Source organism: Streptomyces sp. NEAU-174 (assembly GCF_052665095.1).
This window is the reverse complement of sequence record NZ_JBQTCE010000002.1, coordinates 409,639-467,309: the sequence shown is the minus strand read 5'-3', so window position 1 is coordinate 467,309 and position 57,671 is coordinate 409,639. Positions and strand designations below refer to the sequence as shown.

46 protein-coding genes and 1 pseudogene (1 of these 47 running past the window's edge) are annotated in these 57,671 nt (G+C 71.4%); 20 read left to right on the top strand and 27 right to left on the bottom strand.

Annotated elements, in window-relative coordinates:
* From ACT2CW_RS06780 to ACT2CW_RS06770, 3 genes are all read right to left on the bottom strand, one after another.
* Window positions 1–579 carry the 5' portion of an amino acid ABC transporter permease gene (locus ACT2CW_RS06780; protein ID WP_164428373.1) on the bottom strand. The gene continues 330 nt to the left of window position 1, outside the view, so 579 of the gene's 909 nt are visible here — the first part of the coding sequence; its start codon is at window positions 577–579; its stop codon lies beyond the left edge, outside the window.
* Window positions 580–756: 177 nt separating this feature from the next.
* A complete protein-coding gene (locus ACT2CW_RS06775) occupies window positions 757–1,302 on the bottom strand; it encodes a GNAT family N-acetyltransferase (protein ID WP_445515899.1) in 546 nt (181 codons plus the stop codon).
* 445 nt (window positions 1,303–1,747) lie between these two features.
* Complete coding sequence (locus ACT2CW_RS06770) at window positions 1,748–3,190, bottom strand: MFS transporter (RefSeq protein ID WP_414080606.1); 1,443 nt, start codon at window positions 3,188–3,190, stop codon at window positions 1,748–1,750.
* Window positions 3,191–3,544: 354 nt separating this feature from the next.
* Here ACT2CW_RS06770 and ACT2CW_RS06765 point away from each other — a divergent pair, with 354 nt between their 5' ends.
* On the top strand, window positions 3,545–4,210 hold the full coding sequence (locus tag ACT2CW_RS06765) for a TetR/AcrR family transcriptional regulator (protein WP_182469272.1): 666 nt from the start codon (window positions 3,545–3,547) through the stop codon (window positions 4,208–4,210).
* A 58-nt stretch (window positions 4,211–4,268) separates the two neighbouring features.
* On the opposite strand, the gene ACT2CW_RS06760 is transcribed toward ACT2CW_RS06765, so the two are convergent.
* Entirely contained in the window at window positions 4,269–6,872 is a 2,604-nt protein-coding gene (locus ACT2CW_RS06760) for a PA14 domain-containing protein (protein ID WP_445515898.1), read from the bottom strand.
* Between the two features lie 211 nt (window positions 6,873–7,083).
* Here ACT2CW_RS06760 and ACT2CW_RS06755 point away from each other — a divergent pair, with 211 nt between their 5' ends.
* The 3 genes from ACT2CW_RS06755 (at window position 7,084) to ACT2CW_RS06745 (ending at window position 11,056) form a co-directional block, all read left to right on the top strand.
* Entirely contained in the window at window positions 7,084–7,836 is a 753-nt protein-coding gene (locus tag ACT2CW_RS06755) for an SDR family NAD(P)-dependent oxidoreductase (protein ID WP_445515897.1), read from the top strand.
* A gap of 255 nt (window positions 7,837–8,091) precedes the next feature.
* Window positions 8,092–8,547 carry a lamin tail domain-containing protein gene (locus ACT2CW_RS06750; RefSeq protein WP_164428384.1) on the top strand — a complete coding sequence of 152 codons (456 nt, stop codon included), beginning with the start codon at window positions 8,092–8,094 and terminating at the stop codon, window positions 8,545–8,547.
* 91 nt (window positions 8,548–8,638) lie between these two features.
* The gene (locus ACT2CW_RS06745; protein ID WP_445515896.1) at window positions 8,639–11,056 is read left to right on the top strand and encodes a glycoside hydrolase family 65 protein; all 2,418 of its coding nucleotides are present in this window, start codon (window positions 8,639–8,641) and stop codon (window positions 11,054–11,056) included.
* Between the two features lie 35 nt (window positions 11,057–11,091).
* On the opposite strand, the gene ACT2CW_RS06740 is transcribed toward ACT2CW_RS06745, so the two are convergent.
* Entirely contained in the window at window positions 11,092–12,366 is a 1,275-nt protein-coding gene (locus tag ACT2CW_RS06740; protein ID WP_138910899.1) for an SLC13 family permease, read from the bottom strand.
* 232 nt (window positions 12,367–12,598) lie between these two features.
* On the opposite strand from ACT2CW_RS06740, the gene ACT2CW_RS06735 reads away from it, so the two are divergent.
* Together ACT2CW_RS06735 and ACT2CW_RS06730 are read left to right on the top strand one after the other, a co-directional pair.
* A complete protein-coding gene (locus ACT2CW_RS06735; protein WP_445515895.1) occupies window positions 12,599–13,309 on the top strand; it encodes a FadR/GntR family transcriptional regulator in 711 nt (236 codons plus the stop codon).
* A 142-nt stretch (window positions 13,310–13,451) separates the two neighbouring features.
* A complete protein-coding gene (locus ACT2CW_RS06730) occupies window positions 13,452–14,663 on the top strand; it encodes a S1 family peptidase (protein WP_445515894.1) in 1,212 nt (403 codons plus the stop codon).
* A gap of 58 nt (window positions 14,664–14,721) precedes the next feature.
* Here ACT2CW_RS06730 and ACT2CW_RS06725 read toward each other — a convergent pair whose 3' ends face one another.
* Window positions 14,722–15,726, bottom strand: a complete 1,005-nt coding sequence (locus ACT2CW_RS06725) for a multicopper oxidase domain-containing protein (protein WP_182469267.1) — start codon at window positions 15,724–15,726, stop codon at window positions 14,722–14,724.
* A 223-nt stretch (window positions 15,727–15,949) separates the two neighbouring features.
* Between ACT2CW_RS06725 and ACT2CW_RS06720 the strand changes: the two genes are divergently transcribed.
* Complete coding sequence (locus ACT2CW_RS06720) at window positions 15,950–18,427, top strand: ThuA domain-containing protein (RefSeq protein WP_445515893.1); 2,478 nt, start codon at window positions 15,950–15,952, stop codon at window positions 18,425–18,427.
* 62 nt (window positions 18,428–18,489) lie between these two features.
* Window positions 18,490–20,643: an OmpL47-type beta-barrel domain-containing protein gene (locus tag ACT2CW_RS06715; RefSeq protein WP_445516222.1), complete on the top strand. Its 2,154-nt coding sequence runs from the start codon at window positions 18,490–18,492 to the stop codon at window positions 20,641–20,643.
* Between the two features lie 207 nt (window positions 20,644–20,850).
* Here ACT2CW_RS06715 and recQ read toward each other — a convergent pair whose 3' ends face one another.
* Window positions 20,851–22,722 (bottom strand): DNA helicase RecQ, encoded by a 1,872-nt coding sequence (recQ, locus tag ACT2CW_RS06710; RefSeq protein ID WP_445515892.1) that lies wholly within the window; start codon window positions 22,720–22,722, stop codon window positions 20,851–20,853.
* 158 nt (window positions 22,723–22,880) lie between these two features.
* On the opposite strand from recQ, the gene ACT2CW_RS06705 reads away from it, so the two are divergent.
* Window positions 22,881–23,447 (top strand): snapalysin family zinc-dependent metalloprotease, encoded by a 567-nt coding sequence (locus ACT2CW_RS06705; RefSeq protein ID WP_445515891.1) that lies wholly within the window; start codon window positions 22,881–22,883, stop codon window positions 23,445–23,447.
* A 76-nt stretch (window positions 23,448–23,523) separates the two neighbouring features.
* On the opposite strand, the gene ACT2CW_RS06700 is transcribed toward ACT2CW_RS06705, so the two are convergent.
* The 9 genes from ACT2CW_RS06700 to ACT2CW_RS06660 form a co-directional block, all read right to left on the bottom strand.
* The gene (locus tag ACT2CW_RS06700) at window positions 23,524–24,321 is read right to left on the bottom strand and encodes a DeoR/GlpR family DNA-binding transcription regulator (RefSeq protein ID WP_164428398.1); all 798 of its coding nucleotides are present in this window, start codon (window positions 24,319–24,321) and stop codon (window positions 23,524–23,526) included.
* A 210-nt stretch (window positions 24,322–24,531) separates the two neighbouring features.
* Window positions 24,532–25,902: an NAD(P)/FAD-dependent oxidoreductase gene (locus tag ACT2CW_RS06695; protein WP_445515890.1), complete on the bottom strand. Its 1,371-nt coding sequence runs from the start codon at window positions 25,900–25,902 to the stop codon at window positions 24,532–24,534.
* 79 nt (window positions 25,903–25,981) lie between these two features.
* Window positions 25,982–26,971 (bottom strand): zinc-dependent alcohol dehydrogenase family protein, encoded by a 990-nt coding sequence (locus ACT2CW_RS06690; protein WP_445515889.1) that lies wholly within the window; start codon window positions 26,969–26,971, stop codon window positions 25,982–25,984.
* Window positions 26,968–27,846 carry a carbohydrate ABC transporter permease gene (locus ACT2CW_RS06685; protein ID WP_445515888.1) on the bottom strand — a complete coding sequence of 293 codons (879 nt, stop codon included), beginning with the start codon at window positions 27,844–27,846 and terminating at the stop codon, window positions 26,968–26,970. Before ACT2CW_RS06685 ends, ACT2CW_RS06690 begins: the two co-directional genes overlap by 4 nt.
* Entirely contained in the window at window positions 27,843–28,808 is a 966-nt protein-coding gene (locus tag ACT2CW_RS06680; RefSeq protein WP_445515887.1) for a carbohydrate ABC transporter permease, read from the bottom strand. Before ACT2CW_RS06680 ends, ACT2CW_RS06685 begins: the two co-directional genes overlap by 4 nt.
* Complete coding sequence (locus ACT2CW_RS06675; protein ID WP_164428406.1) at window positions 28,805–30,154, bottom strand: ABC transporter substrate-binding protein; 1,350 nt, start codon at window positions 30,152–30,154, stop codon at window positions 28,805–28,807. The genes ACT2CW_RS06680 and ACT2CW_RS06675 overlap by 4 nt, the downstream gene beginning before the upstream one ends.
* Window positions 30,155–30,205: 51 nt before the next feature.
* Entirely contained in the window at window positions 30,206–30,967 is a 762-nt protein-coding gene (locus ACT2CW_RS06670) for a DeoR/GlpR family DNA-binding transcription regulator (protein WP_020866433.1), read from the bottom strand.
* A gap of 277 nt (window positions 30,968–31,244) precedes the next feature.
* The gene (locus ACT2CW_RS06665; RefSeq protein WP_445515886.1) at window positions 31,245–32,597 is read right to left on the bottom strand and encodes a 6-phospho-beta-glucosidase; all 1,353 of its coding nucleotides are present in this window, start codon (window positions 32,595–32,597) and stop codon (window positions 31,245–31,247) included.
* Window positions 32,594–33,355 (bottom strand): DeoR/GlpR family DNA-binding transcription regulator, encoded by a 762-nt coding sequence (locus ACT2CW_RS06660; RefSeq protein ID WP_445515885.1) that lies wholly within the window; start codon window positions 33,353–33,355, stop codon window positions 32,594–32,596. The genes ACT2CW_RS06665 and ACT2CW_RS06660 overlap by 4 nt, the downstream gene beginning before the upstream one ends.
* A gap of 154 nt (window positions 33,356–33,509) precedes the next feature.
* On the opposite strand from ACT2CW_RS06660, the gene ACT2CW_RS06655 reads away from it, so the two are divergent.
* Genes ACT2CW_RS06655 through ACT2CW_RS06640 form a run of 4 tightly spaced genes read left to right on the top strand, consistent with a single transcriptional unit; the run spans window position 33,510 to window position 37,813 of the window.
* Complete coding sequence (locus tag ACT2CW_RS06655; RefSeq protein ID WP_445515884.1) at window positions 33,510–34,637, top strand: carbohydrate kinase family protein; 1,128 nt, start codon at window positions 33,510–33,512, stop codon at window positions 34,635–34,637.
* A 31-nt stretch (window positions 34,638–34,668) separates the two neighbouring features.
* On the top strand, window positions 34,669–36,087 hold the full coding sequence (locus tag ACT2CW_RS06650; RefSeq protein ID WP_445515883.1) for an extracellular solute-binding protein: 1,419 nt from the start codon (window positions 34,669–34,671) through the stop codon (window positions 36,085–36,087).
* Complete coding sequence (locus ACT2CW_RS06645) at window positions 36,084–36,992, top strand: carbohydrate ABC transporter permease (protein ID WP_164428412.1); 909 nt, start codon at window positions 36,084–36,086, stop codon at window positions 36,990–36,992. Before ACT2CW_RS06650 ends, ACT2CW_RS06645 begins: the two co-directional genes overlap by 4 nt.
* On the top strand, window positions 36,989–37,813 hold the full coding sequence (locus ACT2CW_RS06640) for a carbohydrate ABC transporter permease (protein WP_164428414.1): 825 nt from the start codon (window positions 36,989–36,991) through the stop codon (window positions 37,811–37,813). The genes ACT2CW_RS06645 and ACT2CW_RS06640 overlap by 4 nt, the downstream gene beginning before the upstream one ends.
* A gap of 18 nt (window positions 37,814–37,831) precedes the next feature.
* Here the strand turns inward: ACT2CW_RS06640 and ACT2CW_RS06635 are convergent, their stop codons facing one another.
* Entirely contained in the window at window positions 37,832–38,590 is a 759-nt protein-coding gene (locus ACT2CW_RS06635; protein ID WP_445515882.1) for a DUF72 domain-containing protein, read from the bottom strand.
* A complete protein-coding gene (locus ACT2CW_RS06630) occupies window positions 38,587–38,826 on the bottom strand; it encodes a hypothetical protein (protein WP_164428418.1) in 240 nt (79 codons plus the stop codon). The genes ACT2CW_RS06635 and ACT2CW_RS06630 overlap by 4 nt, the downstream gene beginning before the upstream one ends.
* Window positions 38,827–38,950: 124 nt before the next feature.
* Between ACT2CW_RS06630 and ACT2CW_RS06625 the strand changes: the two are divergent.
* Together ACT2CW_RS06625 and ACT2CW_RS06620 are read left to right on the top strand one after the other, a co-directional pair.
* Window positions 38,951–39,598: pseudogene (locus tag ACT2CW_RS06625) on the top strand (phosphoribosyltransferase); the annotation flags it as partial.
* 32 nt (window positions 39,599–39,630) lie between these two features.
* A complete protein-coding gene (locus ACT2CW_RS06620) occupies window positions 39,631–39,900 on the top strand; it encodes a DUF1876 domain-containing protein (RefSeq protein ID WP_037952439.1) in 270 nt (89 codons plus the stop codon).
* A 91-nt stretch (window positions 39,901–39,991) separates the two neighbouring features.
* Here ACT2CW_RS06620 and ACT2CW_RS06615 read toward each other — a convergent pair whose 3' ends face one another.
* A complete protein-coding gene (locus ACT2CW_RS06615) occupies window positions 39,992–40,411 on the bottom strand; it encodes a LysM peptidoglycan-binding domain-containing protein (protein WP_037952635.1) in 420 nt (139 codons plus the stop codon).
* 276 nt (window positions 40,412–40,687) lie between these two features.
* Entirely contained in the window at window positions 40,688–41,077 is a 390-nt protein-coding gene (locus ACT2CW_RS06610) for a hypothetical protein (RefSeq protein WP_445515881.1), read from the bottom strand.
* Here ACT2CW_RS06610 and ACT2CW_RS06605 point away from each other — a divergent pair.
* Window positions 41,070–41,435: a DUF4232 domain-containing protein gene (locus tag ACT2CW_RS06605; protein WP_233361466.1), complete on the top strand. Its 366-nt coding sequence runs from the start codon at window positions 41,070–41,072 to the stop codon at window positions 41,433–41,435. The genes ACT2CW_RS06610 and ACT2CW_RS06605 overlap by 8 nt on opposite strands.
* Before the next feature lie 396 nt (window positions 41,436–41,831).
* On the top strand, window positions 41,832–43,610 hold the full coding sequence (locus ACT2CW_RS06600; RefSeq protein ID WP_445515880.1) for an HEXXH motif domain-containing protein: 1,779 nt from the start codon (window positions 41,832–41,834) through the stop codon (window positions 43,608–43,610).
* 69 nt (window positions 43,611–43,679) lie between these two features.
* Here the strand turns inward: ACT2CW_RS06600 and fxsT are convergent, their stop codons facing one another.
* From fxsT to ACT2CW_RS06570, 6 genes are all read right to left on the bottom strand, one after another.
* Window positions 43,680–48,044, bottom strand: coding sequence for an FxSxx-COOH system tetratricopeptide repeat protein (gene fxsT, locus ACT2CW_RS06595; RefSeq protein ID WP_445515879.1), 4,365 nt, complete (start codon window positions 48,042–48,044; stop codon window positions 43,680–43,682).
* Complete coding sequence (locus tag ACT2CW_RS06590) at window positions 48,041–49,222, bottom strand: AAA family ATPase (protein ID WP_445515878.1); 1,182 nt, start codon at window positions 49,220–49,222, stop codon at window positions 48,041–48,043. Before ACT2CW_RS06590 ends, fxsT begins: the two co-directional genes overlap by 4 nt.
* Window positions 49,219–50,682 carry a VMAP-C domain-containing protein gene (locus ACT2CW_RS06585; protein ID WP_311766806.1) on the bottom strand — a complete coding sequence of 488 codons (1,464 nt, stop codon included), beginning with the start codon at window positions 50,680–50,682 and terminating at the stop codon, window positions 49,219–49,221. The genes ACT2CW_RS06590 and ACT2CW_RS06585 overlap by 4 nt, the downstream gene beginning before the upstream one ends.
* 417 nt (window positions 50,683–51,099) lie before the next feature.
* Window positions 51,100–52,245, bottom strand: a complete 1,146-nt coding sequence (locus tag ACT2CW_RS06580; protein WP_445515877.1) for a phosphorylase family protein — start codon at window positions 52,243–52,245, stop codon at window positions 51,100–51,102.
* Window positions 52,246–52,313: 68 nt separating this feature from the next.
* The gene (locus tag ACT2CW_RS06575; RefSeq protein WP_086886023.1) at window positions 52,314–52,871 is read right to left on the bottom strand and encodes a hypothetical protein; all 558 of its coding nucleotides are present in this window, start codon (window positions 52,869–52,871) and stop codon (window positions 52,314–52,316) included.
* 65 nt (window positions 52,872–52,936) lie between these two features.
* Window positions 52,937–54,823, bottom strand: a complete 1,887-nt coding sequence (locus ACT2CW_RS06570; protein WP_445515876.1) for a sigma-54-dependent Fis family transcriptional regulator — start codon at window positions 54,821–54,823, stop codon at window positions 52,937–52,939.
* A gap of 164 nt (window positions 54,824–54,987) precedes the next feature.
* Between ACT2CW_RS06570 and ACT2CW_RS06565 the strand changes: the two genes are divergently transcribed.
* Both ACT2CW_RS06565 and ACT2CW_RS06560 read left to right on the top strand, forming a co-directional pair.
* The gene (locus tag ACT2CW_RS06565) at window positions 54,988–55,182 is read left to right on the top strand and encodes a hypothetical protein (RefSeq protein ID WP_445515875.1); all 195 of its coding nucleotides are present in this window, start codon (window positions 54,988–54,990) and stop codon (window positions 55,180–55,182) included.
* Between the two features lie 196 nt (window positions 55,183–55,378).
* The gene (locus ACT2CW_RS06560; protein ID WP_182469770.1) at window positions 55,379–56,293 is read left to right on the top strand and encodes a YceI family protein; all 915 of its coding nucleotides are present in this window, start codon (window positions 55,379–55,381) and stop codon (window positions 56,291–56,293) included.
* A gap of 53 nt (window positions 56,294–56,346) precedes the next feature.
* Here ACT2CW_RS06560 and ACT2CW_RS06555 read toward each other — a convergent pair whose 3' ends face one another.
* The gene (locus ACT2CW_RS06555) at window positions 56,347–56,931 is read right to left on the bottom strand and encodes a hypothetical protein (protein ID WP_445515874.1); all 585 of its coding nucleotides are present in this window, start codon (window positions 56,929–56,931) and stop codon (window positions 56,347–56,349) included.
* A 160-nt stretch (window positions 56,932–57,091) separates the two neighbouring features.
* Here ACT2CW_RS06555 and ACT2CW_RS06550 point away from each other — a divergent pair, with 160 nt between their 5' ends.
* Window positions 57,092–57,580, top strand: a complete 489-nt coding sequence (locus ACT2CW_RS06550; RefSeq protein ID WP_138910876.1) for a glutathione peroxidase — start codon at window positions 57,092–57,094, stop codon at window positions 57,578–57,580.
* The last annotated feature ends 91 nt before the right edge of the window (window positions 57,581–57,671 follow it).

Here is a 57,671-nt window from a genome sequence, read left to right as displayed (position 1 = left end):
CCCCAGTGCGGAGGCCGCCTGACGCTGTCCATCGGGCACGGCGAGCAGTCCGGACCGGATCAACTCCGCGATGTACGCGGTCTCGTGGAGGGTCAGACCGATGATCGCCGCGGTCAGCGGACCGATGACGCTGTTCGAATCGAAGGTGACGAAACGCGGCCCCCAGGGAATTCCGAGGGACAGCGTCGGAAAGAGGGCCGCGAGGTTGTACCAGAAAAGCAGCTGCACCAGCATCGGAATGCTGCGGAAAACCCAGATGAAGGCGGCCGCGACCGTGGACATAAGCCGGGAGTCGCCCATGCGCATCAGCGCGACCACGGTGCCGCACACCAATGAGAGCACCATTGTCACCGCGGTCATTCCAATACTGACCCCGATGCCCTTCATCACCCGGATCTCGAAGAAGTATTTGCCGACGGTTTCCCACTCGAAACGAGGGTTGGTGAATATCGTGGTCACCGCCATCGCGGCCAGTACCAGCACGATCGCATTGGCCACCAGAAGTCCGGGACGCCGTCGCTTCGCGCGTTTGAGCACGGACGGCTCGGGTAGTGCATCGACGTTCAGGACTTTGGTCATGGTGCGCCTTCGGACGGTCGGGTCGCGGCAGAATTACCGCATCCTAAAACCGCGCCCACGGGCGCCCGGCAACAGTTGACACAGAACGGTCAACCGTAAACGGGGGAATGCGTCCGTCCGCCCGGAGCGGCCGGGCGGACGGACGGACGCGCGTTGGCGGAGGGCGCTCCGCCGGGCCTAGAGCCCCTTTTCGAACGGAAGCGGACCGATGGTCTCCGGGTCGGCCGAGACATCGAACAGCGGGGTGTAGCCGGTGGCCAGATACAGCCCGCGCGCCTCCGGCTGGCGGGGCCCGGTGGTGAGGTGGATCCGGCGGTAGCCGCGCTCGGCGGCCGACCGCTCCAGCTCCGCCACCACCCGGCGGGCCAGCCCGCGCCGCCGGTGGCCCGAGTGCGTCCAGATCCGCTTGAGCTCCGCCGTCCGCTCGTCGTACCGCCGGTACGCGCCCCCGGCGACCGGTTCACCGCCCTCCAGCAGCAGAAGCAGCTCCCCGTGCGGCGGGGCGAACTCCTCGGCCGGATAGCGGTTCAGCTCGCCGTCGGCCGCCCTGCCGTAGCGGGTGGCGTACTCATGCGCCAGCTCGCGCAGCAACGGCTCGACCCGCGGGTCGTCCACGGTCACCCGGACCACCGTCAGCGGGCGCTGGGGCTGGGGCGGGGGCGCGGGCTCGGCCACGGAGGTGGCGTCTTTGGTGGCGGCGATGCCGAGGGACTCCACGGGCATGGGGCGACCTTTCGGAGGGCGAAGAAGCCGAGGAAGGTGAGCAGGCGGGAAGGCGGGAAGGCGGGAAGCGCCACGGACCCGGGAAGCGGCGTTGGGCTACCGGGGGTGACGGCGCGTCAGGCGCGGGAAGCGATACGGGCGAGGGGCCCGGGATGAGAGGAGGGCGGCCGGTCGGGCGGCCCGCCGCGGGTCAGCCGGAACAGGAGGCGGACCACACCCGACCGAAGTCGATGTGGTCGCGGGTGACCAGGGGCAGCTCAGTCCTCACTCGCATCATTCAGCACCTCGGGGGCCCGTTCCGTCAACCGCCGTCCACATGATGGCCCGTATACGCCCTGTCATGACAAAGCCGCCCGTATCCTCCACCGCCGCCGGGTGGGCGGGCAGGGGATACGGGCGGCTGTGGCCCCGCCACGCGGCGGAGCCGTATACCGATGCCCTGGGCTCAGCGGCCCGCCACCGGCTCCGGTGTGCCCGGTCGCTCCGAGGCGGTCGTGCGCTGGTCCGGACCGCGGCCCGGCAGCAGCGAGGCGACCGCGAGCGCCACCAGCGCGGCGCCGCCGCCGATCGCGAAGGCGGTGCGGAAGCCGTCCAGGGACGGGAGCTCGACGGGCCCGAACTTGGTGGTCATATGGGCAAGGACGACGCCGACCACCGCACTGGCGGTCGAGGTGCCGATGGACCGCATCAGGGTGTTGAGCCCGTTGGCCGCGCCCGTCTCGGACACCGGCACCGCCGACATGATCAGCGCGGGCATGGCGGAGTACGCGAGGCCGATCCCGGCGCCGATCACACACGAGATGACCACGATCTGCCACACGGCGTCCATCAGGAAGATGCCCATGCCGTAGCCGACGGCGATCACCGCGGCGCCGAGCATCAGCGAGGTCTTGGGGCCCCGGGTGGCCGTGATCCGCGCGGACAGCGGGGAGATCGCCATCATCACCAGACCGGACGGGCCCAGGCACAGACCGGCGGTCATCATCGACTGGCCCAGTCCGTACCCCGTGGCCTCGGGCATCTGGAGCAGCTGCGGCAGCACCAGCGACATCCCGAACATCGCGAAGCCGATGACGATGGAGGCCAGATTGGTCAGCAGCACCTGACGGCGCACGGTGGTGCGCAGATCCACCAGCGGTCCGCTCACCCGCAGCTCCCACCGGCTCCACAGCAGCAGCACGACCACCGCCGCGGCGAACAGCCCGGTGGTGACACCGCTGGCCCAGCCCCAGTCGGCGCCCTTGGAGATGGCCAGCAGCAGACAGAGCAGCCCGGCCGACAGCCCGAGGGCGCCCACCAGGTCGAACCGCCCGCCGCCGCGCACCGGGGACTCCGGCACGACCGCCAGCACCAGCGCGATCACCACCGCGCCCAGGCTCGCCGAGACCCAGAACAGCACATGCCAGTCGGCGTGTTCGGCCAGCGCCGCGGCGCCGGGCAGGCCGAGGGCGCCGCCGACGCCCAGCGAGGAGCTCATCAGGGCCATCGCCGAGCCGAGCCGTTCGGCGGGGAGTTCATCGCGCATGATGCTGATGCCCAGCGGGATCACGCCCGCGGAGAAGCCCTGGAGCGCACGGCCCACGATCATCGGCGCGAGGGTGTCGGAGAGCGCGCACACCACCGATCCGACCACCAGCATCGCCAGGCTGAGCAGCAGCGTCCGCCGCTTGCCGTACATGTCGCCGAGCCGGCCGAGCACCGGGGTGGCCACGGCGCCCGCGAGCAGGGTGGCGGTGATCGCCCAGGAGGCGTCCGAGGCCGAGGTGTGCAGCAGCTCCGGGAGGTCCGGGACCAGCGGCACCACCAGGGTCTGCATCAGGGAGACGACGATCCCGCCGAACGCCAGGACGGCGACCACCGGGCCGGAGCGCGGCGGGTGGGCGGCCATCGCCGCTTCGGGGGTGTCGGGGGTCGGAGGTAGGGAAGTCACGGTGGTCCTTTGTCGGGGCATGGCCGATTCACATCAGTGCGGCAGCAGTGTCGCACAATTTTGTGTAACTGGTACGTCAAATATGGGCGCCCCGGTCGTCCGGCGGCTCCCCGGCCATGTCGCGGTAGATCTCCCGCAGTTCACGGCGGTCCGTCGACGACCGCCGTCCCGGCGGGCAGCCGGGACGCGGCGGCGTTCAAGGCGCCGGACGGTCATGAGGGGTTCAAGGCCCCGTACGGCCACGAGCGGCGCCCGAGCGACCTTGCGTAGCCTTGGGGCCTGGTACGACGGGGGCGAGCGAAAGGACACCGGATGGCCGGGACCGCGGAGGGGACCGTCCGCAGGGGACGTGGGCGCCCGCCCCGTCTGTCGCGCGAGCAGATCGTCCGCAGCGCCGCGGAGCTCGCGGTCCGCGAGCCGGAGACCGCGCTGACCGTCAAGAGGGTCGCCGAGGCGGTCGGCTCCGCCCCCATGGCGCTCTACCGCTACTTCCCCGACCGCGACGACCTCCTCCAGGCCGTGGCCGACCGCGTCCTGGCCGAGGCCCAGCACAAGGACCCGCCGGGGGAGACCTGGCAGGAGCGGCTGCGCGCCTGGATGCACAACAGCCGCGACTATCTGCTGCCCTACCGCCAGCTGCTCCCCTATATGGCCGCCACCCAGCAGCCCGCCCGGATCTCGTCCCTGGTGACCATGACCCGGATGCTGCGCCCCCTGAAGCTGACCGAGGACGATCTCGCGCTGGCCGTGGCCCTCATCGGCTCCACCGTCATCGGCCACGCGGTCTACGAGACCCATCGCGGCCCGGTCTCCGCCCGCAAGCTGGACGCCCTGAGCGAGGCGCTGGCCCTCCACCCCCCGGACGAGCGGGAGGCGGTGGCCCCGCTGCTGGCCCGGCTGCCGCAGGCGTACAGCAGACTGTACGACGTGGTGGTGGACCGTACGGTGGCCGCCGTCGAGGCGCTGGCGGCGGAATGACCCGCCCCGGGGACACACCCCCCCGGAACGGGTCACCACCATGGACCGAGCCGTGTGGCTAGCCGGTGCACTCCATGGACGCCGGGTCCGCCGCGTCGCGGATCAGCGCCTGATGGGCCTCGCGCAGCCGCTTCACATCGGGCTTGATCTCCTTGCGGTCATAGGTGAGCAGCCCGTTGAGCTCGCCCTCCACATCCGTGATCTGGGTGTAGACGGCCCCGCTGCTGCCGTTGCACGCCACCAGCCCGCGCACCTTGTCCAGCAGCTTCAGATACTCGTCGGTGTACTTGTCCTTGTCCACGCCGACATAGGTGTGCTGCACGGGCCAGGCATGCCCCGGGACGGCCAGGCCAAGGCCGCCGTACTCGCCGGTGACCCCCGCTCGTGAGGCGTCCGGACGTGGATCGCCGGGGCCGGGGTAGGCGTGGATGTCGGCGAGGTCGCCGTTGCCCGTGTCGTTCCAGCCGCTGGCGCCGTTGATGAGCCGGCTGGGGTCCCAGCCCTTCGCGAGCGTCGGCACCTTCGGGCCGCCGTACTGGCCCCAGCCCTCGTTGAAGGTCACCCAGATGACGATCGACGGACTGCTGATGTGCTGGTCGATCATCCGCTTCATCTCGTGCTCGTACTGCGCCTGCGCCTTCTCGGACGGGGTGACCGTGTTCATGGCGGGCATGTCCTGCCACACCATCAGGCCCAGCCGGTCGGCCCAGTAGTACCAGCGGTCGGGCTCGACCTTGATGTGCTTGCGCACCGAGTTGAAGCCCATGTTCTTGTGCATCTTCAAGTCGTACGCGAGGGCCTCGTCCGTCGGCGCGGTGTGCAGTCCATCGGGCCAGAACCCCTGGTCGAGGGTGGCCATGGAGAAGATCGGCTTTCCGTTGAGCACGGTGCGCCGCTTGCCGTCCACCTCCTTGACGGCGATGCTCCGCATGCCGAAGTAGCTCTCCACCCGGTCCGCCGAGGCGCCCCGCCCGACCGTCACCTTCAGCTGGTACAGATGCGGGTCGTCGGGGGACCACAGATGCGGGGAGGGCACGGGGACGGTCAGCGGCTTTCCGGTGCGCCCGGTGGCGGTGCCGACCACGCGCCGCCCGTCGTAGGCGGTCGCGGTGACCGGGACGCCGTCCCGCACCCCGCGGACCTCGGCGGTGAGGGCCTTACCGGGGACGTCCGGGGTGAGCTTGAGGGTGTCCACGTGGTCGCTGGCGACCGGCTCCATCCAGACGGTCTGCCAGATCCCGGAAGAAGGGGTGTAGAAGATGCCGCTGGGGTCGAGGCGCTGCTTGCCCATCGGCGGGTTCTCGCCGTCGGCCGCGTCGGTCGGGTCGTAGACGCCGACGATCAGCTCCTGGGTGCGGCCCGGCCGCAGGGCGTCGGTGACATCGGCGCTGAACCGGTCGTAGCCGCCGCGGTGGTCGGCCACCCGGGTGCCGTTGACATACACCTCGGCCTGCCAGTCGACGGCGTCGAAGTTCAGCCGCAACCGCTTGCCGTCGCCGACCTTCCAGTCGGCCGGGACGGTGAAGGTCCGCCGGTACCACATGCGGTCCTCATGGCGCTCCACCCCGGAGAGCTTGGACTCCACCGGGTACGGCACCAGGATCCGCTCCTTGAGCTTCTGCCCGACCGGGGGCTTCTGCCCCTCCTTCGCGGCGGCGAACTCCCAGCTGCCGTTGAGGTTGCGCCACTGATCGCGGGTCAGCTGGGGGCGCGGGTACTCGGGGTGGACGTTGTCCGGCCCGACGTCCTTGGCCCAGGGCGTGCTCAGCTGATACGTCGACTTGTTGCCGCCGAAGGAGACATACGGGTCGATGGCGCCGTCGCCGTCCTCGAGACCGCCCTCGCCGTCGTAGCGCACCACGGCCTCGCCGCCGTGGCCGACCACCGGCTCCTTCAGGGCGAGCAGCAGCCGGGACGGGTCGGCCGCGTCCAGCCGGGCGCGCCCGAGCGGCCAGGCCGCGCCGCCGATGACGGCGGACAGATGCGACGTCAGATCGGCCGGGGGAGCGGTCAGGGGCCGGGCGAAGTCCAGCAGCAGCGTCCGGCCGTCGGGCTGGACGGCACTGGCCACCGGGCCGTCGTAGTCGAAGTCGGCGGGCAGCCGGAAGGCGGACGCGGGCACGGGGGCCTTGGCCGCGCCCGGCGGGGTCCAGGCCAGGTGGAAGTTGGAGCCGCCGTAGTGCTCGAAGTACTCGACCTTGATGTCGTACGCCTTGCCCGCGGTGAGCTCGACGGGCTGCGAGGTCTGTTCCTTGTCCCAGTCGTCCACCCAGTGGTCGATGACCGGTTTGCCGTCGATCCACAGCCGGAAGCCGTTGTCGGCGGTGATCGAGAAGGTGTGCGCACCGGAGCGCTCCGGTGTGATCTGGCCGGTCCAGCGGACGCTGACGTCGTCGGACCGTCCGGTGGTGGCCTGTAGCCGCGGCTCCAGATTGCCGAAGTCGAGGGCGGGGTCGAGGCTGGTGGCCTTCAGCTCGTGGAAGTCGAAGGCCCCCGGGGCGGACTGGAGGTAGTAGTCGCCGCGGAGGCCATGGACGACCGAGGGGTCGTCGGAGGGGGTGTCGGCCGCGGCCGGACCGGGGGCGGTCAGCAGACCGAGCGCGCCAAGCGCCAGGGTCACGGTCGCGACCACGGATCTGGCGAAAGATGAACGAAAACGCACATGTCCTCCTTGCTGGAACAGCTTTTGTGGCTGCTGCTGGGACAAGTGGGGCGCCGCCATTGCGCCATCCCCAACAGAACCTGTCAATAGTGAACGCAAGGCAACAGCTTGGCTGTTGGGTACTGAGCCTTGACGGGAATGCGCTTTCTTCCTAGCGTGCTTGTTCATAGATGTGACCAATATTCAACAAGCTGCACTGAGGAGGCCCGTGATGGGGCGACGGATCGTGGTGTCGGGCGGCGGTACCGGCATAGGACTGGCGACCGCGGAGACCTTCGCCGCCGAGGGTGACCGGGTGGTCATCCTCGGACGCCGCGCCGAGGTGCTGCGCGCCGCGGCGGACAAGCTGAACGCCGCCTACGGCGCCGACCTGGTCACCTGGACCAGCGCGGACCTCAGCGACCCGGAGCAGACCCGGCGCGCCGCCGAGTTCATCACCGCGGACGGCGGGGGCGGTGGTGTCGATGTCCTCGTCACCAACGCCGGCGGCAATGTCGCGCCCTCCAACGACGGCACCCTCGAGGGCATCGCCGGTCAGTACCGGCGGAACTTCGAGGCCAACGTACTGACCGCCGTGCTGCTCACCGAGGCGTTGCTGCCCCACCTCGCCCGGCCCGGCGGCCGGATCGTCCATCTGTCCTCGGTCGCGGCGCTGCGCGGCCCCGGATCGTACGGCGGCACCAAGGCCGCGCTGCACACCTACACCTTCGAGCTGGCCAAGCGGCTCGGCCCGGAGGGCGTCACCGCCAACGCGGTGGCCCCCGGCTATGTCGAGGACACCGAGTTCTTCGGCGAGCGCGGCACCCCCGAGTTCATCGCCCAGCAGATCGGGCAGACGCTCACCGGACAGCCCGGCACCCCCGTCGAGATCGCGGCCGCCATCCGCTATCTGGCCTCCCCGGAGGCCGCGTATGTCACCGGCCAGGTGCTGCACATCAACGGTGGGGCGCAGTACGGCCGCTGACCCGGTCTCACCCCGGACAGGGGGCGGGGAAAGGGATCCGCGCTAGGGCCATACGGCCCTGGAGCAAGGGCCGCGCAGCCCTGCCGCCGCGTTCCGGCCATGGTCCACTCTGGTCCTCCACACAGGTGGGGGGAAGACGGACGGACGGCCGCGCCGAAGGAGTCAGCTCGCTGACTCCAAACCATCTTCGGGCGCGGCCGCCCGTCCGTCCTGCGTTACCACTGCTTCACCACGCACCAACGCAAGGGGGGACTCATGTCCGCACACACCGCCCGCATCGGCGCGGCACTCGCCGCCGGCTGCGCGATCGCCCTGCTGTACCCGGCCACACCCGCCGGGGCCGCGGGCTCCGTACACCTTTCCAAGATCTACTACGACTCGCCCGGCACCGACAACCGGAGCAACTCCAGCCTCAACGGCGAGTACGTCCAGATCAAGAACTCCACCTCGCGCGGGGTCAGCCTCAAGGGCTGGGTGCTCGTCGACGCGAGCAACCACAAGTACACCTTCCCCGGCTACACCCTCGGCGCGGGCAAGACCGTGACCGTCCGGACCGGCTCCGGCTCCGACACCTCGGCCACCAAGTACCAGGACCGCCGGGCGTACGTCTGGAACAACGACCGGGACAAGGCCACCCTCCGCAAGACCGGCGGCTCCACGGTCGACACCTGCTCGTACAACAACAGCCGGGTCGACTACATCAACTGCTGAGCGCGCGCCGCGCGGGGGCGCGGCGCAGCCGGTGAAGTCCTCCGGCCCGGACCACAATGGGGGTGTCGAGGAGGAGAGCCGGTGAGCGGCCGTGTCGGACTGGGTGTGGGAGTACGAGGGCTACGAGCCCGGCGAGGAGCGGCTGCGGGAGTCGCTGTGCACGCTCGGCAACGGCTACGCCGCCACCCGGGGCGCGGCCCCCGAGACGGCCGCCGATGACACCCACTACCCCGGCACCTATGTGGCGGGCTGCTACAACCGGCTGACCTCGGTGGTCGGCGGGCGCCAGGTCGAGAACGAGGACATGGTCAACCTGCCGAACTGGCTGCCGCTGCGCTACCGCGTCCGCGACCCGGACCGGTCCGCGGGCCCCGGCGGCTGGCTCACCCCCGACGGGGACGAGCTCACCGGCTACCGGCAGACCCTCGACCTCCGGCACGGCACCCTCATGCGGCGGCTGCGGTTCACCGACCACCACGGCCGGGTGCTCCACGTCGAGCAGCGGCGCCTCGTCCACATGGGGGATCCGCATCTGGCGGCCCTGCGCACCACCTTCCGGGCCGAGGGCTGGTCCGGCACCGTCGAGCTGGAGTCGGGGCTCGACGGTGCCGTGGCCAACACCGGCGTGGCCCGCTACGACGCGCTGGCCGGCCGCCATCTCGCCGACCACCGCACCGGCGCCGCGGGCCCCGACACCGTATGGCTGAGCTGCCGCACCACCAGCTCCGAGGTGCGAGTCGCCATGGCCGCGCGCACCCTGGCCGTGCGCGGCGGGACGCCCACCGGCACCGGACAGCGGCTCACCCACAGTGCCGCGCTGCGCACCCTGGCCGTGCCGCTCGCGCCGGACGCCCCGGTCACCGTCGAGAAGACCGTGGCGTTCTACACCTCCAGGGACCCCGCGATCAGCGATCCGGTCCAGGCCGCCCTCGACGGGGTGGCCCGGGCGCCGGGGTTCGGGAAGCTGCTCGCCTCCCACCGCACCGCATGGGAACACCTGTGGCGCGACGCGGCGTTGGAGGTCTCCGGCGAGCCGGGCCACATCCTGCGGCTGCACCTGTTCCACATCCTCCAGACGCTCTCGCCGCACACCGCGGAGCTGGACGTGGGCGTCCCCGCCCGGGGCCTGCACGGCGAGGCGTACCGCGGACATGTCTTCTGGGACGAGCTGTTCGTACTGCCGTATCTGAACCTCCACTTCCCCGAGGTGTCCCGGGCCCTGCTGCACTACCGCCACCGGCGGCTGCCCCAGGCGTGCCGCGCCGCCGCGGACGCCGGGCGGGCCGGGGCGATGTACCCCTGGCAGAGCGGCAGCGACGGGCGCGAGGAGACCCAGACTCTGCATCTGAACCCGCGCTCCGGCCGCTGGCTGCCGGACAACTCACGGCTCCAGCACCATGTGGGCTCGGCGGTGGCGTACAACGTGTGGCAGTACTGCCAGGCCAGCGGCGACACCGAGTTCCTGCACACCAAGGGCGCGGAGATGCTGTTGCAGATCGCCCGCTTCTGGGCGGATACGGCGGTTCTCGACCCGGAGCGGGGGCGGTACCGGATCCGCGGGGTGGTCGGGCCCGATGAGTACCACGACGGCTACCCAGGCGCCGACCGCCCCGGGATCGACGACAACGCGTACACCAACGTGACCGCCGCCTGGGTGCTCGACCGGGCCCTGGAGCTGGCCCGTACCCTGCCCGAGCCGCGCCGCCGCGCGCTGTTCGAGCGGGTCGGCCTGGACCGCGCGGAGCCGGAGCGCTGGGAGGACGTCTCACGGCGGCTGCTGGTCCCCTTCCACCAGGGCGTCATCAGCCAGTTCGACGGCTACGGGGAGCTGGCCGAGCTCGACTGGGACGGCTACCGGGCCCGCTACGACGACATCCGCCGGATGGACCGGATCCTGGAGTCCGAGGGCGACTCCGTCAACCGCTACCAGGTCTCCAAGCAGGCCGACGCGCTGATGCTCGGCTATCTCTTCGGCCCCGCCGAGCTGTCCGGCCTCTTCCGGCGGCTCGGCTACGCCCTGGACGACGACATCTGGCGGGCCACGGTGGCGTACTACCTGGCCCGGACCAGCCACGGCTCGACCCTCAGCGAGCTGGTGCACGGCTGGGTGCTGGTGCGGGCGCGCCGGGCCGAGGCATGGCGGCACTGCCAGGAGGCGCTGCTCGGCGATGTGGCGGACGTCCAGGGCGGCACCACCGGCGAGGGCATCCACCTCGGCGCCATGGGCGGCACCCTCGATCTGGTGCAGCGCGGGCTGACCGGCCTCGAGACCCGCGAGGACGCCCTGTGGCTGGACCCGGTGCCGCTGCCCGAGCCGTCCGGTCTCTCCGAGTACCGGTTCTCGATGCGCTATCGCGGCCACTGGGGCGTCGCGCTGCGGGTGCGGGCCGAGCGGCTGTGGATCAGCGTGCCGGACTCCGAGGAGCGCCCGATCGAGGTGCGGCTCGCCGACCGTTCGCTGACCGTGGCCCCGGGCGAGTCCCACTGGGTTCCGCTGCCACCGGGCTGAATCCGCCCGCCCCGCTCAGCCGGTTGCCCGCCGACTCAGCCGAGACCGGGGACCACCATCGCCAGCCAGACCACCGGGGGCACCGCGACCACCATGATCCCGCCGTAGATCATCAGCTGCCGGAAGAACCGGTCACGGTCCACATCCGGCGCGTTGGCCAGCACCAGCGCCCCGTTGGTCGAGAAGGGGCTGACGTCGACGACGGTCGCCGACACCGCGAGGGCCGCGATCATCCCCACCGCGCCGATGTCGCCCTGGGCGAGGAAGGGAACGGCGAGCGGGATCAGCGCGCCCATGATGCCCACCGAGGAGGCGAAGGCGGAGACGATCGCGCCGATGTAGCACAGCAGCAGGGCGGCGAGCAGCGGAATCCCGATGTCGCTGACCGCCTTGCCCGCGTAGTCGATGGTGCCCATCTCGTCCAGCACCCCGACATAGGTGAGCACACCGCAGATCAGCAGCACGGTGGGCCAGGTGACCTCGTTCACCGCCTTCTTGCCGTGGTCCGGCCAGAAGACGCTCAGGGCCACGGCGAGGCTGATCGAGGTGAGCCCGGCGTCCAGGTCGAAGGCGAGCACCGCGACCACCAGCGCCACCAGGGCGGCCAGCGTGGCGATACGGGCGGGGGTGAGACGGCCCTCCGCGTCGGCCGGTGCCTCCGCCGCCCCGTCCGCCCGCTCCTCCCCGGCGGTGGCGACGGCGGTCCTGGGGAGCTTCAGCCCGCCGCAGACGACGAAGACGACGGCGGCGATGATCAGGTTGACCACCAGGCTCGTGAGGAACAGCGTGATCTCGTTGCCGGGCAGCTTCTCCCGGTCCACGATGCCGTTGACGATCGATCCGTAGATGCTGATGGGGGAGAAGCCACCGCCCTGGGAGCCGTGCACCACCATGGCGCCCATCAGCAGCGGGCTGATCTGGTACCGCGCGGCGAAGGAGAGCGCGAGCGGAGCGACGATCGCCACCGCCGCCGGGCTCACCGCCCCGATCGCCGTCAGCGCCCCGCTGATCGCGAACATCACCCACGGGATCAGCGCGACCCGCCCGCCCACCAGCCGGATCGAGGCGTGGACCAGCCAGTCCGTGGTGCCATTGGCCCGGGCGAGGGCGAACAGATACGTCACCCCCACCAGCACCACGAACAGATCGCCCGGGAACCCGGCGAAGATGTGGTCCGCGCTGAAGTCGGCGACCAGCTCGCCCACGCCGAAGGCGGCGGCGAAGGACAGGGCGCCCATGTTGATCGACCGGGTGGTGGCGATGACGAAGACCACCACCAGCACGAGTATCGAGATCAATTCGTCGGACATCGAGCGCTCCCGTCACGGGAACCCGGTCGGCGGACCGGGGACGGTCGGGCCAAGTGGCCTGCTGGCTGACTCACGTTGAGGGCCGGGCGGTTCGGCCGTCAAGACATCGGTGGCAGATTGGCTCAGCCAATTGGCCAGTCATCCACAGGGCGGCACAACCACCACACCGCTCGGCCACCCGGTGCTACGCTGCGAATCGGGGCCATCACAAACCGCGATGGGGGGAGCCCGTATGGCCGAGGACGCGCTGCGCCCGATGAACCGTCAGCGCCTGTACGAGCAGGTGCTGGAGAGGCTGCGCGCCTACGTCGAGGAGGGCGGCCTGAAGGCGGGCGACCGGCTGCCCACCGAGCGCGAGCTGGCCCAGCGCCTCGGCATCAGCCGCGCCTCCGTCAAGCAGGCCATCGTCGTCCTCGAGGTGCAGGGGCTCGTCGAGGTGCGCCAGGGCGGCGGGATGTGCCTGCTGCGCGACAGCCTCGACACCGAACCCGTCGAGCGGCTGGTGGAGCGCCGCCGCCGGCTGCCCGATGTGCTCGACGCCCGCGAGGCGTTGGAGACCAAGCTGGCCGAACTCGCCGCCGAGCGCCGTACCGACGACGACCTCATCGCCCTCCAGCAGGCCCTGCACTGGATGGAGGACGAGATCGAGTCCGACCGCCACGGCGTCGAGGGCGACCGCCGCTTCCACGCCGCCGTCACCGCGGCCGCGCACAGCCCGCTGCTCGGCGAGTTCATGCGCTCGATCGCCGACCAGATCGCCGAGAGCCGCGAGGAGTCGCTGCGCCAGCCCGGCCGCCCCAGGCGCTCGCTCGCCCAGCACCAGCGCATCCTGGACGCCATCGCCGAGCGCCGCCCCAAGGCCGCCGCCGCGGCCATGCGCCGCCATGTCCGCACGGTCGCTCAGGTGCGGCTGCTCAACTGGAATCCGGACGGGGCCCCTTGAGTCCGCGGCGGCGCCCTCCCCTGCCTCCTGCCCGACCGTGACCGATCACGGCTTTGGTCTGGACTTTTCCCGGTGGCTCGCTAGGCTCTGCGCGATCGACACGTGAAAGCGCTCTCACCCGCTGAGCAGAAGGGGAACTTCCATGAGACGGAAGCCCGTTGTCCGTGCCGGACTGTCCGCACTCCTCGTCCTCGGCGCCCTCTCGGGTGCCGGCGGGGCCTTCTCGACCGCCGCCGCGGCATCCGGCGCCGACGCCCCCGCGGCATCCGGCGCCCCCGCGGCGAAGCCCGCCGCCGCGTCGGCGCCGTCCGCCACCCTCGTCCGCGCGCTCGGCCGGGACCTCGGCCTGACCGCGGACCAGGCGCGGGAACGGCTGGGCCAGGAGGCCGCCGCCATGCGGCTTGAGCCCAAGGCCAAGCGCGCCGCGGGCGCCTCCTACGGAGGCTCGTGGTTCGACACGGGCAGCGGGAAGCTGGTCGTCGGCGTCACCAGCGCCGAACGGGCCGCGTCGGTACGGGCCACGGGCGCCACCACCCGGATCGTCGAGCACAGCGCCGACGCGCTCGACGCGGCCAAGGCGCGCCTCGACGCGAAGGCCCGGAAGCAGGCCGCCCCGGCCGGGGTGAGCAGCTGGAGCACCGACCCCCGCGCGGGCGCCGTCGTGGTCCGGGTCCGGCAGGGGAGCGAGGACGACGCCGCCGTCCGCGCGTTCCTCCGCGAGGCGAAGCGCTCGGCCTCCGTCCCGGTCACCGTGGAGAAGGCGCCCGCCCAGGCGCCGACGACCTTCGCCGCCGGCACGGTCGGCGGCGACCCCTACTACACGGGCAACGTCCGCTGCTCCATAGGCTTCTCGGTCCAGGGCGGCTTCGTCACCGCCGGGCACTGCGGCCAGGCGGGGGGCTCCGTCAGCGGCTGGGACGGCTCGTACATCGGCAACTTCCAGGGCTCCTCCTTCCCCGGCAACGACTACGCCTACGTCAGCGTCGGCAGCGGCTGGTGGACCGTGCCGGTGGTGCTCGGCTGGGGCACCGTCCCCGACCAGCTGGTCCGCGGCTCCGCCGAGGCCCCGGTCGGCGCCTCCATCTGCCGTTCCGGCTCCACCACCCACTGGCACTGCGGCACGGTCCTGGCCAAGAACGAGACCGTGAACTACAGCCAGGGCGCCGTGTACCAGATGACCAAGACCAGCGTGTGCGCCGAGGGCGGCGACTCCGGCGGCTCGTTCATCAGCGGCGACCAGGCCCAGGGCGTGACCTCGGGCGGCTGGGGCAACTGCTCCAGCGGCGGCGAGACCTGGTACCAGCCGGTCAACGAGATCCTGTCGGTGTACGGCCTGCGGCTGCACACCGCCTGACGGGCGGTACGGCGACGGGGCGGGCCCGGCGGCCCGCCCCGTCGTGTCGCTCCTGCGGCTACCCCGGGCGGTGCGCCGACAGCCGGTGCGGGTCGTAGCCGGGGATGGTGCCATCGGCCTTGGCGACCAGGAACAGCCCGGCCATGCCCATGTCGGAGTGGCTCTGGACGTGGCAGTGGTACATCCAGGCGCCCGCGCCGACGTTCTCCCCGGCGATCACCTGGAAGCCGAAGGAGTCGGCGGGCCCGGTGATCTTGTTGTCGATGACCCGGCTCACATCGTCCGGGCCCTCCAGCAGCCCGGTGCGGTTGTCCGCCCACCGGTGCCCGTGCATATGGAAGGTGTGGTAGTACTCGCCGTGGGTGATCATGATGATCTCTACGCGGTCGCCCACCGTGGCCCGGAACTCAGGGGCGTCGTGCCCCGCCTTGTTGTTGATCGTCATGTCGTTGAAGACGATCGTGAACTGCTTGTCCGGCAGGATGTCGCCCGCCCGCCGCACCACCACCGGTCCGTACAGCCCCTTGCGGAGGCCACCGGTGCCGTGCGGGGTGCCCACCGCGTGGTCGTGGTAGTGCCAGTAGCCCGCGCTGCCCGGCCGCCAGGTGCCGTCGGCGCGCTTGCCCGGGGCGTGGGTGCGCCAGGTGTAGGTGCGGGTGGAGCCCGGCTCCACGGCGCTGCGGTTGAGCTGGGTGCCGTCGCTGGCGACGTCGTAGTCCAGGCCGTGCACATGGAGGCTGGCCGTGACGTCCATGGTGTTCTCGAACTCGATGTGCAGGGTGTCGCCCTCGGTCAGCTCGATCAGCGGACCGGGGATGCTGGCCTTGCCCTTCTCGAGTCCGTACCCCATCTGACCATCCGGCAGCTTCTCCGCGTAGAGCTTGAGATGGCGGACCGTGCCGCCCGCGGCCGCCGTTTCGACCCCGCCGGACGGGGTCTTCGGCGCCTTCGCGGCGGCGGGGGAGGTGAGGGCCAGCGGTCCGACGGCCGCGGCGGCCGCGCCGCCGGTGAAGAGCCGTCTGCTGAGACCGCGTCTGGAGGTGAAGCCGGGTGCGTCGCTCATCGTTCTCCCAAATCGCTGTGGATCCCCTGCCGTTGACGATGCGCAGATGCCCCGGGGTGCTTTCACGGTAGCCGGGGGATGCCCGTTCATCCACACTCAGGACAAAGTTCGTTGAGTTGCGGTCATAGCTATTGGCGACTTGCGAAAAGCCGTCTAGCTTCCTTCAGCGGTGTTATAGGTACGTGAGAGGGATGGGTGACCAATGCGGGACATACCGTACCAAATGCCCTCAAAGAGGAGAGGACTGACAGTCGGTCGGCTGCGAAGGAGACGCGCGGGGGTGGCGGCACTGCTCTTCGGCGCCCTCACCGCGACCCTGCTGGGCGGAACCCCCGCCAGCGCCCGGCCCGAGGATCGTGCGCCACTCACGCTGCCGTCGCCGCCCGGCGGTGACAACGTCCGGGTCCTGGTGTTCCACGGCTCGGCGGGGGACGAGCCGACCACGGTGAACGCGGGCATCGAGGCCATCGAGCGGATCGGCAACCAGGGCCCCGCGGCGACCCGGTTCACCGTCGACGCCACCGCCGACGCCTCGGTCTTCACCAAGCCCCGGCTCGGCAAGTACAACGCCGTGGTCTTCCTGACCGGCTCCGGCGATGTGCTCGACCCCGAGCAGGAGGCGGGGCTCGAGGCGTACATGGAGGCCGGCGGCGGCTTCCTCGGCATCCATGACGCGGCCCGCAACGAGCCGTACTCCGACTGGTACAGCGGACTGATCGGCGCCCGCCCGGCGGCCACCAGCCCGGCCACCGCCCAGCGCGCCGTGGTGGAGGTCGGCGACCGCGTCCACCCGGCCACCAAGGAGCTGCCGCTGGAGTGGAAGCGCACCGACACCTGGACCAACTGGAAGGACAACCCCACCGGCACGGTGCACACCGTGGCCCGGGTCCGCGAGTCCAGCTACCAGCCGGGGGCCGGTGCCAACGGTGCGGACCACCCGATCTCCTGGTGCCGTGACTACGACGGCGGCCGCTCCTTCTACACCGGTATGGGCGGTACGGTGTCCACCTTCCAGGAGACCGACTTCCGCGCCCATCTGCGCGGCGCGCTGCTGTGGACCACCCGGCTCTCCCGCGCCGACTGCAAGGCCACCATCAACGCGAACTACAAGGCCGAGCGCGTCACCAAGCCCAATCAGCCGGGCCAGTCCGACCAGATCGGCGAGCCGCACGGCCTCGTCGTCGCCAAGGACGGCCGGGTGCTGTACATCGGCCGGGGCGGCGGCGACAACAGCGCGCCCGTGGTCACCGACTGGAACGACCCGGACATCGGCAAGGGCCAGGGCCAGATCCATGTCTACGACCCGGCCACCGGCAAGGTGACGCTCGCGGGCGCCCTGACCGTCTTCGGCAACAAGGGCGGCGGCGATGAGCTGATCAAGGTCGAGGAGGGGCTGCTCGGCATCGAGCTGGACCCGGACTTCCTCACCAACGGCTGGGTGTATCTGCACTACACCCCGCACTCCCGGATCAACCGGGACACCCAGATGGCCGAGCGCCGCGTCTCCCGGTTCACCCTGGACCTGAAGACCAACAAGCTGGACCTGGGCTCGGAGAAGGTCCTGCTCTCCTGGCCGGTCCAGATCCACAGCTGCTGCCACGCGGGCGGCGGGATGAGCTGGGACTCCAAGGGCAACCTCTACATCGCCACCGGGGACAACAACTCCTCCCAGTTCAGTGACGGATACTCCGGCAACAACCCGCAGCCGAACTACAAGGGCGTGTCCTTCGCCGACGCCCGCCGCACCGCGGGCAACACCCACAACCTCAACGGCAAGATCCTGCGGATCCACCCCGAGGACGACGGCACCTACACCCTCCCCGAGGGCAATCTCTTCACCGGCAAGGAGCCCGACGAGGGCGGCGGAAAGACCCGTGGCGAGATCTATGTGATGGGGGTCCGCAACCCGGCCCGGATCTTCGTGGACCAGAAGACCGACATCCTCTACGCGGGATGGGTCGGCCCGGACGCGGGCGAGCCCAGCACCACCTGGGGCCCGGCCAAGTACGACACCTTCGCCGCCATCACCAAGGCGGGCAACCACGGCTGGCCCTTCTGCATGGGCAACAAGCAGCCCTACCGGGACCGCAATCTGCCCGACCCCAGCAAGCCGCTGGGCTGGTACGACTGCGACCACCCCAAGAACGAGTCGCCCAACAACGACGGTCTGGTGAACCTGCCGCCCGTCACCGGAAACACCATCTGGTACTCGCCCCAGGGCGGCGCCCCCGACTACCCGCGGGACGCGAACGGCATCCCCAGCTACAAGACGTCCGAGGCCAAGTACCTGCTGCCGTGGCTCAAGGGCGGCGGCCAGGCCACCATGAACGGCCCGGTCTACCGGTACGACGCCACCAGTGACAGCACCACCAAATGGCCCCAGTACTGGGACGGCAAGTGGTTCGTCGGCGACTTCTACGACGCCGACCAGCCGCGCCACGCGGTGCTCACCGACCCCAGGACCGTCGGCAAGGGCGGGCTGCCGGTGCACGCCGAATCCCTCAAGAAGATCATCCCGGTGGGCGCCGACGGCATCCGCAACCTCATGGACTGGAAGTTCGCCCCGGACGGCTCGCTCTACGTCCTCGACTACGGGCGCGGCTTCTTCACCTCCGACTCCAAGTCGGCGCTGTGGCACATCACGTACAACGGCGGCGAGCCCACTCCGCTCGCCCAGGATCTGGCCAGGAAGGCGGAGTGACCGTGAAGCGAAGGCGCCCCAAACCCATCAGACCCTGGCTGCCGCTGCTCGCCGCGCTGCTCATGGTCCTCGGGCTGAGCTCGGCGACGGCGACGGTGGCCTACGGACAGGACGACACCCGGCAGGCCGCCCAGCAGACCCTCACCTGGACCGCGGGTGACGACATCACCAAGTACACCTCGGCCCCCACCACGGCGGTCGCCGGGAAGACCACCATCGTCTTCGAGAACAGCACGGCCACCGGCAACACTATGGGGATGCCGCACACCCTGACGTTCGACGTCTCCGACCCGGAGTACAACAACGACGTCCCGCTGAACATCCTCGCCAACCCCTCGGACGACAGCGGCGGCAAGCACACCGCCGAGGTCACCCTCAGCCCCGGCCGCTACCGCTACCACTGCACCATCCCCGGCCACGGCCAGATGCAGGGCATCCTGGTGGTCACCGACGGCGGCGGGGGCGAGGACACCACCGCCCCCGAGGCCACGGCGAAGGTCGAGGGCGAGAAGAACGCGGACGGCGCGTACATCGGGATGGCCACCGTCTCGGTGTCCGCCACCGACGAGGGCTCCGGTGTGGACCGGATCGAGTTCGCCGAAGGCGACGGGGCGTTCCAGCCCTACACCGCCCCGGTGATGGTCCACCAGGTCGGGCAGCACACCATCCGCTACCGGGCGGTGGACAAGGCGGGGAACGTGTCGGAGGTGAAGTCGGTGGACTTCACCGTGGTGGCGCCGCCGACGGACGACACCACACCGCCGGAGACCTCCGCCACCGTCTCCGGTGAGAAGGACCCGTCCGGTGCGTACATCGGCATGGCCACCGTGACCGTCACCGCCTCGGACACCGGCTCCGGGGTCAACCGGATCGACTACGCCCTGGGCCAGGGGGAGTTCCAGCCCTACACCGGTCCGGTGATGGTCCATGACGCGGGCGCGCACACGGTGCGCTTCCGGGCGGCGGACAAGGCGGGGAACGTGTCGCAGGTGAAGTCGGTGGACTTCACGGTGGTGGTGCCGCCGGCCGAGGACACCATCCCGCCGTCGACCTCCGCGCAGGTCGACGGGACCAAGAACTCCGACGGCGCCTATGTGGGCAGCGCCAAGGTCACGCTCACCGCCGCGGACGACGACTCCGGGGTGGAGAAGGTCGAGTACTCCCTGGACAGCGGTCCCTACCTCGCCTACACCACCCCCGTGGTGGTGGACCGGGTGGGCCGTCACACCGTGGCGTACCGCGCCACCGACAAGGCGGGCAACACCTCCGAGGCCCGCCAGCTCGCCTTCACCGTGGCCGAGGGCGGCGGGGTGCCCGCACCCGCGTGTCCGGAGTGGGACGAGCGCCTGACGGTGATCGTCGGCACGGTGGACACCGGCGTACCCAACCGCATCACCCGCAGCCGCTGCACCATCAATGAGCTGATCGAGGACGAGAAGGACTGGTCCTCCCACGCCCTCTTCCTCAAGCACGTCACCTCCGTCACCGACAAGCTGCTCACCGACGGCGTCATCGACCAGCGCGAGTACCGGGCGATCAACAAGGCGGCCAAGCAGTCCGGGATCGGCAAGCCCGGTCAGGACGAGGGCTACCGCCCGCTGTTCGACGGCACCCAGAAGTCCCTCGACAGGTGGCAGCACGTGGGCGGCGGGGCCTTCGGTCTCAATGACGACGGCAGCATCACCAGCAGCACCTCGGTCCAGGGCATGGGCATGCTGTGGTTCCCGCAGCGGACCTACGACGACTTCTCGCTGAAGCTCCAGTTCCGCGATGACGCACCCGGGACGGGCAATGCCAACGGAGGTGTCTTCGTGCGCTTCCCGTACGTCCATGACCACCCCGAGGAGTCCCGCCCGGAGTGGGTCGCCATCAAGTACGGGCACGAGGTGCAGATCCTCGACCGCCCGGACGGCGATATGTACAAGACCGGGTCGATCTACGGTTTCGACCGGGTCGGGCTGGCCGGGGCCGGGGTCACCCCCAAGGGCAGCTGGAACGACTACGAGATCCGGGTGGTCGGTCAGCACTTCTCGGTCTACCGCAACGGTGTGCTGCTCAATGAGTTCGACAACACCGGTGGCCAGGAGTTCACCCCGCCGCGCTCGGACGACCCCGGCACGGACGGCCGTCGGTACTCCTCCGGGTACATCGGTCTCCAGGTCCACAGCACCGACGATGTGATCTCGTACCGCGACATCCGCATCAAGGAGCTGTAGGAACCGCCTCGTACGGTATGAGGAACGGCGCGAGGGTGAGTGGCCGCCGGAGCACCCCAGTCCCCGGCGGCCACGGACCGTGGGTCACGGGCCCCGAGGTTACCTTAGGTAACACTCATCGGTAACCCCTGTGCTCCAGAGCTGCCAAACCCCCGCTCCCGGCTTGCGGTGGCGGGAGTTTGACGTAACGTCAGAAGGCTGGGGCGGTCAGGACGCCAGGGTGTCCAGAATCCCCTGCCCGTACTTCACCAGCTTGTTCTCGCCGACCCCGCTCACCGTGCCGAGCTCCTCGAGCGTGGCCGGGGCGCGGGTGGCGATCTCGCGCAGGGTGGCGTCGTGGAAGACCACATACGCGGGGACGCCCTGCTCCTTCGCGGTCGCCGCCCGCCAGGCGCGCAGCCGCTCGAAGACCGGCACGGCCTCCTCGGGCAGATCCACCGGGGCCTTCTTGGCCTTCCCCGAGGCCCCCGTCTTCCCCTTCGCGGTGCGGGACGCCTTCTCCGGCTCGCGCCGCAGCCTGATATCGCGCCGCCCGTTCAGCACCTCAGCGCTCGCGTCGGTGAGCACCAGCGTGCCGTAGTCCCCCTCGACACCGAGCACCCCCTGGGCCAGCAACTGCCGTACCACACCGCGCCATTCGGCCTCGCGCAGCTCTGTGCCGATACCGAACACCGACAGCGCGTCATGGTCGAACTGGATGACCTTGGCCGTCTTCTTGCCGAGCAGGATGTCGATGATCTGCCCCGCGCCGAACTTCTGGTTGCGCTCCCGCTTGAGCCGCACCACCGTGGACAGCAGCTTCTGCGCGGGGATGGTGCCGTCCCAGGACTCCGGGGGAGTGAGGCAGGTGTCGCAGTTGCCACAGGGGGTGGACTCCTGGCCGAAGTACGCCAGCAGCCCCACCCGGCGGCACTCCACCGTCTCGCACAGCGCCAGCATCGCGTCGAGATGGGCGCCGAGGCGGCGCCGATGGGTGTCGTCGCCCTCGGAGGTGTCGATCATCTTCCGCTGCTGGACCACGTCCTGGAGCCCGTACGCCAGCCATGCGGTGGAGGGCTGTCCATCCCGCCCGGCCCGGCCGGTCTCCTGGTAGTAGCCCTCCACGGACTTGGGCAGGTCCAGATGGGCCACGAACCGCACATCGGGCTTGTCGATGCCCATGCCGAACGCGATCGTGGCCACCACGACCAGACCGTCCTCGCGCAGGAAGCGCGCCTGGTGCTCGGCGCGGGTCGGCGCGTCCAGCCCCGCGTGGTACGGCACCGCGTCGATGCCCTGGGCCACCAGGAACTCGGCCGTCTTCTCCACCGAGGAGCGGGACAGACAGTAGACGATCCCCGCCTCGCCCGGGTGCTCGGTGCGCAACAGCTCCAGCAGCTGCTTCTTCGGCTCGTTCTTGGGGGCGATCCGGTACTGGATGTTCGGGCGGTCGAAGCTGGCCACGAAGTGCAGCGCGTCCTGGAGCTTCAGCCGGGACGCGATCTCGGCGTGGGTGGCCTCGGTGGCGGTCGCGGTCAGCGCGATCCGGGGCACGGTGGGCCAGCGCTCGTGCAGCTCGGACAGGGCCAGATAGTCGGGCCGGAAGTCGTGCCCCCACTGGGCCACACAGTGCGCCTCGTCGATGGCGAACAGCGAGATCTGGCCCCGGTCCAGCAGCCGCAGCGTGGACTCGACCCGCAGCCGCTCCGGCGCGAGATAGAGCAGATCCAGCTCGCCCGCGAGGAACTCGGCCTCGACCATCCGCCGCTCGTCCAGGTCCTGGGTGGAGTTGAGGAACCCGGCCCGCACCCCGAGGTTCCGCAACGCGTCGACCTGGTCCTGCATCAGTGCGATCAGCGGCGAGACGACGACACCGACGCCCTTCCGCACCAGCGCCGGGATCTGGTAGCACAGCGATTTGCCACCGCCGGTCGGCATGAGGACGAGCGCGTCACCACCGGCCACCACATGGTCGATGATCTCCTGCTGCCCTCCCCGGAACGAGTCGTAACCGAAGACGCGGTGCAGAACGCCGAGCGCCTCGCTCGTCTCGGGGCCGGGCGGGTCGCTCATATCGGGGCCGGTGTCGGGGAGAGCCATCCGGCGATTCTAGGGTGCCGGGAGGTACTCGCGGTGACCGCCTGTGGACAACCGGCCGGATGAGGCAAGGTGGGTGGGCACAGTGGCCGATGAGACGGCGACATGCCATGCTCATGCCCACTTGCTCCGTCCATCCTTCCCCCACGAGGAGGCCGATCGTGAGATCCAGCACGTTCCTACGTGCCTTACCCGCCGCGGTGACGGCGGTGCTCGCCCTGACGGCCGGACAGGCCATGGCCGCCCCCGCCTCCGCCCCGGCGGAGCACACCGCCGCCGCGCGGACGGTGACGTACGACGCCAGCGGGGCCGCCGAGTTCAAGGACGCCGTGGCCAAGGGCGCGGCGATCTGGAACGAGAGCGTGGTCAACGTCCAGCTGAAGCCGGCCGCGTCCGGGCAGCGGGCCAACGTCCGCATCATCGCGGACAACGGCTGGCCCCGCACCCTCTCGACCGGTCTGGGCAGCGGCACGATCTACTTCGGCCGCGAGGCCGTCGACGAGGGCTACAACACGGTGCGGATCTCCTCGCACGAGCTCGGCCACATCCTCGGTCTGCCGGACATGAAGCCGGGGCCGTGCTCGAGCCTGATGTCCGGCTCCACCGCCGGGGTCTCCTGCACCAACCCCAACCCGAACGCCGCCGAGAAGGCCGAGGTCGAGGACAGCTTCGGCCTCGTGGGCGCGGGCGCGACGGCCGCCGCGACGCCGCGGATGTACCGGGACTGACCCGCTGTACCGAGTGAGCGGGCCGGGAGCCAGGCCCCCGGCCCGCCCACCCCGTCACCGCCACCTCGGTACGTCCTCAGACGGTGATCACTTCGGTGTCGGGCAGCGCCCGGAACGGGCCGAGCTGGTCATCGGTGGCGCCGCTGTCGGTGACCAGCGTCCACGGCCGGTCCAGCGGCGCCCAGGCGGTGAACGGGGACTGGCCCAGCTTGCTGCTGTCGGCCAGGACGTACACCTCCTTGCCGCGGTCGGCCATCATCTCCTTGAGCGAGGTCTGCTGGAGGCTCGCCTCGCAGATCCCCAGCCGCGCGTCCAGCCCGTCGGCGCCGAGGAACACCTTGTCCGCGGTCAGCCGGGACAGGGTCAGCTCGGCGAGCGGTCCGACGAAGCCCTGGCTGACATGGCGCAGGGTTCCGGCGAGGGTGATCAGCTCGATGCCGTCCGCCTCGGCCAGCTCGCGCACCGCGGTGAGACCGCAGGTGATCACGGTCAGATCGCCGCGGGCGCGCAGATGGTGGGCGACCCGCCCGGTGGTGGTGCCGGCGTCGAGGATGACGGTGTCGCCCGGCCCGATCCGCGCGGCCGCCCAGCGCCCTATCCGGTCCTTCTCGGCGACCGCGAGCCCGCTGCGCTGCCCCAGGGTGGGCTCGGCGGTGTGACCGGCGCTCATCGCGCCGCCGTAGGTGCGGGCGATGGTGCCCTGTTCGGTGAGGAGCGCGAGATCCCGGCGGATGGTGGAGGGCGTCACCTCCAGCGAGCGGGCCAGCTCCTCCACGACGACCGTGCCGTCGGTCTGGATCATCCGGGCGATCCGCTCCCTGCGGTCTCCGGCGCGCAGCCGTCCGCGCTCCTCCGCCCCGGCCCCCTGACGCATCGCGGCCCCCGTCCTTCCGTAACTCTGCGCGACTCTGCGCAGCCCTGAGCAACCTTACCAGTCTGCGCATTTCGCGCCGTTTCGTCGCAGACTCCGGGGAAATGCTTGCGTGTTACGTGCAATCATGTGCAGGCGTGCCGCCCACAACACGCATGCGTTCGGGGCCGCGGGATGACCGGATGGGCACACCCTCCCGGGCGCCGTCCCGGGTCAGCTCTCCACGCGCAGCGGCGGGTCGGCCAGGCCCCGGCCCCTCGGCAGCAGCACCGTCCGCAGGGCGACCGAAGGGGACATCAGCCGGGACGGGCCCGCCGCCAGATAGATGACATCGCGGAACGCCGCGCCGACCACCCGGTCGATCGCCGCCCGGTCCGCCAGCCGCCCGAAGTACCAGCTCCGCAGCCGCTCGGCCGCCCCCGGCGGCGTGGTGTCCCCGTCCGCGGCGTAGGGGCGGTCCGCGCCGACGGCGGTCAGCCAGGCGGTGTCGCTCGCCCGGGCCACGGCGCGCTGCGCCGCGGCCGCGAAACCGGGCCGCAGGCCCCCCTCGGCCAGGCAGCCGCGCAGGGCCAGCCCGCTGAGGGCGGCCACCGCCATGCCCTGGCCGTAGATCGGGTTGAAGGTGCAGGCGGCGTCCGAGACCGCGAGGAACCCCTCGGGCACCCCGCCCGGGGCGTCATAGTGGCGGCGGCGGTTGGAGGTGTCGCGGAACCCGTACGGCGGGGACACCGGCTCACAGGTCAGCAGATGCTCGTACAGCGCCGGCTCGCCCAGGGACTTGACGAAGCCGGGCACCTCCGAGCTCTCGGTCGGCGGATGCTGACCGCGCACCCCGCCCAGCGTCAGCAGCCAGTTGCCGCCCTCGACCGGGGACCAGGCCGCCCCGCGCGGAAGGTCCGGGCGCGGTTGGACGACCATCGCCATGTCCAGCGGCTCGACGGGCCGGAACATCTGGGTGCAGTAGCCGATCCCGGCGTCGACGACCTCCTCGCGCGGCACCGGAGCGCCCAGCTCCGCCAGCCACTTGGGGGCGCGCGAGCCGCGCCCCGAGGCGTCGACGACCAGCTCTGCGGGCAACTCCCGCTCGGCGCGCCCGGCGTCCCGCGCCCGCACCCGTACGCCGGTGACCCGGTCCGCGTCGCCGAGCAGCCCGGTGGCCTCGGTGCCCTGGAGCACCTCCACCCGGGTCCCGGACCCCTCGGCCTCGGCGAGCACCCGCGCCCGTACGGTGGCGTCGAACAGCGCCCGGGTGCAGCTGGTGGTGGCATGTCTGCCCTCGTGGAAGCGGCGCTGCCAGCCGTTGGCGCCCTTGGTGATCACATCGCGCGGCGCCTCCAGCCGGTGCGCGCCGGCCGCCTCCAACTCCCCGTTCAGTCCGGGGAACAGCTCCTCCAGGGCGCGCCGCCCGCCGCTGAGGAAGACATGCAGATGGCGGCCCTGGGGCACGCCCTTGCGGAAGGCGGGCCGGTCCGGGTAGCGGTCGCGCTCCACCAGGGTGACCGTGTCGACGTGGCCGAGGAGCGCGCCCGCCGCCAGCGTGCCCGCGAGACCCCCGCCCACCACCACCGCGTCGCCCTTGCCCATATGCCCGCCCCTCCCGCCGACCGTGATCGATAACGGCCCAAGCCTGGTGTCCCGGGCTTGGGCCGTCAACCACACACGGTTACGGGACGACCACGATCTTCCGGCCCACTCCCGCCTTGAACTGGTCGAGCGCCTTGGGGTACTCCTCCAGCGGCGTCCGGTGGCTGATGAAGATCTTCGGGTCCAGCACCCCGCTCGCGAACAGCCCGGCGGCACGCTCATAGCTGTGCAGCACGGCCATTGAGCCGGTGATGGTGATCTCCTGGTTGTAGATCTTGTACGGCTCGATGGTGGCCCGCGTCGCGTAGTCGGAGACACCGAACTGAAGGAACGTTCCGGCTTTGGCCACCCGGCCCAGGCCGTCCTGAATGGCGGCCTGGTTGCCGGTGGCGTCGATGACCACGTCCCAGCCCCGCGGCTGGTCCAGCTCGTCCGCCGAGGCGGCGGACCGGGTGCAGCCGAGGGTGGTGGCGGTGGACAGCCGCTCGGCGTTGACATCGAGCATGTCCACGCTGGTGGCGCCGGTCCGCTTGGCCAGCTCCAGCATCATCAGCCCCATGGTGCCGGAGCCGTAGATGAGCACCTCGGCGCCCAGGTTGCCGTTGAGCACGTCATAGCCGCGCACCGCGCAGGACAGCGGCTCGATCAGGGCCGCGTCGGCCACGTCCACGTGCTCGGGCAGTTTGACGCAGTTGGCCACCGGGGCCAGCGCGAACTCGGCGGCGCCGCCGGGGACGCTGACCCCGATCGCGTTCCAGTTGTCGCACAGATTGCCCCGGCCGATCCGGCAGTAGCGGCACTCGTGGCAGTGCAGGGAGGGGTCGACGGCCACCCGGTCGCCCACCGCCAACTCGGTGACACCGCTGCCCACGCCGACGACCACACCGGCGAACTCATGCCCGGGGACGATCGGCAGGGTGGGCGCGAACTCCCCCTGGAGGATGTGCAGATCGGTGCCGCACAGCCCGCAGGCCGCCACGTCCACCACGACCTCACGGGGGCCCGGAGTGGGGTCCGCGACCGTGGCGACGGTGACCTTCCCGGGGGCTTCGATGACTGCGGCCCTCATTTGACTGCTCCTAGCGACAGGCCCTGGACCAGCTTGTCCTGGGCGGCGAAACCGGCGGCGAGCACCGGCAGGGAAATCACGATCGACGCGGCGCACACCTTGGCCAGGAACAGCCCCTGGCTGGTCACGAACGTCGTCAGGAACGCCGGGGCGGTCTGGGCGACCACACCGGTGAGCACCTGGGCGAAGAGCATCTCGTTCCAGCTGAAGATGAAGCAGATCAGCGAGGTGGCGGCGATGCCCGGACCCGCGATCGGGGCCACGACCCGCCACAGGATGGTGGGCAGCCGCGCCCCGTCCATCTGGGCGGCCTCGATGATCGACACCGGCACGTCGGCGAGGAAGGACTGCATCATCCACACCGCGATCGGCAGGTTCATCGAGGTGTAGAGGATGACCAGCAGCCAGACGTTGTCCAGGAAGCTGATGTTCCTGGCGAACAGGAACACCGGCAGCAGCCCGGCCACCACCGGCAGCATCTTGGTGGACAGGAAGAAGAACATCACATCGGTCCACTTGCGCACCCGCCGGATCGACAGCGCGTACGCCGCCGGAAGCGCCAGCACCAGCACGAAGCCGGTGGAGAAGAGCGATGTGCCCATCGAGTTCAGCAGCGAGGGCCAGGGGCTGGCCCCGCCGCCCGAGCCGAAGAACTCCTTGTACCCGTCCAGGGTCAGCGAGGCGGTCAGCGACGGCGGGTTGGTGGCGGCGTCGGCCTCGGAGTGGAACGAGGTCAGCAGCATCCACAGCACCGGCAGCACGAACACGATGCCGACGAACCAGGCCAGCAGGCCCAGCGCCGCACCGCGCCGCTTGGCCCGGCGGGCGGGCTCCGGAAGGCCGGTGATGGTGACCGGCGTGCTCACGGCGGTCATGCGTGGGACACCTCCTCACGGAAGAGGGACGACACCACGCGCAGCGCGAAGGTGGCGATGATGATCGTGCCGATCACCACGACGACCCCAGCGGCCGATGCCAGCCCGTACTCGTGGGCGTTGTAGAAGGTTTCGTAGATGGTGTAGGGGAGGTTGGCGGTGTCCAGGCCACCGCGGGTCATGGTGAACACGGCGTCGAAGTTCTGCACGATGTAGATGGACCCCAGCAGGGTGCCGAGCTCCAGATAGCGGCGCAGATGCGGCAGGGTCAGAAAGCGGAAGATCTGCCAGTTGCCCGCCCCGTCCAGCCGGGCCGCCTCGATCATGTCCAGCGGGCGGCTCTGGAGCCCGGCCAGCAGGATGAGCATCATGAATGGCGTCCACTGCCAGATCAGCGACGCCTCCACCGCGATCAGCGGCGTATCGGTGAGCCATTCCGGCTGGGGCCCGCCCAGCCAGTTGAGCACGCCGTTGAACAGGCCGTACTCGGGGTTGTACAGCGCGTGCTTCCACAGCAGCGCCGAGGCCACCGGCACCAGCAGGAACGGCGCGATGAGCATGGTGCGCACCAGGCCCCGGCCGCGGAACTTGCGGTCGAGCAGCAGCGCCAGCAGCAGTCCGAGCACCACGCTGACGATCACCACGGAGGCGGTCAGCAGCACGGTGGTGAGGATGGACTCGCGCAGCGACGCGTCGCTGAGCACCGTCTTGTAGTTGTCCAGCCCCGCGAACGCGCGGCGGTCGGGCCGGAACGAGTTCCAGTCGAAGAGCGAGATCACCAGCGTGGCCACGAACGGAAGCTGGGTGACCACGATCAGGAAGATCAGCGCGGGCAGCAGCGGTGCCCGGGTGGCCCACTCCCGGGCCCGGTTCCGGGTCGCCATGGGGCGCCCTGAGGAGGCGGGGGCCGCGGTCGGTGGCCGCTGGCCGCTGACGGGTACTGCCGTCGTCGGATTACTCATCGGTACTCCTCGCCGACCTTCTCGGCCAGCTTCTGCGAATTCTTCAATGCCGTCTCGACGGACTGCTTACCGGCGATCGCGGCGCTGATCTCCTGGGCGACCTTGGTGCCGAGATCGGCGAATTCGGGGATGTCGACGAACTGGATGCCGATGGTCGGCCGCGGCTGCACTCCGGGATCGCGCGGCTTGGCGCTGGTGATGGCCTTGCGCGTCTGCTCGGAGAAGGTGCTCGCAGTGTCGCGGTACTCCGGGTTGGAGTAGGTGGACGACCGCTTGCCGGCGGGCACATTGGCCCAGCCGAAGGTCTTGCCGACCAGGGACTCGTATTTCTTGCTGGATGCCCAGGAGATGAACTTCCACGCGTTGTCGGGGTGGCGCGACGCCTTCTGCACGCCCCAGGCCCAGGTGTAGAGCCAGCCCGAGGTGTCGGTCTTCACCACCGGCGCCTGGACATATCCGATCTTGCCCTTGACGGGGGACCCCTTGGCCTCCAGCGACCCGGCGGCCGAGGTGGCGTCGTACCACATGGCGCTCTTGCCCTGGGTGAGGTTGTTCAGGCACTCGGCGAAACCCGACTGGGCCGCACCGGCCTCACCGTGCTTGCGCACCAGGTCGACATAGAACTTGGTCGCCTTGATGAATTCCGGCGAGTCCAGCTGGGCCTTCCAGTCCTTGGTGAACCAGGTGCCGCCGAAGGTGTTGACCACCGTGGTGAGCGGGGCCATCAGCTCGCCCCAGCCGGGCAGTCCGCGCAGGCAGATGCCGTTCATCCCCTTGCGGGAGCCGTCCACCTTGGCGGCGATGTCCGCGACCTGCTGCCAGGTGGGCCGCTCGGGCATCTTCAGATGCTTCTCGGCGAGGACGTCCTTGCGGTACATCAGGAACGACGACTCACCGTAGAAGGGCTCGGCGTAGAGCTTGCCGTCCTCGGCGGTCAGCGACTCCCGCATCGAGGGGAGGACGTCCTTCTGGTCGAATGCCTTGTCCTTGGCGGCATAGCCGTCGAGCGGCATCAGCCAGCCGTTCTTGGCGTAGAACGGCACCTCGAAATTGCTGATGGTGGCCACGTCGTACTGGCGCGCCTGATTGGCGAAGTCCTGACTGATCTTGTCGCGGACCTCGTTCTCGGGCATCATCGTGAAGTCGACCGTAATGCCCGTTTCCTTGGTGAAATACTTCTTGGTGAGTTTTTGCAGATCCACCATCTGCGGGTTGTTCACCATCAGGACGCGGATGGTCTTGTCGCCTGAGCTGCCGCCCCCCATACCGGCGCAACCGCTCAGGAGCGCGCCCGCGGTCAGGGCCACCAGCGGTATCCGGGCAGCACGAAGAGTCAGGACTGGCATAACGGGTCCAATCGAAGGGACGTGGGGAAGGAAAAACAGCGGGGGAGGGCGTCAGACCCTGACGATCTGGGGGCCCAGCAGCGAATAGCGGTGTGCCTCGGTCAGCGGCAGACCGGTGTCGGTCACGATCGTTTCGAAGTCCGAGACATCCGCGAACCGGCAGAAGCTGACGGCTCCGAATTTGGTGTGCACCCCGGAGAAGATCTTCCGCCGGGACACCCGCACCACCTGCGCCTTGACCTCGCTGACCGCCGGATCCGGGGTGGTCAGGCCGTACTGGCGGGAGATGCCGTTGGCGCCGATGAACGCCAGGTCGATGACGAAGCCCGAGAGCATATGGGTCGCCCAGTGGTCGACGGTGGCCATCGTGCCCCCGCGCACCCGTCCGCCGAGGAGCAGCACGGTGGTGTTGTCACGGGTGGCGAGGCCGGTGGCGGTCGTGAGGGAAGCGGTGATCACGGTGAGCGGCCGGTCCCTCGGCAGGGCCTCCGCGATCAGCTGCGGGGTGAATCCCTCGTCGATGAAGACCGTCTCGGCATCGCCCAGCAGATCGGCCGCCGCCGTCGCGATCCGCGACTTCTCCGGTACGTGCATGGTGGTGCGGAAGGCGAGGGTGGTCTCGAAACCGGCGCTCTCCACGGGGTAGGCGCCGCCATGGGTACGCCGCACCAGCCCGTGCTGTTCCAGGACCCGCAGATCGCGGCGCACCGTCTCCTTGGACACCCCGAGGTCGGCGGCGAGCTTGCCGACGTCGACGACGCCGGCACGGCGAGCCGTGTCGAGGATCTCCCGACGGCGTTCCTCCGCATCCACGCCGCACCTCCTGCCTAGGTCTTTCGCTTGCGTGGCAGTTTTACAAGCGTGCAACAGGGGAAGCCAGTCTTGGCACCACAGAGATCGTGACCGTATGCGCCCGTTTCACAACCGTTATAAGAGCAGGTCGGGGCGGATGGTGCAACGGACGGTGAGGAACCCGGCTGCCTGATTCTCCACCCGGCGGGCCCGTTTCTCGCCCGTTTGCCGAAAGAAGGCGTGAACGGAGCCCGTCCGGGCGGGTTCAGATACTGGGGAATGCCCGAACGGACATGTGCTAGAGGCGGGCCGGCGCCCACGCGGCGTCGAGAATCCGGCCCGCGACCTTGACCGAGTCCACCAGCGGATGAAGTGCCAGGGCCCGCAGGGCCGCACCGCGGGCGATGCCCGAATCGCTGCCCGCTTCGGTCGTGGCCGCCTCGATGGCCGAGCGCTCCACCGCCTTGAGCGTCAGCATCAGGCCGAGCTGGTCCGGCGCCACCGCGCCGGTCGCCAGCGGCCGCGCGCCGCCCGCGTCCACCAGGCACGGCACCTCCACCACGGCGTCCTCGTCAAGACCGGGGACGGCCGTCCGGTTGCGTACGTTGAGGATCAGCGTGGCGCGCTCGTCGCGGGCGATCGCCCGCATGATGGCCAGCGCGATCCGGTCGTAGCCACCGCCGTCCAGATCGCAGGAGTCGCGCTCCCAGCCGCCGGTGGCCTCGCGGCTCTCGGCCATGTACGTGGCCTCGCGCTCCAGCCGGGTGCGCTCCCACTCCCTGAGCGCCCCGGGCGCGCCGGAGCCCGCCGTCGCGTAGAACCGGGCCTGCTGGTCGCGGAGGAACTCGCCACGGGTGGCCGGGGCCTGCCGGATCGAGGCCACCGCCTCCCGGTTGAAGTAGTAGTAGTGCAGATACTCGTTGGGCAGCGCGCCCAGCGCCCGCAGCCACTCGGCGCCGAAGAGCTTGCCCTCCTCGAACGACTCCAGGGCGCCGGTGTCGCCCAGCAGCTCCGGCAGCCGGTCCCGGCCGTCCACCACCACCCGGCGCAGCCAGCCCAGATGGTTCAGGCCCACATAGTCGTACGTGGCCCGGTCCGGGTCGGCGCCGACCGCCCGCGCGGCGCGGCGGCACAGGCCGACCGGGGAGTCGCAGATGCCGATCACCCGGTCGCCGAGCACCCGCTGCATCGCCTCGGTGACCATGCCTGCCGGGTTGGTGAAGTTGATGACCCAGGCGTCCGGCGCCACGGTGGCGATCCGCTCGGCGATCCGCACCGCCACCGGCAGGGTGCGCAGCCCGTAGAGCACCCCGCCAGCGCCGACGGTCTCCTGCCCCAGCACCCCCTCGCCGAGCGGAATCCGCTCGTCGTTCGCCCGGCCCTCGAGACCGCCGACGCGGATGGCCGAGAAGACGAAGTCGGCGCCGCGCAGCGCCTGATCGAGATCGGTGGTGGCCCGGACCGCGGGGGCGGTGGGGCGGCCCGTGGCCTGTTCGGCCAGGACCGCGCGGATCGCGTCCAGCCGGCGCCGGTCGGTGTCGTACAGCACCAGTTCGGTGCAGCGCCCCGCCTCGTCCCCGGTGTCATCGAGCAGCGCCCGGTACACCAGGGGCATACGGAACCCTCCGCCGCCCAGCACGGTCAGCCTCATACGGTCACTACCTCCACATCGCCCTCGCGGAACACGTCGAGCGTCGCCGGGTCGGATGCCTTGTTGGTGATCAGGGTGTCGATGCCCTCCGGTCCGCAGACCCGGGCGAGGCCGGTGTCACCGGGGAACTTCCCCGCGGTGACCAGCAGCACCACCTCCCGGGCCGCGCCGAGCATGGCCCGTTTGACCGGCACCTCCACATGGGTGCTGTCCAGCACGCTGCCGTCGGGGAGCACCCCGCTCGCGCCGAGGAAGAGCCGGCCGACCCGCAGCTGGCGGATGTTGGACTCGGTGAGGAAGCCGACCACGGAGCGGTAGTTGGCGCGCACCTGCCCGCCCAGCAGGATCAGGGTCACCTCCGGGTCGTCGCGCAGCTCGTCGTAGACCGCGAGATTGCTGGTCACCACGGTGACCGGACGGCCGCGCAGCAGCTTGGCGAGCTGGAGGGTGGTGGTGCCGATGTCCAGCAGCAGCACATCGCCGTCCGCCACCAGCTCCGCGGCGGCCCGGGCCACGGCCTGCTTGTCGGCCAGGTCGTCGACCACCACCTCGCTGAACGGGCGCTCCTCGTCCTGAGGGGGCGCCGCCACCGCGCCGCCGTAGACCCGGGTGAGCCGGCCCGCCCGGCCCAGTTCGGTGATGTCCCGCCGGGCCGTGGCCTCGCTGACGCCGAGACGCGTGGCGATCTCCCCGATGGGCAGCACGCCCTCCGCGCCGAGGATGCTCAGCAGCTTCTCGTGGCGGCTCTCTCGCAGCATGGTGGCAACGTACTCCAGGTGAGCGAGTGTGCGCGACTCTGATCGACCTCTTGCATTCACCCCAGGTGAGGTGCAAGGTTTCGCTCACGCCACGAGGGTCCTTCTGACGGCCCTGGGCGCGAACAGGCCCCGCCGGACAAGGAGAGGCACGTCGGTGAGCACCACGGCCGGAACCCCCGATCCGATCCACCCGATCGACCCGCTCGCGGCGCTGCGCGCCCCCACGGACCCCGAGCACGACGTCTACCTCACCGGCACCGTGTTCCTGGACATCATCTTCACCGGGCTCGACCACGCCCCCGTCCGCGGCACCGAGTCCTGGGCGCGCGGCATGGGCTCGAGCCCCGGCGGCATCGCCAACATGGCCACCGCCCTGGCCCGGCTGGGCCTGCACACCACGCTGGCCGCCGCCTTCGGCACCGATGTCTACGGCGACTACTGCTGGGAGAGCCTGGCCCTCGGCGAGGGCGTGGACCTCACCCCCTCCCGCCGCGTGCCCGGCTGGCACTCCCCGGTCACCGTCTCCATGGCGTACGAGGGCGAGCGCACCATGGTCACCCATGAGCACCCGGCCCCGCCGCCCGCCGTCCGGGGCGCGCCGCCCCGCTCCCGCGCCTGTGTGGCCACCTTCGAACCGGGGCGGCAGGACGACTGGGTGGGCCGGGCGCACGCCCAGGGCAGCAAGATCTTCGCCGATGTCGGCTGGGACGAGACCGGCCGCTGGGACCCCGCCGCGCTCCCCGATCTGCCCTACGCCCACGCCTTCCTGCCCAACGCCACCGAGGCCCAGCGCTACACCCGCACCGACAGCCCCGAGCGGGCGGTGCGCGCCCTGGCGGAGCTGGTGCCGATCGCCGTCGTCACCCGGGGCGCCGAGGGCGCCGTGGCCATCGACTCGCTCACCGGGGAGCGGGCCGAGGTGCCCGGGCTGCCCGTGGACGCGCTGGACCCGACCGGGGCCGGCGATGTCTTCGTGGCCGGATTCATGACCGGCACGCTCGCGGGCTGGCCGCTCGCCGACCGGCTCGCCTTCGCCAACCTCACCGCCGCCCTCTCCGTCCAGCACTTCGGCGGCTCCCTGGCCGCGCCCGGCTGGCCGGAGGTGGCCGCCTGGTGGAACCGTGTGCGCCGGGCGGCCGACGACGGGGCGGACGCGGCCGGACTCGCCCGCCGCTACGCCTTCCTTGGCGAGCTGATCCCGGACCGGGTGCGCGGCTGCCCGCGGCTGCGGGCCCTGCCCACCATCGGTTTCCGGGTGCATGACAGTGCCCAACGGCCCTGACGGTCCTGATCACCGCATCGAGGAGAACCCTATGGAACTCGCCCGTACCGGGGCGCGCCGGACACGCGGCAGAGCCGTCCCGGCCGCGCTCGCCCTCGGCGTCGTCCTGCTCGCCGCGGGGTGTGTCCCCGGCACCGACGGCTCGGGGGCCGCCGGTGCCGGGACCGGCGTGGCCACCGCCATACCCGATCCGGCGAAGGCCGGAAAGACCACGCTGACCGTGTGGGACCAGGAGATACGCGGCGGGACCAACGGCGAGATACAGCAGCTGAACCGGGAGTTCGAGCGGAAGTACCCCAATGTGCGGATCAAGCGGGTGGCCCGGAGCTTCACCGATCTGAAGACCACCCTCAAGCTGGCCGTCTCCGGCAACCACCCGCCCGATGTCATCCAGGCCAACCAGGGCTACCCGGACATGGTGGCCTTCGTCCGGGCCGGGCTGCTCGCCCCGCTGGACAACTACGCCGGGATCTACGACTGGAACACCCGCTACCCCGCCACCCTCCTGGGCCTCAACCGGGTCTCCGCCGACGGCAATGACTTCGGCAGGGGGCGGCTGTACGGCATCTCCCAGACCGGCGAGTACATCGGCCTCTACTACAACAAGGACAAGCTGAAGCAGGCGGGGCTCCGACCCCCGCGCACCTGGGGCGAGTTCACCGACGGCCTGGCCCGGCTCAAGGACCGCGGCCAGCTGCCGATCCAGTTCGGCAACCTCGACAAGTACCCCGCCATCCACACCTTCGGGGTGCTGCACGACCAGCTCGGCGCCGCCGGCGCCCGTGACACCGTCCTCGGCCGCGGCGACGGCTTCGACAACGCCGCCACCAAGAACGCCGCGGCCACCCTCGCCGACTGGGCGAAGCGCGGCTATCTGCCCGGCGGCGCCAACGGCCTCGGCTACGACGACGCGGCCAAGAAGTTCGCCTCAGGCGACGGCGCGTATCTGCTGACCGGCACCTGGCAGCTGGCCGACCTGAAGAAGCCCATGGGGGACAAGCTGGGCATCATGCCGCCCCCGCCCGCCAAGGCCGGCGGCGACCCCGTCACCACCGGCGGCCAGGGCCTGGCCTGGTCCATCACCTCCCGCTCCCGCCACCCGGAGGTGGCCGCCGCCTATCTGGACTTCCTCACCGACGCACACGCCGCCGATGTGATGACCCGGCACGGAGTGCTGCCCGCCGTGCCCGCCAAGGCCGCGTCGGGGGTGAGCCCGGACAGCGCCGACGGCCAGATGATCGCCGGGTGGAAGCGGCTGAGCGCCGCCGATGGACTCGTCCCGTACCTGGACTACTCCACCCCCACCTTCTACGACACCCTCTCGGCCGCCCTCCAGGGCGTGGTCAGCGGCAAGACCTCACCGGACAGCTTCGCCGCGACGCTCCAGAAGGACTACGGCGCCTTCATGAAGAAGCAGCGCGAGCAGCACACCTCGGCGGGACCCCGATGAGGCTCGCCGCCCTGACCAGGGCCTACCGCCGCCGCGCGCCCGGCGAACCACGCGCCATCGGCTACCTCTACATCCTGCCCGCGGTGATCGTGTACGCCGTCTTCCTGCTCTACCCCTTCGGACAGTCGGTCTGGCTGTCCTTCGTGCACTGGGACGGGCTGACGGTCGCCACCCCCGCCGGATTCGACAACTACCGCGCGCTGTTCACCGACGCGAGTCTGCGCGCCCCCTTCCTCCACGCGCTGCTGCTGCTCGTCTTCTACGCCGCCCTGCCGGTGGCCATCGGGCTGCTGCTGGCCGCCGTGATGTCCCGGGCCCGGATCCGGGGGATGACCTTCTTCCGTACGGTCCTGTTCCTGCCGCAGGTCCTCGCGCTGATCGTGGTCGGCGTGGCCTGGCGCTCGATCCTCGCTCCCGACGGGCTGCTCAACGACGCCCTCCGCGCGGTCGGCCTCGGCGGGCTCGCCCGCCCCTGGCTCGGCGACTACACCTGGGCGCTGCCCGCCGTGGGCGTCGTCGGCACCTGGGTCGGCACCGGGCTGTGCATGGTCCTCTTCCTCGCCGGGGCCCAGCGCATCCCGCGCGAGCTGTACGAGGCGGCGCGGATGGACGGCGCCGGGCCGCTGCGCGAGTTCCGCACCGTCACCCTGCCCGGTCTGCGGCCGCAGATCGCGGTGGCGCTGACCCTGACCATCGTGGCGGGGCTGCGCAACTTCGACCTGATCTACATCACCACCAGCGGTGGCCCCGGGAACGCCACCTCCGTCCCCGCCTACGAGGTCTACCACCGGGCCTTCGAGACCAACCAGGTCGGCTCGGCCGCCGCCGTCGGCGTGGCCCTCACGGTCCTGATCTTCGTCCTGACCGTCACGGTCTCCCGGCTCGTGGAAGGGCGGCGGGCATGACCACACGCCTGGAACGCAACGTCACCTACGGCATCCTCGCCCTCTTCACCGTCATCGCCCTCACCCCCGTGATCGGCATCCTCTCCACGGCCTTCGGCGCACAGAACTCGCTGGACACCGGCTTCTCGCTGCCGAGGGACGGGCTGCACTGGAGCAACTTCGCCGACGCCTGGAGCCGTGGCCACTTCGGCACCTATCTGGGGAACTCGGTCCTGGTCACGGCGGTCGTGGTGGCCGCCACCACCGTGCTGGCCATCCTCGCCGCGTACGCCTTCGGGGTGATGCGCTTCCCCGGCTCCACGGTGCTGTTCCACCTCTTCGTGATCGGGCTGACGCTGCCCCAGGAGGCGCTGGTCGTCCCGCTCTACTTCGATCTGCGCTACGCCGAACTCACCGACAGCTACTGGGCGTTGATCCTGCCGCAGACCGCGCAGTCCCTGGCCTTCGGGGTCTTCTGGATGCGTACGTACTTCCGCGGCAGCGCACGGTCGGTGATCGAGGCGGCCCGGATCGACGGGGCGAACACCTGGACCACGCTGTGGCGGGTGCTGGTCCCGATGGGCCGCCCGGCGATCTCCACCATGGTCGTGATCACCTTCATGTGGACCTGGAACGAGTTCCTGATGGCCCTGGTGATGGTCAGCGACGAGGCCCACCGCACGGTCCCCCTCGGCCTCGCCTTCTTCCAGGGGCAGCACAGCTCCGACGCGGCACTGCTCGCGGCGGCCTCGGTGCTCATCGCCCTGCCCGTGGTCGTGGTCTATGTGGCACTCCAGCGCCGGTTCATCGAGGGCATGCTGGGCGGGGCGGTGAAGGAGTGAGCCCGGCGGGCGCCCGGCTCATGCCGAGGGGGTGCGGCTGACCGGGCGGCCGAGGCGGGCCACGGCGCGGGCGAAGACGGCCGCGTCGTGCACCGCCGCCCCTCCCGTGTCGTTGTTGAAGTACGCGTAGACCTCCGCGTCGGCCGGCCAGGTGTCCGCGATCCGCCGCGCCCAGGTGGCCAGCGCCTGGCGCCCGTAGCGCGGGGCCGGGCGGGCGAGGCCGCCGTGGAAGCGCAGATACCCCCACTCCGCGGTCCGCCACAGCGGGGTGACCGGCCGGGAGCCGGAGTCGGCCCAGCACAGCGCGGCCGCGCGGCGCTCCAGCACCGCGCGGATCTCCTCGGTCCACCAGGAGGTGTGCCGGGGTTCGACGGCCACCCGGGTCCCGGAGGGGAAGCAGCCCAGACAGCGGTCCAGCAGCTCGCCGTCGGCCCGCAGGGTGGGCGGCAGCTGCACCAGCACCGGGCCCAGCCGGTCGCCGAGCCCGGCCGCATGGGACATCAGCCGCGCCACCGGCTCCTCCGGATCGCGCAGCCGCTTGATATGGGTGAGGTAGCGGCTGGCCTTGAGCGCCATCACAAAGCCCTCGGGCAGCCGCTCCCGCCAGGTGGCGAACTGGTCGTACGAGGGCAGCCGGTAGAAGGCGTTGTTGCTCTCCACCGTGGCGAAGGCGCGGGTGTACTCCTCCAGCCACAGCCGCTGCGGACAGCCCTCGGGGTAGAGATCGCCGCGCCAGTCCCGGTACTGCCATCCCGAGGTGCCGATCAGGGTGGTCATGCCTCGCCCGGATGCCAGGGCGGCCACTGCCCGGGCCGGTCCTCCCAGTGCACCTGGGCCGGGTCCTCCAGGTCGATATCGGGGAAGACCTGCCGGACGCGCGGCTCGAACTCCTCCCGTTCCAGCGGTTCGCACCCCAGGCCGCGCAGCCGCACCAGCCGGTAGCGGCTGTCGGCCTCGATTGACTCGACGAAGACGGGGTAACCGGAGTCGTCCGGGTCTGTGGCGTTCTGCATACCTCCAGGGTGCCGGGTCTCCGGTATCCGCGCGCCCCGGCCACCGGCCGGGAACCGCCGGTTCGCGACGGGCGGACCGTCGGCTTGACATGGGAGATGAATCCTTCAGGAGCGGGGGTGAGTCATGATCTTCACCGACCGGACGGACGCCGGGCGGCGCCTCGGCGAGGCACTGCGCCCCCTGGCGGATGAGAAACCGGTCGTGCTCGGGCTGCCGCGGGGCGGGGTGCCGGTGGCCTTCGAGGTGGCCCGGGCGCTCCATGCGCCCCTGGACGTGATCATCGTCCGTAAGCTCGGCGTCCCCTACCACCGGGAGCTGGGGTTCGGCGCCATCGGCGAGGGCGATGTACGGGTCATCCACGAGGCGATCGTCCGGATGAGCCGGGCCGATCAGGAGGACCTCGCCGAGGTGGAGCGGACCGAGCGGGAGGAGCTGGCCCGCAAGGCGCACCGGTTCCGCCAGGGCCGCTCGCGGATCCCGGTCGAGGGCCGCACCGTGATCATCGTGGACGACGGCATCGCGACCGGCGCCACGGCCCAGGCCGCCTGCCGGGTGGCACGGGCCCAGGGAGCCGCGCGAGTGGTCCTCGCCGTGCCGGTGGCGCCGCCGGACGCGGTCGCCGCGCTGCGCGAGGACGCGGACGAGGTGATGGCCCTCTCCACCCCCTCGGACTTCGCGGCGGTGGGGGAGTGGTACGAGGACTTCTCGCAGACCGCGGACGACGAGGTGGTGGAGTTGCTGTCCCGGTCGACCGGAGAGGCCGGTGAGGCGCATCCTGGAAGGTGACGCAGGAGGTGAGCGCGATGGAGACGATCGTGGGATGCGACATTCAGATGGAGTTCCGTGAGATCGGCCCGCTGACCGAAGCGGTCGTCCGGCTGAGGATGCACGACGGCACGGAGATGCTGGCCCAGGGCCGGGCCAACCGCAACCCCGACGACCCGGCACAGCCGAGGGTCGGCGAGGAGATCGCGGCGGCGCGGGCACTGACCAATCTGGCGCACCGGCTGATCGGCAAGGCAGGCGGCGACATTGAGGAAGTCACCCATTCCAAGGCGCATTTGGTGATGTAAGGCCGTTGAGGCGAAGGAGCGTCCGCCGCGGTGGTCCACCGCGGGCGGAGGCTCCTGTGCCTGTGCGGGGGTGTGCACTGTCCGTGTGCGTTCAGCGGTGGCCGAGCGTGAGCTGCTGGCCGGGCCGGATCAGATCCGGGTCGGCGCCGACGACCTGGCGGTTGATCTCGTAGAGCCGCTCCCAGCCGCCCGCCACTCTCTCCCGGTCCGCGATCCGGGAGAGGGTGTCGCCGTGGACGACGGTGTACGACCCGGCCCGGGGCTGGGCCTTGGCCGGCGGTTCGGGCACGGCCTTCGGGACGATGAGCAGCGGCTCGGCCCTCGTGGTCGTGACGGCCGTGACGGTGGTGGCGGTCGGGGTCGGCGAGGTGGGCGTGGGGGTTGAGGCGGCGTTCGCCTGGCCGATGCCGATGAGCGGCAGGGCGACGCCGGCACCGCCCGCGGTGATCGCGAGCGAGGTGCGGGAGACACGGTGGGGCCGGGGCCGGCGATGACGTCCGCGTGCTGCCATGGAGTCCTTCTTCCTGTCCTGGTACGGCAGTTGGCGAGTGCGATGGCTGCCGAACAGTAATCCCAGGGTTCTGGCGTGGACAAGGCGTTCGGTTGTTTGCGGTAGAGAATCCAATGTGAGGAATTTGAGCGCCGACGCGATCAATGTGCACCGGACATAAGAGCCCGCGCGCGGGGAAGGGAGACCAAAAGGGAGGAATGCCCGGGAGGCATCGGGGCACCCGCCCTCGATGCCGGTGGCCCGGCAGACGGCTGACCTCGGGAGGTCGCTCATGAGTCAACGGAACGGTTCGGTTCCTCGGCGCACGGCCCGGCGCACGGCGGCAGCGCGGTCCCGGCCGCCCGTCTTATGCGCCTTGCTGATCGGCGCGCTGGCCACGGTCAGCGCGTGCGGCAGCGACACCGGGGACGGGGACTCCGCGCGGCGCGCCTCGTCCGTCACCTCCGCCTCCTCCGCCGCGCCACCCTCCTCTCCTTCGGCCGCCTCCTCGGCCTCCTCCGGGAGCGGCTCCTCCCGGAACGAACGGCCCGCCTCGCGGACCGCGCAGTCCCCTCCGCCCTCGGCGCGGCCCTCGCACCCGGCCTCCTCGCGGCCCGCCGCCGCGTCCGGGGCGCGCCGCGTCTGCTCCAAGGCGCAGTTGACGCTGTCGGTGGGCCGGATGGACATCGGCGCCGGCAATGTGTACCTGCCCCTGGTGTTCACCAACAGGTCCACCACGACCTGCACCCTCACCGGATATCCCGGTGTCTCGCTGCTCGACTCCACCGGCGCGGTGATCGGCGACCCCGCCACCCGGCGCGGCCCCACCCGCCCCCCGGTCTCCCTGCCGCCCGGCGCCAGCGCCTCGAGCAGTCTGCACACGCTCAACGAGGGCATGAACGACACCCCGTGCCGGCGCGCCGCCGCGCGGATCCGGGTCTATCCGCCGGATTCCTTCGACGCGATGAACGTCTCGGCCCGGTCGTTCCGGGTGTGCGGAGGCGTGTTCGAGGTCGAGACGATGCAATCCGGAACCGGGGGATGACACCGGCATATCGGGGGGCTCCCGGGCGCGCGGAAGTGTCCGAAAATCTTGACAACGCAGGCGCCGACTGGCCGTGTTCACTCTTTCGCAATCATTAGGGGTAGGTCACCATAGGGATGCCTCATATGAGCCGTTAGGGAGCGTCCGGAGGGGGACGGTGTCATGGAGCGAGTCGCGACCGAGGTCGAGACAGAGCTGCTGGACCTTTCGGGGGCGACACTCGAAGACCTCGAGCGGTACGAAGGGCTTTCCGCGGTGACGGAGTGGCTGCTCGACATAGTCCGGTGCCCACCGACGGTCGGCGGCAACGCGTCGACGTCGTCTTCGACCGGCACGTGTGTGAGTTAACCGGCTATGCCGTCCTCCGCCACGCGGGGTCTCAACCATCGTTTGTCGGTGGAGTCCTTCGCCGAGTTGGCGCGGGGTTCGGGCGGCCCCTCGGCCGTCGCCGAACTGAGGTCGGGGCAGCGCAGCCGGGCCATGCTGCTGCTGCGCGCCCTGGTCGACATCGCCTCCGCGCCCCCCGCCCCGCCCGGCCCCCTTCCCCCGCCCCGGGACGCCTGGCACCTGCTGATTCGGGCCGAGAACCGCTCCCCGGCAGCCGTGGAGACGCTGCTGCTGCACCCTTCCGTGGGGGTGTGGCTCAACCGCTGTCTGCGCAGGCTGCGAGGTCTGGAATCGGGGGACGGTCCGCTGTGGAGCGCGGTGGGTCATCTGCATGCCATTGCCGCCTCGGCCGCTCTTCTCGCCGGAATCGACTTTCGCGGCACCGTTCCGGTGCGCGAGGGCGGGGCGATATTGCCCGCCCTGGGATTCGCCCGCATTCCGGACAGCGCCGATGTCGCCGACGTCGTCAGGAACGGCCGGAAGGCGGCGGTGTTATCCGGCCCCTATTCGGTGACGCTGCCCGCCGACTTCTCCGAGGACGCTCCCGGTTGGCACGGACTGCGGCGGCTGCGCGGAGAACACGAGGGGATTGTGTGTGCCCCGCTTGTCGATGACCTCGACCCCTATCGCGACTTTCTCCGGATCCGGGGCCCGGAGCGGCTCGGCGACGAAGAGTGGCAGGGCTGGCAGGAGAGATTCGGCAATGCGTGGCGGCTGGTCTCGGAGCAGCGCCAAGTGGACCCGCGGGGAATCGGCGCCTGCCTGTCCTCCGTCGTGCCCGTGCCGTACGCCGCCTGGCCCGAACCGTTCAGCGCCTCGTCGCCGGAGGCGTACGGCTGTGTGCTGCTCAACGGGGCCACGGATCCGCTGACCCTCGCCGCCGCGCTGGTACACGAGGCCCAGCACATCAAGCTCAGCGCCCTGATGGACCTGGTGCCCCTGATCGAAGGGGGCCTGGAAGAGATCCACTACGCGCCCTGGCGGCTGGACCCGCGACCGCTGCGCGGGCTCCTCCAGGGGGTGTACGCGTTCCTGGGCGTGACCGGATTCTGGTGGGACCGGCTGCGGCGCGCCGAGCCCGGACCGGCCCGGGACACCGCCGCGTTCGAGTTCGCCCTGCGCCGGGCACAGACCGCCTCGGGGCTGCGCACGCTCCTCGCGCACGCCGAACTGACGCCCCGGGGCGAGGAGTTCCTCCACCGGCTGGAGGGACGGCTGGCCCTGTGGCTCGCCCAGCGGGTGCCCTCCGTGCCGGAGCGCCTGGCGTCGGATCTGATCCACGATCACCGGATGGTCCACCGCATGCGCCACCTGACGGCGGACCGGGAGCGGACCGCCCAGTGGGCGCGGGCCTGGCGGGAGCGGACCGATCCGCCCGGAGAGCTGCCCGGGACCGCCGTCCGGCCGACCCGCCCCGAGGCGCCGGCGCGCCCCGCGCTCGCCCGGCTCCGGCTCGCGGATCCGGCCGAGTTCGCCCGGCTGGGCGACGGCCGGGCAACGGGGCTGCCCGAGGGCGGTGACGCCCCCGACCGGGCCGACCTCGACTGGGCCGCGGGGGACACCGCGGCAGCGCTGCGCGGCTACCGGGCCCGCCTGGAAGCGGACCCGGGCGACATCGCGGCATGGGCGGGGCTCGCGCTCAGCCTGCCGGACGGCGCGGCCAGGACGACCCTGCTGAACCACCCCGAACTGGCCCTGGCCGTCCACCGGGAGCTGCGCACCGCGCCGGACCCGGGTCCCGATCCGGTGGCTCTGGCGCGGTGGATCGGGACGCGTACGCGCGGGTGAACGGGGCGCGGCGCGGGCCCCCGCTGAACGGCGCGCGGCGCGGCCCCCGCGAACGCCGCGAACGGGGGTTCAGATGGAGATCGACTCCACATCGCAGTCCGCCCGGATGCCCCGGGCCGCCGCGACCGTCGCCGGGTGGTTGGCCGTCAGCACCCGGCGCAGCCGGCCGAGCGCGTCCTGGTGCAGCTCCTCCGCCCGCCTGCCCTCGCCCAGCGCGCGCAGATCCCCCGACAGATTGACCGCACACGCGAGCGTGGTGGGATGGTCCTCGCCGAGCCGGGACCGGCAGGCCGCCAGGGTCTCGGTGTCCAGGTCGTGGGCCTCCTGGTAGTCCGCGAGGGTGTAGTGGTCGCTGGCCGTGTTGATGGCACAGGCCAGCGCCATCGGATGGTCGGCTGCCAGCCGTTCGAGGATCACCGGCAGCGTCTCCTTGTTCAGCGCGAGCGCCTCGTCCGTCTCGCCCAGCAGCCGCAGCGTCACCGCGAGGTCGACCGCCGCGCCCAGGGTCGCCGGATGCCGTTCCCCCAGCAGGACGCGCATGTCGTCGAGGCATTTCCGGCCCAGCTCACGGGCGCCCTCCAGATCGGCGGTCTGCCGCAGATCCATCGAGAGGGCCAGGGCCGTGTTGGTGATGTGGAGATTGGGCTCGGTGTAGCGCAGCCGGTAGCGCTCCAGCACCTCCCGGCTGAGGTCCAGCGCGCCCTCGTGGTCGCCCGCCTTGCGGCGCGCCACGGCGAGGTTGCGCAGGGCGTAGACCACGGTGGGCGCGTTCGGCGGGAACAGCTGGCGGGCGCGGCTACAGGTCTGCTCCAGCATGTCGCGTGCGGCCAGGTAGTCCCCGCCCTCGCGGACGTCGATGCTGAGGTTGGCCTCCACCAGGATGGTGAGCAGGGCGTCCTCGCCGAGCACCAGACCGGTGGTGCGCCGGGCGCCCTCGTCCAGCCGCCGGGCGGGCTCGTAGTCCCCCGCCGCGCGCAGCGCCACGGCGTAGTCGTTCGTCGCGGCGATGGAGTACGGGTCCTCGTCCCCGAAGAGCCGCAGGGTCCTGGTCCAGCGGTCCTTCTCCAGCTCCACATAGCGCGCGTAGTCGCCCTGGTAGCGGGTGTCGACGGCGACCGCGCCCTGCGTCACCAGGGTGTTCTCGTGGTCGTCGCCCTCCTTGGCGCGCTGGAGCTCCAGCGTCCGGCCGTTGAGCTCCCGGGCCTCGTTGAAGTGGCCGAGCACGGTCAGGACATGGCCCAGGGTCCGGGAGACGGCCAGCGTCTCCGCACTGTCCTCACCGAGGGTCTCCACCCACTGCCGGCGCACCTGGGTGGCGAGCTCCAGCGCACCCTCGTGGTCGCCCCAGACATAGAGGAAGCGGACCAGATTCCGCACCATCTGACGCACCCATTTGTCATCGCACTCCATCGCGCGCGACGCCCGGACATGGGAGAGGAGGTCGGCGTACCGCCCCCAGTTCGCGGGTGCCACGTCGTTGGGGTCGCCGAAGGCCAGCAGCACATGGGCGCTGTGCCGCATGTCCGCCTGCTGCTGCGTGGACATCTGGCCGATCAGCACGGCCTGTACCAGCCGGTGCATCTCGATCGTGTTGCTGCGGTGATTGATCTTGATCAGGGCGTAGCGGTTGATCTCACGGATCGCGTGGCCGAGCTTGATCGGGTCCTGGAGCACCTCCGAGAGCTCGGGAGAGAGAGACACTCCCCGCACCCCGGAGAAGAGCCGCCGGGAGATCGGCTCGGGTGCGAAGAACGAACACATCTGGAGGAGTTGGAGCGCGCCGGGATGGGTTTCGGCCAGCCGCCGCAGCGACATGTTCCAGGCGGCGGCGACCGGTTCGGGGTAGTCCACCGGGACGCCCGCCGCCAGCAGCTCGCTGCGGCGGGTGGAGACATCGGCCCGCTCGTCCTCGAAGACCTGAAGGTACTCGTCGACCGGCATCCCGGTCTCGGTGAGCCACGCGGCCGCCTGCTCGATGGCCAGCGGAAGGTCCCCCAGGGCGTCGGCGACCCGGTCCGCCTGATCGCGCGGCAGCTCCGGCCCCCGGCGGCGCAGCAGCTCGATGCTCTCCTCGCGCTCGAAGACGTCCACTTCGACGGTGCGGGCGGCACGCGACCACTGGGCGTTCCTCGAGGTGACCAGGATCCGGCCCGGCCCGCCCGCGGGGAAGAACGGCCGCACCGTGTCCAGTTCCTCGGCGTTGTCGAAGACCAGCAGCCAGTTGCGGCACGGGCGTCCGGTGCGCAGCGCGTCGAGCACGCTCGGCACGGCGGTGTTGGCCTCCATGCCCGCGCGCAGTCCGAGCCGGTCGGCGAGCTGGACCAGCGCCTGGCGGATCTGCTCGGGGCGCTCCGCCGGGATCCACCACACCGCGTCGTAGTCGCCGGCGTGCTGATGGACGTACTCCAGGGCGATCTGTGACTTGCCCACCCCGCCGAGCCCGTGCAGGGCCTCGGGCAGCACGGCGGCGGTGCCCTCGCTCCGCAGCCGTTCGTGGAGAATGTCGAGCAACGTCTGCCGCCCGGTGAAGTTGTTGTTCCGGGGCGGTACATTTCCCCAGATGGACGGGGGTTCCCCGGGCTGGCGCTCCTCCACGGCGGGCAGGGACCGGGCAGCGGTCACGGACACGAATGTTCCTCTCAGATGCTCCCCCGCCGGGTCCGGCGAGCCGTGCGCCGGCGGGGATGGTGAATCGTCGGCCTGGGACAGCGGGTCTGGTCGGGGAGTCGTGGAGTCAGTCATGGCCGCAACCGCCTCGGAGACCACATATTTTCCCCTGTGTGATGCGTCTTCAACTGGATCGGGCGGGCTTTCCCCCGAGCGGGCGAGCGCCTGATGGGCCAGGACAAGGGCGCGAAAGGAGCGCGCACCCTCCAGGTACGGCCCGGAAAGCGCCTGGTAGACCTGCTCCTGAAGGCGGATGTACGGCAGCAGCCGCTCCGTCCTGGGGAGGTCTCCCACCGAGCCCGAGGGGTGGTTGAGCAGATCGCGCAGCATCAACAGCGGTTTCCAGCGGCGGCCCAGCCGGTCCAGGACGCTGCCGAGGATGTACAGCGACTCGTCCCGCATCCCGGCGGACAGCAGCAGTTCGCGCACCCCGTCGTGGAACTCGTAGCCGATGCCCGTCTCGTCCAGCGGGTCGGCGGTCGCCACCTTGCGCAGCAGCCCGCCCAGCAGGACCTCGGCCAGATCGCCGGGGCTGCCCTCGGGGTGGTGGATGCCCTGCACGAACTCCATCACGGGAATGTTCAACGGGGCGGCGGCCAGCCGGGACGCCAGCCGGAAGGCGCTCGGCGAGGCGGTGGCGCGGAACCGGAAGACGCGGTCCCAGGCGCTCGGTTCCGGTTCGGGGTCCCAGGGCTCGGCGGGCGCCCCGGGCAGCAGCGCCATCGTGTCCTCGCCGCGCGCCGACGGGCGGGCCACCAGCCGCGCCCAGTTGGCCATCCACCGCGCGTCCAGCTCCAGCACCGGGACCGGCGGCGCGCCGCCCGGCCAGGAACCGCCGTCGGCCCGCCGCCAGGTGCCGTTGGGCGCACCAGGTCCGGGCACCCGCACCCGCACCCGCTCCGGGGCCACCCCGGTGTGGTGCCAGCGGCCCTGCTGTAAGACGTGCAACACCGCGACGGACGCGTGCCGCGCCCAGCCGGCCAGCGCGCGCCGGGCGCTCTCATCGGCCCAGGCCGCGCCGATGCCGTCGGTCAGCACCAGCACCGTGCGCTTGCCGCGCGGCGGCATCCCGGCCACCGGCGACCGGTCCTCGGCGGATAACGGATGGTCGGTGTTCACCCGGTGCACCCGCACATCCCGGAAGGCGCCGGTGCGTTGCAACACGGTGACCAGGTGCGCGGCCGTCCGCCGCCACACCACCATCGAACTGCCGCAGTCCACCACCAGGACGGCGTCCATCCAGCGCTCGCGCACGGGCACCAGGTCGGGCACCCACAGCCCCTCGCGCGCCGCGCGCTCGGCCGTGGCCTCCTCGTCGACCTCCGTCTCCACCGGCGAGGGAGCGGTGCGCTTGAGCGGCCGCAGCGCCCGGGACAGGGCGCGCTCGGGCAGCGGCGGCCCGTCGGCGGACGGCCGGCGCGCGGGCACGAAGACCTCCGCGACGGTCGCCGGCTCCGCCTCGCCGGGCGGCGCGGAGACGCCGACCAGCTCCACGGGGAGCGGCGGTTCCGACGCCGCGGGCGCCGCCTCGGGTCCGGACGCGGGGCGCTCCCCCTGCCGGTCCTGCCCCGGCTCGTCCGACGGCTCGTCGCCGGGCGGCGGGGCGTCCGCCTCCGGTGTCCCGGGGAGGGGGCCGGGGGCCGGCGGTCCGGGGCCACGGTCCGTCTCGGCCTTGCAGACCGCCAGCCACAGGGCGTCGGCGAGCTGCCGCCAGTCGAGGTCCTGGGGGCCCGGCCCGGCGGACCTGCCGCCTGGGTCGTGTGTCATGTCGAGCCCGCTGCGCTGTCCAGCCGATGCCAGACGGCCCGCAGTAGCTCCTCCCACTCGGGCCCCGGAACATGCGACTGGGACGTCACCAGATACACCGCGTTGAGCAACTGGTCGGCGGCGAGGCCGCCTTCGCGCTCGCTGCGCTCGACGAACATCTGGATCAGCTCCCGCGCACGCGGATCGTCGGCCCGCCCCAGATGCGCGGCCACGATCGCGGCGAGCCGGTCCGCGTCCGGGTCGGGCAGCCGCAGCTGGAGACAGCGCCGCAGGAACGCGGGCGGGAACTCCCGCTCGCCGTTGCTGGTGATGACGACGACGGGGAAGGCGCGGCAGCGCACCCGCCCCGAGGCGATGACGGTACTGCGCTCCGGGTCGTCGGTGAGGACCGATACGGCCGGGCGGCGTCGGCGGATGCGCACCAGCTCCGGAATGGAGTACTCGCCGGCCTCGAAGATGTCGAGGAGGTCATTGGGCAGATCGATATCGCTTTTGTCGAATTCGTCGATGAGCAGGACGCGCGGCAGGCGGTGCGGGAGCATCGCCGTGCCCAGCGGCCCGAGTTGGAGGAAGTCGCCGATGTCCTCCGGTCCGGGTTCGTGCGTGTCCCCCTCCGACGCCTGGCCGGCCGCGGCGGCGTGCACACGGCCGACGGCATCGTAGCCGTAAAGCCCGGACCGCAGGGTCGAACGCGTGGTGATCGGCCAGCGCAGCACCCGGCCCAGGCCCAACTCCCGGCTGATCCGGTACGCCAGCGTGGACTTGCCGGTGCCCGGGCGGCCGGTCACCAGAAGGGGACGTCTGAGGATCAGCGCCGCGTTGACGAGATCCGCCTCCTCCGGATCGGAGCGCACGCCCAGGGGGGTCGCGCCCAGCCGCCGGGCGGTGTCCTGCTCGTCCTCCGGCGGCGCCGGGGGCTCGGTCGGGGCGTGGTCCGCGTCCGATAACGCGCCGGACCGGCCGTTGCCCTCCACCGGGCAGGCCGAGACCCCGCCGAAGGCGCGCCACGGGGGCGGCGGCGGAAGGATCTCCTCCAGGCTCACGTCGTGCAGCGGGCGCCCGGTGCCCTGGTAGATCCACCAGGGGCGCGGTATCCCGGACGGCAGACCGGCCGAGGCGGAACCGGAATCCTGGTGGATCCGTCCGTTGTGGCGCCGCGCAGGCTCCTCGTCGCTCATCGACCACCCACCCCCTCGTCCGGCCCCGTCATGCGCCCAGCGGGCTCCACGGGACGGGTCGGGTCGTCCCAAACGAGCACCACATGCTGCCCCAGGTGATGCTCCCGCTCCGCGGAGTCGATCGTATGGGCGTCCAGACGTAACTCTGTCACGGCTTCGCGGAGCCGTGCCAGGTTCCCGCTGGCGTCGGCCTGTTTTTGTCCCAGCTGCTGGACGAAGCCGGGGTCCCGGGTCGCCCGGCCGTCCCAGGCGACCACCGGAATCCCGGCCCGCCAGGCGGTCAGCGCCTCCGAGGTGCCCTCGGGGGTGGTGCCCGGGGGCGAGGTCAGGACCAGGGCGACCACCCGCGGATCGGCCTTGAGCCGGGCCAGCAGCGCGGTGGGGTCGCCGGAGCGCGGGCTGTCCGGGTCCTCGCCGTCCACGACGAGCTGCTTGGCGCGCTCGGGCTGCTGGTCGAAGCGGTTCCAGCGGTGCTTCCACTCCCGGTGCCAGCGCCGGGTCCAGCTGCGCTCCAGGCTCCGTACGACCACCGGATGCTCCATGTACAGCGGGATGGGCAGCTCGCTGTCGAGCTCCAGCCGCCAGCGGTGGACCGGCAGATTCAGGTCATCCGGGCCGAGCATGAACTCGATGTGGATCGCCCGGGCGTCGTCCCACTCCTCGGCCGCCCGATACACCAGCGTCTGGACCGCCCGCTCCGCGGTCTCCGCGGTGACCTGGGTGACCGGGCCGCGGACCGGATGCCAGCCGGTGGGGTCGTACTGGTGCCAGGACGAGAGCTCGTAACACCCGGCTTCTTCCCGCGGCAGCAGCCGGATCACCAGATAGGCGTCCACCGGACCGGCCGGGGCGGCATGCCCCACCTGCTGCCGCAGCGACCGCAGCTGGGGCGTCAGGCCCAGCTCCCGGGCCTGCTCATCGGCCCATTCGCGCAGCGCGTCGGCCCGCTGCAACGGACGCGCCGCCGCCGCGAGGTACTCCACCAGGGCGAGCTGCGGCGGCAGCCCGCCCGGCTGCGCGTTCATCCGGCTGAGCACCTCGAAGGCGTGCCAGGGGCCGGTGACCGCGGGGACGTCCTGCAACGGGCCCGCCGCCGCACGGCACAACTGGCCCAGCTGCTCGATCTCCAGCTCCTCCAGCAGCGACCGCAGCTTCGCGACGGCGGTCTCGGGCAGCGCCGGACGGGCCGTCATCTGCTCCATGACCGAGTCGAGCCGCTTGATCGCGTCCTCGTCCGCCGCCGCCATCACCGCGAGGGACGCGCGTAGCGCGTGCATGATCCGCACGTTTTCCAGGCATTCGCGGGCCAGCTCCACCAGGAAGTAGTCGGTCACCCGGTGGGCGCGCACGGGGACGCTGGTCATCTCCAGCTCCATGGCGACCAGATCCAGACACAGCGTGCGCAGATCCGGATCCGTCAGACAGCGGAACTCCTTCAACGCCGTGACGAGGCTGCCCACCGATTTCAGGCCACCTTCCCCCATGGCCGCCATGCCGTGCCCTCCCCCGAGGCCGCATCATCGGTCCCCGCCGCCGATGATCCCGCCGGAGACCCTGCCATACGCGGGTGCCACCCGCCGGGACTCCGGGACAACTTGTATGCCCCGGGAGCCTCTCGTGACACCCATCGCGAGTATGTCGGTGGCACCGTCCCCCGCGCCCGGGGCGGGCCCCGCCGCGGCCGGGACACCTCCCGGCGGTGGACCGCGGAGCCCACGCCCGCGGCGACCGCGAGACGGAGGGCCGCCTTCCTCAGGGGCCCACCTGGACGGTTCCGCTGAGGGCGGGCGGGGGTCGCCGTACCGGGGTGGCGCGGAGTAGGCGCGGGGGAGGGCGGCCCGGGGCCCTCATCGGCGGGGGTGGGAGGGTGAGGAGGGTCACTCCAATCCGAGTTCCTCGACGCGCCGGGCGAGTTCGGCGGCCGCCGGATCGTCCGGCGCGAGCACCGCCACCACCTCCACCAGTTCGCCCATCGCCCGCCGCGCCTCGCAGACGCGCAGCAGGGACAGGGCCTCCGCGCGGCTCGCCGACTGGCGGCCCACCGCGGTGCCGACGGTGGGCAGTTCGTCGAGCAGCTGCTGCCAGCGCGCGGGGGAGGTCATCCCGTCCACGGCCAGCAGGGTGTCCGCGAGTACGCCGAGGTCACGGATGGTCAGCCTGCGGCGCCGGGGGGTCTCGGGCGGTGCACCGGTGGCGAGGGGTCGCGTACCGGTGGCGGGTGACCGGGTCGTTGCCGGGGCGTCCGCCGCCGTCGGCATGCGGCCGATCAGTTCGAAGGCGAAGGCGGCCGCGTGCCGGGAGGCCACCGGCTGCCAGCGCTCGTCGTGCGCCTCGCCCTTGTCGCCGAGCAGGTCCGAGATGCCGCGGATCACCAGCGCGTCCAGCTGCTGATTGGCATACGCGCCGGCGAGGAAGCCGAAGCCCTCCATGTCCACCGCGAGCGCGTCACCCGCACTGGCGGCGAGCCTGAGCCCGACGTCCGAGCGGTGGTGCGCCACCACCCGGCCGCCCGCCGCGAGCGGCTTCACATGGGCGCGGGGGCGCGGCGCGTCGTCGCCCGGGCGGACCCGCCGCTGCCATGCGTCGGCCGCCGCCACCAGCCGGGCCAGCTGCACCAGCCCGTACGCGGACTGATAGGTCTTCTGCCGGGGCAGAAACCCCGACTCGGTGTCCTTGCCGGTCTCGTAGTCGTACACCGCGTCCGCGGCCACCACATCGCCCAGCGCCACATCCTTGACACCGCCCGCCACCCCCACGAACAACACCGCCCTGGGCGCGAAGAGCGCCGCCGCCCGCTCGACCGAGACCCCAGCACTCGGATTCCCCGGCCCCGTCATATGGATGGCGACCGTCCGCTCGACGGGCCCCTCGCGGAACATCCCAAGCTCGAACACCGCACCCCGCTCCGCCTGAACCGGACGCGGATCCTCCAGATGGGCCCGGACCGCCCGGTACTCGACCTCCAGCGCGGTCAGGACCACCACATCGGCCCGCACCGCACCCCCATTGCCCTCAGCGCCCACGGATCCCCCCTAGGACAGCCTCTGCCGACACCTTACGGACCCGACGCACCCCATGGGTGCCCGATGCGTCACGGCCGGTGCAGATCCGCGTACAGCACGATCTGCACCGCCAGCACGACGACCACCGCCACCTCCGCCACCGACACCGCAAGCAGCACCGCCCGCACCGGCTCGGACGTCCAGTACACGATCAGCGCGGCGATCGGCGCCACCGTGAACAGCAGCAGATCCGCCGCGAGCTGGAGCCGCTTGCGGGAGATCCGGCGGCCGTCGTCGCGGTGGGCCCGCTCCCAGCCGAACACCGGTGGCCGCCCCGGGGCGAGCGCCGTCAGCCGGGGGCCCAGATCCTCCCGGACATACCGTCCGATAGCCGATATCTTCTCGTCGTTGACCAGATACGCCCAGCCCAGCAGCGCCGACGCCGGGGGCAGCAGCAACAGCAGCTCCGGACGCCCATGGCTCTGAAGGGAGAAGGTGATGATGGCCGCCATCGCGGCGAGCGTCGCGTAGAGCAGATTGTCGCGGAACCCGATCCGTGCCCGCTGCTCCTCCTTCACCTGCTCGTATTCCAGGATCAGCAGCCTGCCCGTGACCGCCTCGCTCTCGGCGCTGTTGTCTCGCGTCACCGTGCCCCCTCCGCGGCCCATGGCCGGCTCCGGTGTGACCGGCCCCCTGGTGACTGTTTCCGCCGTTAGGCCTGGTCCATTCCGTACGCCCGCAACTTCCGGTACAACGTGGCCCGGCCGATGCCCAGGGACTCGGCCGCGCGCGCCTTGTTGTCCCCGTGGCGGCGCAGCGCCTCCAGGATGGCGGTGCGCTCCGCCCGTTCGATACCGCTCAGCCGGCGGGTGGCCGGTGGCACCCGCAGTCCGTACGGCAGCTCCTCGCGCCGCACCGGCCCGGTGGCGCGGCGGCGGTCGGCCACCTCCCGTACGACATGGGCGAGTTCGGCCACATTGCCCGGCCAGGTGTGCTGCTCCAGCGCCCGGCGCGCGTCCAGGCTCCAGGTCAGCGGGGGACGTCCGGGGGAGGGGCGCCGGGGGAGGCCCGCCAGCAGCGCCGGGATGTCCTCGACGCGTTCGCGCAGCGGCGGCAGCGTCACCGACCGGGCCGCGAGGATGTCCAGCAACCGGCTCAGACACGGGCCGGTGGGCGCGCCCGGGGTGTGCGTCGCCACCAGCGGCACCGCGGGCCGCTCCGCCAGCAGCGACAGCAGCGCCGCCACATCGGACTGACCCAGCCGCTCGGCGTGGCGCAGGAGCAGCGCCGGCGCGCCGCCGTCCCCCTCGGACTCCGGGAGCTCCGCGAGCGCCTGACACCAGCGCGGCACCTCGCCGGGCACCTGCTCGGCGGCGTCGACGACACGCGGCGCGGCCGTGCCCCGCAGGCCGAGCAGGGCGCGGGCCAGCGCGGTCTTGCCCACGCCCGGCTCGCCGATCAGCAGCAGCGGCTCCACGGCCCGTGCCAGCTCCGTCGCCCGGGAGACGGTCAGCCGCCAGGGCCGGGACGTGCCCACGAGCCCCGGGAGCCGGTCATGGCCCCGGCGCTCCGCCGACCGCGCCCGCCGGGCCGCCGTGCACACCGTGGCCACGGCCCCGATGACCTCGCCCCGGTGCACCAGACGCGTCATCCTTACGGTGAGCCCGGCGCCGTCCGGTACGGCGAACTCATCCTCCGGTACGGGGATCTCGCTGTCCGGTACGGGGATCTCCTCCGGTACGGCGATCTCCTCCGGTGCGTGCTCCTCCGGCCCCGTGGCCGGACCCGCGGCCGGACCCGTGCCCGCGTCCCTGAGGAGGGCCGTGGCATGCCGTTCCAGCCGCGCCAGCGTCTCGTGCGACAGCAGGCGCGCGGCCTCCGGGCTGATGAGGCGGCTGCTGCCGTCGAGCGCCACCACGGCCGCCCCCTCGGCCCGCCGCCGCAGATACGCGTCGAGCAGCACCCGCTCCGGCGGGCGCGCCCGGCCCAGCAGCTCCGTCTCGATCGCGTGCGCGGTGGCCTCCGCGAGCGCCGCGCCCGGGTGGGCGGTGCGGCCCTCGCCCAGCGGGGCCACCACGGTGACGGCGCCGGCCGGGCGGCCCGCCGTCGGCTCGTACAGCGGAACGCTGACCGCCGACACCTCCTGCCACAGATCGAGGAAGTGCTCGGGGCCGTGGACCTCGGCCCGGCGCCCCGTGCGCAGCGCGAGCGCGGCGCTGTTGTGCCCGACCGCCTTCTCCGACAGATCGAGCCCGGCCATCCCGTCGGGCGCGGGCGTACCGGCGTAACGCCTGCCGCCCGACCACAGCGCCCGGCAGCGGGAGTCCACCAGCACCAGCCCCATCCCACCGTTCAGCGTGGGCGCCGTACGGTCCAGCACGGCGCGCGCCGCGGCCAGCAGCGGTGAGTCCACCGGTGGCCGGACCCTGGGCGGGGCCGCCAGGTCGCGCGGTACGCCGAAGAACCGCGCCCGCCGCCAGGCCTGGGCGAGGTCCTCGGGAACCCCGTCGCCCGGTGGCCGTCCGCTGAAGAACCGGTCGCGCGCCCGGCGCAGCGACGAGAGGGCCGGGTCGGCGGGGGTGTCGTCGGTGGTCGTCACAACCTCTCCACCGTATACGTCGCCACTGTTTCGAAATGAGACACCTCGGAGTCCGGGTTCTGGAACAAGATCATCAATGGTCGGTCGGCGATCGCCGACCGCGCCCGGAGACCGGCCATCACGGGGGAGAGGACGGGGAGAGGACCGAGAGGAGCCCTTCAGCAGTGGAGACCGTCGAGACCGAGCGCGCCGACCGGAGCATCGGTGAGACCGCGCCGGTTTTCGAGGCGCTGGATCCGCTCCCCACCTCGGATCCCGAGCAGATGTGGCGCGATGTCGACGCCCGTAAGGACGCCACACCCAGGGCGCCGGGCAACGGCGGCGGCTGCGCGAAATCCGCGACCGCGGCGCCCTGCTGACCCGCCCCGAGAACCACATCGGCTTCCGTCACGCCGAAGCCTCCCCGCAGACGGGGGAGTTGCCGCTCGGCGCGCTACGGAAGATCCTCGGCCACGGCTGACACCCACCCCCCAGGCGTCCGGAGCCTACCCTGGGGCCCCATCATGGACGCGCCCCCCCATCATCCCCAGAGAAACCGTTAGTGAGATGACTGCAATGCCCCTCGCACTGCTCCGGCGCATGCGCACCAAGCGTCCGGACCGCGGATCAGGACTCAGAATGCCCCTGCCCGTGGGTGCCGGAGCCTTCAGCTGCGAGGTCCTGGACCCCGTCGGCCAGGCCCTGGGCGGCGTGGAGGTCACCGTCACCGAGACGCGTGGCGCCGCCCGTACGGTGGCCAAGGCCACCACCGATCCGCATGGACTGTTCCTCGCCACGCTCGAGCCGGGGCAGTACACGGTGCTGCTCACCGGAAGCGGTCTCCAGCCCAACCGCCTCACCGTCGACATCGTCCCCGGCCAGAGCGAACCTCCCCGCCGGGTGCAGATGGAGCCCTCCCAGCAGCTCGAACTCCCCCCGCCGGGCACCTGGCTCTTCGACCCGCCGCACACCGCGATCCGCTTCATCGCCCGCCACGTCGGCATGGCCAATGTGCACGGCCGCTTCACCCGCTTCCGGGGCGGTATCCACATCGCCGAGCGGATGGAGGACTCCCGCGTCGAGGTCGTCATCGACGCCTCCAGCATCAACACCGGGAACAACACCCGCGACGCCCACCTGCGCTCGGCCGACTTCCTCGACGTGGACAACTTCCCGGAGATCCACTTCGCCAGCAACCGCTTCACCTGGCGCAGCGGCCCCAAGTGGACCCTCCAGGGCCCCCTCACGATGCACGGCGTCAGCCGCTCGGTGACCCTGGACACCACGTATCTGGGCGCCGTCAACGGCGGCTACGAACAGGAACTGCGCTGCGCCGCCCTCGCCACGGCCGAACTCCACCGCGAGGACTACACCCTGAACTGGCGCAATATGCTCGCCCGGGGCATCGCGGTGGTCGGCCCCACGGTCAAGCTGGAGCTCGACATCCAGGCGATGTACCGCAACCACGCCACGCCGACGCCGCCGGAGTAGGCGGCACTCGGTTTGCCACCGATGGGGGCGGGCTGCGGCCCGCCCCCATCTCGTTAGTCCCAGCCGCCCGTGAAATCGCCGTTCAGCTGCGCCGAGCAGATGTTGTAGCCGCCGCGGGCGTGTCCGGTCTTCGTCTCGCCGTCGATCGTGACGGAGCAACGGATGTCGCCGCCGCCCATGAGCTGCGCGCTGACCTGGTAGTAGAGCGCGTCGTCCTTGACCTTGAGCTTCCTGGTCAGCGGCAGACCGCTGCCGTCGAGGTTCTCGCCATCGCTGCCGTAGGTGATGTCCACCCCCGAGGGGGCGCTGCCCCACACCTTGAAGACGGCCGTTCCGGCCGGTGCTTCATTGCTTTTCTTCGGCTTTGGCGAAGCCTTCGGCTTCGCGGTGACGGTCTTGGTGACCGTCACGGTGGGCGCCGGTTCGGCCTTGTCCTTCACCCGGGCGGGCTTGGCCGTGACGGTGACCGTCACCTTGGGCGTGGGCTTGTCGCCGTCGGACGACTTCGTGTCGTCGCCCTGGGCCGACCCTATGCCGACTCCGGCGAAGAGCAGGATGGCCGCGACCGGGACGGCGACGCGCTTGCGTGCCCATCCGGGGCGTCTCGGCGCCGGTGATGGCTGGTTATTCCAGGACATGGTCCCCCCTTGAGTGATACGCGAGGAACCGACCTTAGCCGCGCTGATTGAAAAGTGAAGAGTTTGTGTGTGCTCGGTGTTCATATTGTGATCCGGCGTCATGGGCCCCGGAGCGCATAGATTTGGGCTCACCCACCGAACGACGAAGGCGGTAGATCCCATGAGCCTGTACGACATCCCCCTGCGCACCCTCACCGGCGAGCCGACCTCGCTCGGTGAGCACCGGGGTGCGGCGCTGCTGGTGGTCAATGTGGCGTCCAAGTGCGGTCTGACCCCGCAGTACGAGGGGCTCGAGCGGCTCCAGCAGCGCTATGCCGGGCGCGGGTTCACCGTGCTGGGGGTTCCGTGCAACCAGTTCGCCGGGCAGGAGCCGGGGACGAGTGAGGAGATCCAGACGTTCTGCTCGACGACCTACGGGGTGTCCTTCCCGCTGCTGGAGAAGATCGATGTCAACGGTGAGCAGCGGCATCCGCTGTACGCCGAGCTGACGGGGACGCCGGACGCGCAGGGCGAGGCGGGGGATGTGCAGTGGAACTTCGAGAAGTTCCTGATCTCGCCGGACGGTGAGGTCGTGGGCCGGTTCCGGCCGCGGACCGAGCCGGAGGCGGACGACGTCGTCGCGGCGATCGAGGCGCAGCTGCCCCGGTGAGGTGAGGTGAGGCGAAGGGGTGGGGCGAGGGGCCTTCAGGCCCCCCGCCCGCCCGGTCAGCCGCGTTCCGCGGCGAAAGCGGCCAGCCACG

Bases quoted from the DNA above. Each gene is read 5' to 3' on its own strand.
- ACT2CW_RS06775 (WP_445515899.1), bottom strand. From the start codon at position 1,302: ATGCCCGTGGAGTCCCTCGGCATCGCCGCCACCAAAGACGCCACCTCC.
- ACT2CW_RS06770 (WP_414080606.1), bottom strand. From the start codon at position 3,190: ATGGCCGCCCACCCGCCGCGCTCCGGCCCGGTGGTCGCCGTCCTGGCG.
- ACT2CW_RS06765 (WP_182469272.1), top strand. From the start codon at position 3,545: ATGGCCGGGACCGCGGAGGGGACCGTCCGCAGGGGACGTGGGCGCCCG.
- ACT2CW_RS06755 (WP_445515897.1), top strand. From the start codon at position 7,084: ATGGGGCGACGGATCGTGGTGTCGGGCGGCGGTACCGGCATAGGACTG.
- ACT2CW_RS06750 (WP_164428384.1), top strand. From the start codon at position 8,092: ATGTCCGCACACACCGCCCGCATCGGCGCGGCACTCGCCGCCGGCTGC.
- ACT2CW_RS06740 (WP_138910899.1), bottom strand. From the start codon at position 12,366: ATGTCCGACGAATTGATCTCGATACTCGTGCTGGTGGTGGTCTTCGTC.
- ACT2CW_RS06735 (WP_445515895.1), top strand. From the start codon at position 12,599: ATGGCCGAGGACGCGCTGCGCCCGATGAACCGTCAGCGCCTGTACGAG.
- ACT2CW_RS06730 (WP_445515894.1), top strand. From the start codon at position 13,452: ATGAGACGGAAGCCCGTTGTCCGTGCCGGACTGTCCGCACTCCTCGTC.
- ACT2CW_RS06725 (WP_182469267.1), bottom strand. From the start codon at position 15,726: ATGAGCGACGCACCCGGCTTCACCTCCAGACGCGGTCTCAGCAGACGG.
- ACT2CW_RS06720 (WP_445515893.1), top strand. From the start codon at position 15,950: ATGCCCTCAAAGAGGAGAGGACTGACAGTCGGTCGGCTGCGAAGGAGA.
- ACT2CW_RS06715 (WP_445516222.1), top strand. From the start codon at position 18,490: ATGGTCCTCGGGCTGAGCTCGGCGACGGCGACGGTGGCCTACGGACAG.
- recQ (WP_445515892.1), bottom strand. From the start codon at position 22,722: ATGGCTCTCCCCGACACCGGCCCCGATATGAGCGACCCGCCCGGCCCC.
- ACT2CW_RS06700 (WP_164428398.1), bottom strand. From the start codon at position 24,321: ATGCGTCAGGGGGCCGGGGCGGAGGAGCGCGGACGGCTGCGCGCCGGA.
- ACT2CW_RS06695 (WP_445515890.1), bottom strand. From the start codon at position 25,902: ATGGGCAAGGGCGACGCGGTGGTGGTGGGCGGGGGTCTCGCGGGCACG.
- ACT2CW_RS06690 (WP_445515889.1), bottom strand. From the start codon at position 26,971: ATGAGGGCCGCAGTCATCGAAGCCCCCGGGAAGGTCACCGTCGCCACG.
- ACT2CW_RS06685 (WP_445515888.1), bottom strand. From the start codon at position 27,846: ATGACCGCCGTGAGCACGCCGGTCACCATCACCGGCCTTCCGGAGCCC.
- ACT2CW_RS06680 (WP_445515887.1), bottom strand. From the start codon at position 28,808: ATGAGTAATCCGACGACGGCAGTACCCGTCAGCGGCCAGCGGCCACCG.
- ACT2CW_RS06675 (WP_164428406.1), bottom strand. From the start codon at position 30,154: ATGCCAGTCCTGACTCTTCGTGCTGCCCGGATACCGCTGGTGGCCCTG.
- ACT2CW_RS06665 (WP_445515886.1), bottom strand. From the start codon at position 32,597: ATGAGGCTGACCGTGCTGGGCGGCGGAGGGTTCCGTATGCCCCTGGTG.
- ACT2CW_RS06660 (WP_445515885.1), bottom strand. From the start codon at position 33,355: ATGCTGCGAGAGAGCCGCCACGAGAAGCTGCTGAGCATCCTCGGCGCG.
- ACT2CW_RS06650 (WP_445515883.1), top strand. From the start codon at position 34,669: ATGGAACTCGCCCGTACCGGGGCGCGCCGGACACGCGGCAGAGCCGTC.
- ACT2CW_RS06645 (WP_164428412.1), top strand. From the start codon at position 36,084: ATGAGGCTCGCCGCCCTGACCAGGGCCTACCGCCGCCGCGCGCCCGGC.
- ACT2CW_RS06640 (WP_164428414.1), top strand. From the start codon at position 36,989: ATGACCACACGCCTGGAACGCAACGTCACCTACGGCATCCTCGCCCTC.
- ACT2CW_RS06635 (WP_445515882.1), bottom strand. From the start codon at position 38,590: ATGACCACCCTGATCGGCACCTCGGGATGGCAGTACCGGGACTGGCGC.
- ACT2CW_RS06630 (WP_164428418.1), bottom strand. From the start codon at position 38,826: ATGCAGAACGCCACAGACCCGGACGACTCCGGTTACCCCGTCTTCGTC.
- ACT2CW_RS06620 (WP_037952439.1), top strand. From the start codon at position 39,631: ATGGAGACGATCGTGGGATGCGACATTCAGATGGAGTTCCGTGAGATC.
- ACT2CW_RS06615 (WP_037952635.1), bottom strand. From the start codon at position 40,411: ATGGCAGCACGCGGACGTCATCGCCGGCCCCGGCCCCACCGTGTCTCC.
- ACT2CW_RS06605 (WP_233361466.1), top strand. From the start codon at position 41,070: ATGGACATCGGCGCCGGCAATGTGTACCTGCCCCTGGTGTTCACCAAC.
- ACT2CW_RS06610 (WP_445515881.1), bottom strand. From the start codon at position 41,077: ATGTCCATCCGGCCCACCGACAGCGTCAACTGCGCCTTGGAGCAGACG.
- fxsT (WP_445515879.1), bottom strand. From the start codon at position 48,044: ATGACACACGACCCAGGCGGCAGGTCCGCCGGGCCGGGCCCCCAGGAC.
- ACT2CW_RS06590 (WP_445515878.1), bottom strand. From the start codon at position 49,222: ATGAGCGACGAGGAGCCTGCGCGGCGCCACAACGGACGGATCCACCAG.
- ACT2CW_RS06560 (WP_182469770.1), top strand. From the start codon at position 55,379: ATGCCCCTCGCACTGCTCCGGCGCATGCGCACCAAGCGTCCGGACCGC.
- ACT2CW_RS06555 (WP_445515874.1), bottom strand. From the start codon at position 56,931: ATGTCCTGGAATAACCAGCCATCACCGGCGCCGAGACGCCCCGGATGG.
- ACT2CW_RS06550 (WP_138910876.1), top strand. From the start codon at position 57,092: ATGAGCCTGTACGACATCCCCCTGCGCACCCTCACCGGCGAGCCGACC.